Origin of the sequence: Pseudomonas sp. PsB (assembly GCF_043658375.1) — a bacterium.
Classification (GTDB): domain Bacteria; phylum Pseudomonadota; class Gammaproteobacteria; order Pseudomonadales; family Pseudomonadaceae; genus Aquipseudomonas; species Aquipseudomonas putida_Z.
Window position 1 is genome coordinate 104,657 of the sequence record NZ_JBIGLU010000011.1, and the last position, 50,852, is coordinate 155,508.

The following is a 50,852-nucleotide window of genomic DNA, read 5'->3' on the forward strand; positions in this document are numbered from 1 at the left end:
TTCTCATGGATAAAGACCTTCGAAATCGCTTCATCGAGCAGGCAAGGGCGGTCCGCCAAACCTTCGGGGATGGCGAAGACCTCCATGCCGATCAAGCTGGTCTATCGCCTTCGGTCCGCCAAATGCTCCGGGAAAGTATGGAGCGGCACGAAGCCCTGACCGCCTTGTACAACGAACTGGATCGGGTTGGCGTAGGGTTGATCCTCAAACATTGGTCCGGGAACCAATGGGCGCTGGTTCTTCCTGATGCCTCAGAACCCGGTAAATTCCGCTACCAGGCTTTCGGTCTGCACGGCTGGATTACCCATCACACCTGCACAACTCTGGACGAAGTCGTATCAGACGCCTTCTGCGCCGGTTTTCGTATGGTGGCATCTCCAGATACCCTCGATCGGGTTGCATCTACGGTCGAGTGGAAGAAAGGGTGCGAGCGCCTGGAGTTCATCACGCGGCACAATTGCGGCGAGATCAGCTACCGGGAAATGCTGGATCAGTTCCAAAACATCGACGCCAAGTACGCATCCGCTGCTTGAATGTCACCAGCTGGCCTTTCGGTTTGCTGGATTTCAAAGTTGGAGCCAACAAAAACCCCGCTACCTTCACAGGTGCGGGGTTTTCTTTTCTTGGCTGATCTACCAGATCAGTTCATGCCGAACTTAGCGACGTCCACGCCCATGCAGTAATTCAACGCTCGAGCCCGTGCGGAATCTTTGTGGGTGCTAGCCAGGTGGTCGACGATGTAATTGCAGTCATCGAATGCCAACGAACGGGCTTGGCTTGCAGTCAAGGGAGTGGGCTGCGCGGATACCTGGCCATTCAAGGACGTGGGAGTTTCCGACGTAGCGTGGGAGCTGCAACCGGCAGCGATGGTAAGGGTTGCCATTACGGCAAGTCGACGTATCAAGGGGGCCTCTCTTTGCCAGGATCTGGCGTCACCAGTGATGTGTCCAAGGTACAGAAGCGTTTGAGCGATGCACGTCAAGTTGACCCTGTGAAATTCTGACAGCGGTTCTGGCACAGCCCTTCCCTGCTGATACTGGGCCTATCCCAGACAGAGGACCTCCCCATGCAATACGCTCAATCCAACCTGCTTTCCTTCCTGGCCCATGCTCCGGTTGCGGTTACTACCAACCTGGATCACGGAACCGAGACACCCTCAGGGCACATTTTGATGAATGCAGCTCGCCCACTACTGGGCCAGACCACGTTCCAAGGTGACTTTCTCCGCGGCCGCTTCTACGCCACGCTAGACCCGGAAGACAGCATCTCTGAGGTTTTTGCAAGGGAGAACCTGAAGCTTGATGGCAAGGTCGTCTTCGTAGTCGACCGCGCGACCGCGACTGAACTCATCCTGGATGGATGCCGCTATCGCAGCCAGTACATGGCCATGGAGGAAGAAGAACGCTGGTCGATTCTGCGCGATCGAATTTCCGATCTGCAGGACATGCCCCTGGCTGGTTTCATGGACAAACTGGCCAAAGTCAAGGGCAGTGCCACTGAGAACCAAACCCAAGCAGCATGATGAAACGGGGCTACCTTGAGTGGCCGTTTTTGAAGGGGCGACCATGCACCAATGCTGTATGTTCGTCCCTGTGGAGATCAGAAACACGGAGCCAGTTCTTGAATCGAATTGCACATCCTCTGGAGTTGCACGGCACCTTCTATGGACTCATTACCGATAGCGTAATGGTTCGTATCGTCGCCAAAGAAATATCAGCGGCGCACGCCAGCACTTCTCGAGAGCAGAAGAGCGAAGAAAACACGCCGCCGCCTACCCCTCGCAGAGAGCCCCTACGCACCGATCCTGAGAGCGCCAGCCACTCTCCACTAGACTGAGACAGTCTCACATCACGAAAATGTAGGGACCGCCCAAAGGGCGGCCCCTTTCGCACTCCGATCTACTTAACGGCCGCCTCTTTCGCCGGAATCTTTGCCGGCGGCGGGACGCACTTCGCCCGAGATTGATAGCCCGACATATCCATGATGGCGTTGAGGACCGTTACGCATTCGGCCTGGCTTTGGTACGGGGTAACGGAAACGATGGGGTACTGCACTCCTGCTGGAGTGCCATAACCACCTTGTAGAAAGGTGACCACTACCAAGGTCCACTTCAAAGTCTGATCTCTCCTTCGCGATTACAGTTCGCCTTAAGGAAGTTAACGACCTGAATTCCAGAAAAAAGAACACCTTGTGTCATTCCATAAGGGGGTTCTGGCACAGCCCCGCAGGCGTGAGGATTACTCCACGTTCCCAGAAGGAGAATCCCATGTTCCATACCAACCAGCTCCAAGCCCTATTCGATCAACTGGAAGCTCTCCAACAGTTCGACCTGGAGATTCTGCCCGCCGACCTGAAGGCCGTGCTCGTGAAGGTCAACGAGGAAAGGCAGAAGCTCATCACCCTGGATCAGCGACTGATGATCGGTGTCCGCGATACCCGTCATTCCACCGACTACTACCCGGTGCTCGTTCCGCGCTCTCGTAGCTACGGCGACGAGGACTTCAAGGGCACTTTTGACACCTCCGCCGATACCAGTGAGGACTACACCTACGTAGTCGATTGCGCCGGCACGAAGGTCGATATCATTTCGCGGGAGGGTGAGGCGTGAAAGATCTGCCATATGAAGAGGTCAAGACCTCTCTGACCTCCGGCGAGTCGATTCCTGCAGCAGTAGTGCAGGCGTTCCGGATAGCTCTTGCGGGCCTTCGCCCGCACCTGGCTGCGCAGGTGTATATGAACCTTAGCCAGGCTGGTTGTATGGACATCGAGATCGCAGCGATCGCAGGCCGATCATTGCGGCATGTGAAAACCTTACTTGAGTTTTCCAAAGCACCGACTGGGCTGGTGGAAATGGTGGCCAACCGAAAAGCGTCCATTGCCTCAGCACACAAGGCAATGCGTGTTGCTGAGGCCACAGGCCAGGACGTTATGGCTGTGATTCAGGAAGCGGCTCAGGAGGAAGACAGACAGAGGAAGCCCCGCAAGGATCGCCCTGTCGCCGCGGCAAAAGCAGTAGTCCGTACGCTGCTCAAAGCGAAAGTACCGAGCCAACTCCGCGCCGGCATTGCCGGTGGCGCAGAGGTGGTTCAGATCCGCACGAATGATGCGCAGCGATTGCTGAACGCCCTCGAACAACTATCTCCGACGACAAAACGCCGGGCCTAATACACGGGAGAGGCAGCATGCCTTGGATCAGCGTACTCATCGCGCCAGCGGCCACAAACACCGATCACTACACGACCCGATCTGAAGCACTTCAGGGGCTATTCAAGGATGGAACCCAGGCAGTCGTCAGGTGGTATCCCCCAGATGAAGATGAGTGCTCCGGCCGATGGAAAACCACCTGCTCGTCAGCTTGGGATGTGACCGAGCAGATCACTCACTGGCGAGACCTCTTTCCACCGAGCTTTGAAAGCATGAAGGGGTTCTTTCTCGAAGGTGAGCAGCTCCGCTGCCTTCAATCCATCATGCAGGGCCTATACGGCGATGGTCGAATTGTCACTTCTGATGCGCGTCGTGACCTGGCTAATCGCCTTCACCAACTGATTGGCGTTATCCAGGCGCAAACCATTGAGATAGACGTGTAGCCTCGGCATCTCGCTCCACTTTAAGGAGAATGCTTGCCCGCCATCGTTCCTTTGGTGAGCCTCAGTGTCCGAAATTCCGGACCGACAAATGGCATTGAATCCCCCTCGATGTTTGCGAACATATCGAACTTCGGATGGCCCTACCCAATATGAGTGGGGCCAATGGATAAGGAACATTGCCAGTGCCCCTCTCTGCCTCCCCTGCCCCTATACCTTCTACGTCCGCTGATACCCTCCGCCTGACCGCCCCTCGCCTTATGCGACAACGCCGCTGGCGAGATGACAAACGGTTCCAGATGCGTCGGATCGTGATTCTGAAGAACCAGGACGGCGAGATTGTTGGATATAGGCCAACGATCCAGCAAGGCACGAAGGAGCATCGTCGAGACTATTACCAGACCTTCAAGATCACCCCCGAGGTCTCCCTCAGCGAAGCTCTACGCGCAGCTATGGATTGGCGTGATTTGACAGAGAAGAAGCTAGGCATCGATCCAGGCAGCCATAGCGCCGCGTGTTCTTCCAAACCAATCGCAAGTATTTCCTTGATCGTTTCCCAGTCACCACCCTATCGCGCGCACTGGGCAACCAATCAAACCGCCGACGGCGCCCCTAAAATCAGGGTCAGCATTGGCGTTCGAAACTACCAAGATGCTTACGAGGAAACGGTGCTTCGTCTGGCCCAGCGCGAGGGAATTCCGCCCCCGGAGCAAATACCCCTTGCTCCCCCTCCCCGACGTGACCAGTACCGCAGGATGGTGAAAGCAGGCCTACAGGACATTCCGAAGCCGCTACCCGCACGATCGCGTCAGAAATGTAGGCCCTGAATTTCCGGGATACATTTTCACTGGAATGGCCGGGGGAACCCGTTAGCTTTTTGTAGAAACCCTATTCTCGGAAAGCAAAGATGCCCTCCATGCAATCTCTTATACGAATAGCCTTGGTGATGTCCCTCACACTGATCGCCGGCTGCGACAACTCAATTGTCGGTGCCTACAAGGCAACGATGGAATCCGAAGGAGGCCAGGCCAGGACGGTTGGTATTGCGGTGATCCAAGAAGGGAATATCAGCGCCGATGGTCAGGACGTAAAGGTGTCCAGCTGGAGCAGAGAATCTGGATCAATTACCGCCCTCGATCAAGAAGGCAACCGCATCGTTCGCTTCGAAATCCTGGAGAATGGAGACCTCACCCAAGACACTCCGGCAGGAAAGCTGACCTTCAAACGGTTCGACCTGTAGTGCGCCAGATGAAGATCAGAAACTTGGCCGGGAAGGCTCTTGGCGCAGCCTTTAGTCTCGGTCTGATGTTCAGTCCTGCTACCGCTGGCGCATCGATCAAAGTGCTCCAAAGCACATATCCTGATGGAACCGCCGCGCCCGCAGAACTGTACCTTTCAGGCGAAATAACCACCTCGACCAAACAGGAGATGCTGGCCGCCCTCGACCAGATAGGCAGGAAGGTGCCGATGCTCTACCTGGACTCTGCAGGTGGGGACCTGGTCGCAGGAATGGAGCTGGGTGAAGCGATCCGGCGCAGAGGCATCAACACTTCGATCGGAAAAAGCAGTGGTAACTATGGCAAGCCTCTGCCCGGGATCTGCTACAGCGCTTGCGTCCTTACATTCAGTGGAGGCCACTTCCGGTTTGCAGACCAGAACGCCCGTATTGGCATCCACAGGTTTTATCGCCGGACCACCTCGACGTCAGACCTGGATGTCGGGCAGGTAGTCAGCGCTGCCATCACCAGCTACCTGATCCGTATGGGGGTCAGCCCTTTGCTGTTCGAAAAGATGGCCCAGGTCGGTGGCGGCAAGATGCAGCTTTTACCAATTTCTGAAGCCTCTGGCCTGTCATTGGTGAACAACGGGATTCTATCGCCCCAGTGGGGGATCGAAGGCAAGCAAGGAACTGTGTACCTCAAGGGGGAACAGGAAACCTGGAACGGTACCGGCAAGCTGATCGTCACCTGCGCGAGTCACAACGGCGTCAAGATTTCCGCTCTATACGATGCAGGCACCAACAACCAAGAGATTTTGCGGAATGCGCGGAATTACACCCTGAGGGTGAACAGCCAGTTTCTCCCCATCCCTCATCTGCAATCCGCTCCCAAGATCAGTGGTGATTATCTGACGGCGACCTTCACCCCTGACTCCAGCATGATTTGGGATATGCAGTCCGCTGAACAACTTGGATTTGGCTTTCACCCCACAGGCTCTGACTCCTTCTACGGCTTCCTGATTGACGCCAGGTCCGAACGGGATCTGATCAGAAGTTTTGTGCAGCACTGCCAGAGTCGGGACTGATAATACTGCGGGTTCTGGCACACCGTTCAACAGCAGAGGATCACCTCACCCTTCAAGGCAAACTAGAGGTGATCCCATGCTCATTCCCTACGACCAGCTACAGCCTGAAACGCTTCACAACCTCATGGCCGATTTCGTGAGTAGGGACGGAACTGATGGTGGTGACGACACTCCTGAGGCCGTGAAGATCGAACGAGTGATGAGGGCGCTGAAAATCGGTGAGGCGGTCATTCTCTACGATGTGACCTATCAGCAATGTATTTTGACTCTCCGCTCCGAGGTTCCAGCCGAGATGCTTAAGGCCTGGAGCTGACGATCTACAGCAGTTCAACGGATGGGCTTCTGCCACACTCCTACCTGCCAGATTATGTGCGCATCCACTCTTTCCTGGTCGCTCAACAACTGGAGATCTCCATGTCCTCTCTCGCCCTACCTGCTCCAATCCTTGCTGGGAACCAGCGCTCGTATTCTATAAGCGCACTGTGGGAGGGGACCCCGGCCCGCACTAACGTTGATCAGGAGCGTCAGCTTTTGAACCTGGTGCTTCCGCCGTGGCAGCGTCCGCCCAGCTGGAACCTCGACCAACAGGTCCAATTTATTGAGGGGATTTTCTTGGGCCTTGGTACCGGGTACTACGTTATCAATGGGCGCGACTATGACGACCAGGGCCATGACAAGCCCATGTCTGGGTGGTTGATTGATGGTCAACAGCGAATCACTGCGATCGCCCGCTTCTTTCACGGGGAGATCAGCATCTTCGGGGGGATCTTCTTCCAGGACTTGAGCCTGGCTGACAAGCGCCGCCGCTTCAACAACCTGATCTTCCCCTGCATCGAGATGGACTACACCGATGACGAGAAGGTCCTGAAGGAGCTGTATCGCCGACTGAACTTCAGTGGAACCCCGCACACCGAGGCTGATCTCGAATTGCTCAACGCTTAACGTCCACCGAGCTTCAGATACTTCCCGTTATGGTTTAGAGCCGGGCCCGAAAATGCGGGCCTGGCTTTCGGTTGGGCCTCTCTGCTGATTCTGTAATCCTTGCCAGCCTATGGTTAGGAGCCCTTCTGCATGAGACGCTTGAGCATCCCCACCACCTTCCTGTTAACGCTCATCGCATCTGGCTGTACCTCCCAAGTCACACGGGAGGGAAACCCCTTCGACGAGCCTCTTGCGCGAGAACCACTCCAAGCACCCGCCGCGGAACCTGGTCGCATCCTCAAAGCATCACCGCGGCAAGTCCCTGCCGATTTGCCCGTCGCTCAGATCAGGCAGACGGCTGACATCGAACCCGACGTTCAGGTCTACCCTGCTGGTGCAGTTCCGACCCCGATTTCCTCTACGCCGAACGTTCCAGTTGCAGTAACACCGGCACCCGACTCCGGCCGTGAGGCGCTGGCCGAGGCGGAAAAGGTAGCTACCACCGGTGACACGACGGCAATGATCGAACTGCTGGAGCAAAGCGCCTTCAGGGGGAACATGGATGCCCTGTACCGGCTGGCCAAGGTCTACCAGAACGGAGAAGGAGTGCCAGCTAACCCTGAGCTCGCAGTGGCTTATCTAACCACTGCATCCGGACTTGGCCATGTCGAGTCTACCCGGGTGCTGGCCTGGGACTATCTACTTGGGAAAGGGGTAACCAAGGACATCCCATATGGGACCGCTCTGATGGAGAAAGCTGCAGAGACCAGCGTCAGGGCCAAACGGGAATTCGCCTTGCTGCTCAATAACACTTACCAACCCAACCTCAACGATCCATCCCGAGCAAAAGATCTCTTGAGTCAAGCCGCAGCCGCCGGAGACTCTGAATCGGCTAGAGCTCTCAGCATGTTGAATTCTGGCCTCAGCGTACCGCGCACGCTGGGCGCGTCAGCTTCCCTGGTGGTGCAGCCTCGTACGGAGGGAGACCCCGCGGATGTACGAGCGGAGTCTCTCAAGCAGAAGGCGTACAACGGCGACATAGAGGCGATGTATCGGTTTGCCCTGGGGCTAAGCCTGGGGAAATACCCTTCAATTGATGGCCAGTTCGAGGCGTATTGCTGGTATGCCGTAGCTGCAAATCATGGACACGCAGAGGCAGCAGCTGAGCTATCCGCGCTGGCCGGAGTGAAGACCCTTTCGGAACGAAAAAGCCCGGGCAAGCTGGATCAGTGCATCCAGGAAACGAACGAAGCTGTCGACCAGGGCTAATCATCCCGGCTGCTGGCACAGAACAGATGGGCGGATGATGACCCTGTTCCACGAGCAGTCTCGACTGCAACACATCCACTCAAACAAGGATCTGCTGATGAAAAAGTCAGAAATCGGAAAAGGTCGGTTCTACAGCGATGGCAAGGTTGGACTGCGGGAAGTGCTTGATGAGGGGCCTCAATACAAGCTCTACGCCGGCGTCGAAGATGAAGACTGCCTGCGCTTTCGCTGCCTGAACGCCAAGTCCTCCACCGACATCGGACAGGAGAGCAACAGCACCCGTACCTCTTTTGCCGCCTGGGCGAAACTGGAAATCCCTGCAGACCAGGTCCATACGCACCTGATCGGGCTTCGCGCTGACAAAATTGCGGGAAAGCTCACTGAGCCTCAGCTGCGGTTCGTGCGGTCCTTTGATAACGACCTGACTGAAACGGAATCAGTGGAGTGCGATCGAGAAGAGCATCGCGTTGCGCTCTCCTGCATGAAGAAGGGCATCGTCGCTGAGATGCCGGACCGGCTCGACTCTGATGATCGTTGTTTCGACGTCAAGCTCACTGCACTGGGCCTGGCAGTTATCGCGAATGTCCTGAGCTCTTCGAACCAGTAGAGGGGCTCTCCGACTGGGGCACCTTATGCAAAGGCGCCCCCCAGTCACGCCAGAATTCGTGCAGTGATCGGGAGCTTCGAAGCCCGTGCCTGCTCGGCTCCGGATTCTGTAAGTGCGAACCGGGAGACACTTTCGTCACTCCGCCGGCGCTCCAGCAGCCCCATCCCCTCCAATCGCTTGATTAATCGGCCCCCCAGCAACCTTTGATTTCTTGCTGAAGCGACTTTGGTCGAAACCAGCGTGCCTAACATACCGGCGTCCGTGATCTCACCACCTAGGTTCTGGATGACGGCAAGAGCGTTTCGATCCACCTCGGTGAGGGTTGCGGGGGCCTTGAACAGGCCACGTTCGATCTTGATCTGAGTGAGAGGAGTCATTCTGAAGGCACTTTGCTACGGACACCCCCGACTTTATCGAAGAAAGTTACTGATTCAACTCGAAATGCTGGTCTGCTTTCCAAGTGGTTCTGGCACAGCTCTCGGAACGTTCAAATAGCCCCGAAATTTCCTGGCTGACGAGGCTATTTGATGAATCGCAATCACACCCCCCAACTTTCGGACACCGTAGAAGGTGTGCTCTATGGCTGGAAGCACCAGGCTGGCCAGAGTCCCAGTTCCAGTACCTTCGCAAGGATCTGTCCCGGCCCGACGTTCACAATTCTGTCCGACGGAAAGATGCACAAGGTTGTCGACACGATCTCGACAGTTGAAGCCACGCCCCATGATGAGCAAGACCTGCGAGATGCGATATCTGCAGGCCAAGTGGAGATTTACCGCTTGGTGCGCGGGGCAAAGCGAAAGGTGCTAATGCATGCTGCCACTGGAAACCCGCTGAAATCCGGAGGCGAGGCGTGAGCAAGGCCGTTCAAGGGTGGTACCGAAGCCGGCCAGGCATCTATCAGCACGAGACAGGAGCGCGGATCTGGAGCCATACCGCGCCTTCCAAAGCCGGTAATCAGGCCCTGCAGTGGGAAGTACGTCTTTCCGATGGCTCGCGGCAATCGGGCTTCAAATCGATGAGTGACGCCATGCGTCTTGCTCAGGAATTCGATCCGGAAATACGGCGTTTCTGATGCGGTGAAAAGTAGCAAACTGACTTCACTGGATTATCAGCAACAGACCGGCGAACATTCGTCGGTCTTGCCATTGATGGCACGTAATCCCGAGGACCCCTATGAGTAATCTATCCCCCTTGCGAGTCATGCTTGTCGATGACTCCCGAACTATCCGAAAAACGGGCGAAGTCATGCTCGCTAAGGCAGGATGCGAGGTGCTTTGCGTTGTCGACGGGTTCGAATGTCTCGGCCGAGCTCTGGACTTTAAACCAGACCTCATTTTCATCGACGTCCTCATGCCGCGGCTCAACGGTTACCAGACCTGCCAACTGATTCGTAGCCGGGACAGTTTCAAGTCAGTTCCTGTGGTGATGCTTTCGTCGAAGGATGGCCTGTTTGACATCGCCTTGGGCAAAAAACACGGCGCAACAGACTACATCACCAAACCGTTTACCCAGGACGATCTACTCACCGCGGTAAGGAAACACTGCCCGCAATTTGAACCTGAGGTTTGACACCACTCAGCTGGTGGCACCCCCTAACGCATTCAAGAATGGCTCCATTGTTCATCAATAAGGAGCCAAAACAGAATGTCGAGCAACTCGCGTTTATATCCCTACCACCCGATCTCGGGTGATCGTCTGGCCGGCACTTTTGAAGTGATCCCAGCTTGGGTTCCCCGTGAAATCCACAAGACAGGCGACACCATTACTCTTGAGGACGGTAGCGAAACCCTAGTGAACTGGAATGGCCAAGAGCTCCTGCAGATCAACAACCAGTTGGTCCTGGTGACTGAAGGTGGAGATACCTGCCTGAAGAGTGAGGCCATCTGGAGTGAGCAGGACACACAGCACATCGAGGTCTCCCTGCCTGGCCCGGCGTCCTCCTACCCCACTAACAACACGCTCATGCATGCATACGTGGATCTTCATGTTGCGGCATCGTGTGCACTCCATAATCTGCAGCAAGGTGACATCGAGGGCGCTTTGAAACAGCTGCAAGGGCAGTTGAACGCGATACTCGACGTGGACCGGCTAACTCCATAGTCACAGTGACCCCGCTTCGGCGGGGTTCGTATTTTCAGGCTGCACCTTGAAACAAGACTCACCCTGGTTATACCTCTGCTCATGCCGGACAGGTTGGCCCGGCGAAAGCCCAAATCAGTAATGTCGGTTTAGCGAAGGAGCTACCACATGATCACCGAGTCTTTCCTCCGCGTTGCATTCATGGCCATGACCCTGTTTGTCGTGGCCTGCGCTCTCACCACCACGCTCATGTTCGGTGAGGGCACCACCCTCAATCCGATCGCATGGTTCTGCATCGGCAGTCTTTGGATGGCGTTCACCCTTTTCGCGCTCCTGGTCGCCTGGGCCACTCATCTCCACCGCGCCCACCGTAAAGGCCACCCGGCTCCGGATCTGGCCCCAGCGGTGTAATTCCCCTCCATCTCCGGCTGAGTGCACCAGGGCCCTCCTGGGGATACTCAGCCGGGAGTCTCCATTCCAAGCCGAGCTTCTGGCACCTCACTGAACGAAGGATCATCACTCCCATGCAACGGGAGCCCGCATGAGCCTGAATCAGACCCACAACTACCTTTGTCAGCAAGGTAGCTCCAATAAGTTCTACACCTTGATGCTCAATTCCACCTCGGGTGGTTGGGTGGTCCTCTCGCATTATGGCCGTACTGGGACAGCCGGAACTCAACGGGTTGTGAAGTCCCAGAGCTCCTACTTCGCGGCTCTTGAGGCATTCGAGGCAGCTTGCAAAAAAAGGCTTGCACGCGGTTACGTGCTCGTGGGTACCGCTACGGACGCCCCAGCAGAAAAAATGCAACTCAAGTCCGAGATGACTGCTGAGGATCAAGCAGCAAGGCAACAACGACTTGACCAGCTCAAGGCCTTGCCAGTTCGGGCCGTTGAAATCGATCCAATGCGTCTTTGGTTGTAGTTGGGCTTCGCATCTGCGCGCCCCACTGCTTTCGCTACTACCGCAGCATTTCGGCTGATAGCCTTGGCGTATCGTGAATGAGAGATACACCATGACCAACAGAGGCTCGACCCTCAATGAGCGCATCGATCAGCATCTGAATGCGCTACGCAACACCCCTCACGGCCACACCTCAGGCCGCTTCCTATCATTCGTGGATGTTCCCGGCGACAGTGAAGGCAATGTGGAAGGTCCTGATCACATCCTCCGCATCCTGATGAATGACGTCGGGAACACCGTCGGTGAAGACTTCCTCAGTAATGTCGACTCGGTCCCTTTGGAGCAGTTTTGCCTCATGTCCGTAATTCGTAATGAGGGCACCGGCGGGATGCTGCGCTCCTTGCTCGACAGCTTCATGTCCGCATATGCCAATCCCGCTACCTCTGATGAGGCAATCGCCATCCTGAAGCGCCTCGAAGAGCTCAAAACTGTGCCAGTTCCAGCCTCCAACTAACAGGTTCTGGCACACCTCTTAGGACCACATCCTGCTCCTACAACTCGGGAGCGGGACACTCAAGCTGGCTCCTATGGATCTCAGCCCCGCGAGTCAATCAACTGCAGACAAGCATGAAGCCATGAACGAAATCTTCGAGTGGGTGGGTACGATTTGCGGAATCACCGGGGCGGCGTTGATCGCTAGTAACGTTCGCTTATCCCCTTGGGGATGGTGGTTGTTTTTGATCTCAAGCCTGGCCTTGTGCAGCTACGGCCTAATCGTAGGCGCTTACGGAATTCTCCTACTCAACCTTTGCTTCGTCTTGACGAACCTGCTTGGCATTGTGCGTGTCTGGCTGCCGTATATGCGTTCGCGTGGTCGGATCACAACCGTCCACTCCGAAATCCACCTCTGATCGAATGACACTCCCTGGGCGGCGTACCAAGAATTCGTAGATTTTTGAGGCACGCCGCTTCTGCCACTCGAAACCTGCACTTCCAATGGAGCCATCTTCAGAGGAGTGCACCAGCATGAAAAACACACGCTCTATTGTCCGGGCCCCACAGATGGCCCTGGATTTCAGCTTTCAGCTACCTACTCACGTTTCCATCAACAGCAGATCTCCAGCGCTGGTTCGCGCTGAAGAGGACGACCAGGTCCAAGCGCCAAGTAAACGCAGCGCCGGCGCAGAACTTGGTGACATGGTGGTTGACGACCGCGTGCTCTCCCAGGGGATCACGACCTGGCGAAGTCTGATCGATTTCGCAATCCGTACCGGACACACTGAACTCTATGAAAGCGAGGATGGACGACAAGGTCTCCGTCGGCCGGGTTTCCGCTATGCCCCAATTTCCCGGCTGCCGGAACGCGCCCCGGAGTATGTGAAAGACGTACTCACGGGCCGGCTCGCATCCTACTTGGAGCAGAAGAAGCTGCATCTGACATCGGCAAGGGTTGCCGCGGACGATACCTTCAAGGCCCAGGTGGTGTTGGATGGCTCAACCTTCCAGATCTCGATCTTCGAAGGACGAAAGCTTGATTCGACCTGGTCGTTCAAGCTTATGGATCTGCCGAGAACACCAGGACTGAAGGCCGACGATGAGGAAGCACAGCAGGCATTCGTCGCCAAAAGGATCAAGCGCATCCAGCGAGAGGGCCGTATCGCTGGCGGAGACGCTCGACTGATCAGCAAAGCAGTCATTCGAGCTGTGGAGTCGATCCTCAAGAACATCGAGGTATCGAAATGACCACATCCACTGTCAATCACCAGGTGATCCAGCATCTCTTGGGGAGTGGTCACCCAGATCTGAAGTATGGCGGAGTAACCGCCGGTCTGGTCGCGATCGCGGCCGAGGAGGTTGCAGGTCAACTCCTTGATTTCGGATTCCGTCTCCATTCGGCTTTTCAAGATGGGTTGGCTGTAGTCCAGAACTACTACGAGCCACGTTCCGGCGCTTACATTCCAGACGTTGGGCTCTCAATCGGAATATTTGAATGCAAGGGATCTCCAACCCTGAAGGTGATGCTCAGGGTAGCCCCACCCTCTGCTGATATGCCTCCCGGGCCGGATGGTCTATTCGATCCAGCAATACGAGTACGGCGGGTTTGGTTCATGCCGCTGAATGATGCTGCAAGACCTTCAGACCTGGTTGAGTACCTACGCAAGTTCCCTGGCCAGAGCTTGAGGGCTGCAGCATGAGCACTCCGAGTCGCCCGTTAGTAACGCCTATAGACCTGGCTGCACTCCGTGAGGCGTTTCGGCTGAGCCAGCAACAGGTAGCCGAGATTCTGGGGGTTCATCGAACCACCGTAATCGACTGGGAGAAAGGGAACCAACCCAACTGGCTACACCTGGCCTGCCTGGGGATTCCTACAACCCTGGTGCTTCGCAGCGCAGTGTCGGCGCTCACTGCCGAGGACCTCATTTCAGCCCGCGGTTACTTGAACCTCGAGCAGGCCGAGCTGGCATGTCACCTAGGTGTTCACGTCCGAACGGTCCGAACCTGGGAGAGCAAAACTCCTCCCACCTGGTTACCGATTGCGCTCATCGGCCTTTCGCTGCAGTTACAGGCCCCCTTCTGGCACGCCCGCATCGCGACAAAATGAGCACAACCCAAAGGCACTCCGCCAGCGGTACAGCGAATAGGAATTCAAGAGCATGATCACCCTCAGCACCCCAAATGGCCCAACCGTTCAATACGCCAGCACCGATATTGCAGTGGCCATGATGGACTTCGCGCGGACACACATGACTGGCTACCTGGTCCAGGCGATCGAAGACCCAGAGGCCAAGTTCGGCATGCGCTTCGAAGCAATCCAAATCAACAACGAACTTACCTCCACCTCCACCACCATCACCGTGCACTGAAGGACACCGAGATGACACTGGCAAAAACCACCAGTTCGACGTTTACGGTTGACGTCCTGGGGGACCAAAAGGTGCCTGGTGACCTGATTCACCATGCCTTGATGCAATTTCTGGCTGACTTTTCCATCAAGGTCAACGAAGTCAGTACCCGGGAACTGGGTGTCGCTGAGACCTTGCTCAGCTGCGCTGAGCACGGCAGTGATCCGACCTTCTTTGGTCTGCAGGTCGATGCCGACCGGCTGGACGAGACGATCCATACCCAGCTCGAGCGGTCGGTAACTAGCTCCCTCAATGAGGGGGTGTTGAGCCAGATCAGTTGGGTGCTGACCCATCGGGGCCCCGACGCTGCGCTGGACATTCTCGGTGAGCTCGAGATGGCCACGTATCATGCAGTAAGCAGTTTCGGCAAAGCGATGATTCGCGAGGTCTCTCTTTGGGTAATGCTCGAGGACAATCGACCTCTGTCGTTGATCTGGAGCCAGGCCACCATTGATGAGTATCAGAAAGCTCAGTTGGCGACACGAAATGATGATGTCGACATCGATAGCCTTTTGACTGATGTGATCCTGGGCCTGGTCGGTCAGACCGGAGCCACTATCTGCAACCGTACGGTATTCGAGCGGGTGCAGTGGCTGTCACAGGCCATCGGCCCGCAAGCCGCAAATGGTGTACTCGCTGACTTAACCCTTCTTACCTGACCGGGAGTTCACATGGCTCGCATCACTTTCATGACTGATCGAGTGATCAATGGAAAGAAAAGCTACCACGTGACTAAGGATGGCCCGTGTGTAGCCACCATCTACTACGTCGACAAGGCTGCTCTCAAGGAAAATGGCGGCGGGCTTAACCGACCTCATTGGGTCCTGAAGCATTTATCAGGAAGAGTCGATCGGCACCCCTCCCTTGCAGAAGCGAAACTCGACGCGGCCAAAATTTAGCCTGTCGATGGCTACGTGGCGGCACTGATGAGAATTCCAGCCACGTTGGTTGAGTTGAACTGATCAGTGCCATCGTTACTCTGGCTGCCTCCCCTGATAATGAGGCAACCCCATGTGGTTTAAGCATCTGCTTGCGTACTCCCTTACCCAGGACCTGCAACTCACCGCGGAGGTTCTCGAACAGGCATTGAAAGGCAAGCCTGCTCGCCCCTGTGAGAATCAGGAACTCACTACCTACGGCTTTACCGCCCCTCTGGGAAAAGGGCCTGATGCGCCGCTCGTGCACGCGAGTCAGGGCTTTTTCCTGGTAGCGGCGAAGAAGGAAGAACGCATCCTTCCCGGCAGCGTGGTAAACGATGCGGTCAAAGAGAAGGTCGAGGAAATCGAGACTGCGCAGTGCCGGAAGGTCTACAAGAAGGAACGTGATCAGCTGAAGGACGACATCATCCAGGCTTTCTTGCCACGCGCGTTTGTGCGCCGCTCCACCACGTTCGCGGCAATTGCTCCAAGTCTGGGGCTGATCCTGGTTGATACCTCCAGCGCAAAAAAGGCGGAGGACCTCCTTTCCACACTCCGCGAGGTCCTCGGGTCCCTCCCGGTGCGCCCGGTCAGCGTCAAGGTCGCCCCAAGCGCTACCCTCACTGACTGGGTTAAAACTCAGAAGGCAGCCGGTGACTTCCATGTCCTGAGTGACTGCGAGCTTCGAGATACCCATGAAGACGGTGGCTCGGTCAAATGCAAAGCTCAGGATTTGACCAGCGAGGAAATCCAACTTCACCTGTCCGCGGGAAAGTTGGTCACCCAGCTGGCGCTGGCCTGGTCGGATAAGCTGTCTTTCATCCTTGACGACAAGATGGCTATCAAGCGTCTCCGGTTTGAAGATCTCCTGCAGGATCAAGCAGAACAAGACGGCGGCGAGGATGCCTTAGCCCAATTTGATGCCAGCTTCACCTTGATGATGCTGACTTTCGCCGAGTTCCTACCAGCACTCTTCGAGGCACTAGGCGGTATCGAGGTTCCGCAAGGCGTCTAACCTAGAATGCCCGTCGATCGATGGGCATTTTTCCAGGAGCACTGAATGTTCAGCCCCAAGCAGTTCGCAATGAACCATCTCGGTACCGACGAGCTACCTGACACCCTAGCGATGGAGCAGGTACTGGACCTTCTGCTAGCTGCCCATACCGCAGCAGGTGATCAGCGTTCTGACCTCGACGAGTCTCGCATCAGGGATCTGCGTAAGGCACTGGCTGACATCGAAAGCGCTACCAAGGACCCGGTCTCTGCTCTAGTGGCAAAGCGGGCCCTTACCAACGATGAGGATTAAGAGTCCATGACTCAAGACGTCACCAGAAACCTGTGCGCTCGGCCTGCGCTTGAGATCATTTCCAAAGGTCGCACGGAAATCATCGCCTGGAACCAGGTGGTTCAAGGACTGAAGGTCTTATTCAATTTCACCGGTATCGATGTCACCGAGTGGAAAGAGGCAGAACCGGACATGCTCGAACTGAGGCTTGAGCGTGGTAATCAATCCTCGATTATTTGGTTCAAACCTCTGGCAAGGGGTGTCACCGACATGCCGGTTTTTCCTGTGATGGTGGGTGCCAAATTCATGGCATGCAAACCGTCCGCCACGCCGCACGACGACTGTGAGATCACCTACTTCTACTTGCCTTGGGACTGCACGGCACAGGATCTGATCGATATCGCTTTCGGCGAGGTCACCTACCCGTGGATCGAGACAGTCCAGAACTTCTCAGCTGCCTACGCTATGTCAGCTCCCATCGAGCGCTTCCCTCGGTGTGCCCTCGTCATGCTGATGGATAGCAGCACGAAGGACGATCAGCGTGGCTCGGTCTACTTCAAGCTCTGGCATCAAACCGAAAACTCAGTAGAACTCCTGGAGCTGGAGCATACCAACAGTCCATTTTCAGCTGCTGAGCAAGCGAAGCAGCTTGGCTATTCCCCAACCGTCTACCGCTGCCACAGCGGTTGCATCGTCCCATTTCTACCCACCAGCGGATTCGATTTCCTATGAACATGCGCGCGGCCTTTGCCGCACTTTTGACTCTTAGTCCCATGGCAGCCGGCGCGGCGGATCTGCTTGAGTTCAAGAACCCGGTTTCTTCGGAACTGCGTGTAGAGGCTATTCTCTGCAAATCTCCGGAGTCGCTTTTCCTGCTTTACGAAGGGAGCACGCTTGCGATGAAGGGTGGCGGACAGAATGCGTTCCAGTCCTACTTCCAAGCCTCCGCCACGGCCCTGGAGAAAGCTGGCGAATGTGTTCTGGAAAAGGAACCACAGAAGGTCAAGGTGACGGCTATGGCCACACTGACCAACCCACTCAAAATGCCCGCCGGCGGCAAAGTCTACGGTCGGTTCAACATGAAGGGGCTTAACCGTGATGTGTATGCAATGTCGGAGGACCTGCCAGGGCTGACCGCCTACATCAACAAGGCGGTGAATACTGCCGACAAATAGCAACTTAAAATCGATGCGTACTTGATCATTTTGACGGGTCCGCACATTTACTGTCGCGCCTCCTATCCGCGCGGCTGCGAGGGGAAATTGAAAGTCTCTGCACTCCTTCATCGCTATAACGATAGCGTTGAGCGCCGTCAGTCACATGCACTTCAGCTCGACACCCAGATTCGACGGTTGGAATCATCCACCCGTCGTTCAGGTGGTCGGCTGGAAACCCGGCTAAGCCTTGCTCGTCATCGAAGGGACAACCTTGATCGAGAGCATCGTGCTGCAGCTGACTGGAAAACGACAGTCGCGGTACCGCTATTCAACATCCTGTCAAAGCAACTGGGTCGGTACTACCGCGGAACCATCCTTGCCGGGGACACAGCAGATTCGTTGCGAATCAGCTTCCGCCTGGCCCCTGATACTGATCAGATGATTGGCCCCCGGGCTCTCACAATCACGATGCAGCCGGAGGGTGCGCCGCTTAGGCTCTCGATCATTCGGGCCGTATGTGATGAGCATGGCCGGTGGCACGAGGAACACCTCTCCTCAGATACCCGTATCGCTGATATGGCGTCTTGCATGATGGAAAAAGCCCGGCAGTGAGCCGGGCTTTTTTGTCGAATTTCTTCAATTTGGTGCGGGCTCAGCTTCCACCCACTGCCTTACCGCTGGGATGCCATAGGCGTCTTGTTCAATCGAGTAGACGTTGGTAATCAGCTCACCTGGCTGCTCTACACACCCTTTTTCCGATGTGCATATCTTGGGGGCCTTCTTCTCGTATGGCTTTTCCTGGCGGCACTCTATCGCTGACCACTTCGCCTTGCAGACGTACCCCTCTAATTTGAGGTCCTCGACCAGGTTACGTGTGGTTGAGCTCGGGTTCTGAATCCACCCCGCGGCGCACCCAGATACCAGAACTGCCCAGATGATGAGAGAAGAACGCATCGGATTACGGAGCAACATTTTCTTCCTGGATACGCTGATAGATCTCTTCGCGATGGACTGGCACATCTTTCGGGGCATTGATTCCCAAGCGAATGTGACCTTGATTGTTCGCCACCACGGTTACTGTGATGTCATCACCGATGTTGATGGTTTCGCCGACGGTACGGGTCAGGATGAGCATAGGGCACCTTCTTTGGTGGTTGATCCATGACTCACCTTAACGACTGAATAGTCCTGGTACCAGCGAAGAGAGGGGGCGGATTTCAGCACTGCATTTTGACTTGGATTCATCCGCCCACTGGTTAATCTCGGCCAGTCATCATTTGCCGGATCAGCATGTGAAGCAGGTAAGCCCCCACAAACGACTGATACTCATCGTGAGTTTCGCAGCCTCTATCGCGGCTACGATTGGTGCGATTCAGTACAGCCACACAACGCCAGGCGCGTTGCCGGTAACCACCTCCACAGAGTCGAGCGATGAGATCGTGAAGGCTTCAATTCAGGAGGATTTTCTGAAGGCCCCCGCCAAGTTCGACATCTCCACGGCGGCGAAAAGGCTGTCGGACGTCACCATCGAAGGGGGCTATCACATTTGCTCTCCTAAGGACGAGATAACGGCGGATCAGTACATCGACATCTCGCGCATGCTGGACACACAGCGCTCCCATGCTGTCGAGTTCAAAAAAGCGGTTGATCTCGCATTAAGTGCACCGGAAGGCGTATCAGATTGCACCTTCAGGGTGCTGACGCTGATCGATCGAGCAACGCCGTGAAGGGAAATGAAAAAGGGGCCTCAATTGGCCCCTCGGTCACTGGCAGCTTACTGTGCCCAGCCCTTGACAGTATCGGCGCCCCACTTCTCCTTCCACTCCTTCAGGGTTTTGTGGTTACCACCTTTGGTTTCAACCACTTCCCCGGTGTGAGGATTCTTGAAGCGCTTCAGCGTGCGAGCACGACGAGCACCTTTGCGATCGACTTTCTCTGGCGCTCGCCGGTCTGGATCAAGAATGGCGATGACGTCCTTCAAGCCTTTTCCGTAGGAGCCAAGGAGCTCATTCAGCTTGCCGTTGAACTCGGCCTCGGATTGGTATCCAGGGCTGTTGATGATCTCTTCTCGTTGCTTTTGAAGATCCTGGATCTGAGCTTCAATCGCTGCAACCTGCTGGACTTTCGAAACCATTTTGTACCCCTTCCTGTTGTAGTAAATGGCATGCCGCTATGGATGTAATCGAATCACAGAACGACTTGCTCACAGGCCTCGATTGTAATTCGCAATCCCTCTCGAGGAAAGAAACGGGAGTCGTAGCCCGTTTGAATAGCATCAGAAGCAAAGCTACTGGAAAAAGAATCCAGGAGCCTGCGGCATCATCAACCCTGCCCTTGTTCTCGGCATACCAGATCACTCTCGATGATAACGATCTGGGAAATCTGGTGAGCATTTACGATGCGCTTCCACGGTTCGCATGGTCTGGGAAGACTGTACGTTCAGTCGCCGAAATGACTATTGTTAAGGAAGGTACGATTAACGGGGAGCCGTTTCGTGTAATTCTTAAAGCCGTTCCAATGCAGAAGCGGCTCAAGGTGGATGGCAAGCTATCGAAGCAAGTAGAAGATGTTGGTGTTTTCCCCGGCGCTCGTGAGGAGTTCGTTGAAGAAGCGCTTCGCAAATTTTCAACTCAAGGCAATGCCAAGTTTAACGAGGCTGAGTGCTCAGTTCAATTTACTCTTTATGAACTACAGAAAGAGCTTCAGTCGCAGAAGCATACTTATACGTACGCAGAGCTCCGGGAAGCCTTAGAAATCCTCAGCGAAGCTCCTCTTACTATCCAAACACGGACGGCGGATGGCGAGGTGATTGACATTAAATCGACCTACCTTCCATTCCTGGCTATTCGTAGTAGAAATAAAAGAAGCTCCGCATATGTGCAGCCCTCTCCGGATGACGACCCTGAGAGTTCAGTGCTTTGCAAAGCTGTTCTTCACCCGCTTATTTCAAGAAGCATCGCAAATGGTGATTACCGGCTTTATCAATACACCACATCCATGGGGCTTACGAATGGCATTGCTCGTGTCCTATACAGGATGCTTTCCTTCAAATGGCGAAACGCATCTCCAAGCCATCCGTTTACCTTTTCACTGGTAGACTTCTTATCTAACACAGCCCGAGGTCTTTCAAACCGCATGCCGGAAGACTTTCGCGCGATGAACATTGCGTTGGAGCAGCTAGTTAAAGAAAAAGCTATCCAGCGTTACGAACACACCAAAATTGCGAAATCAAAAGGGAAAGGGGCAAAGGATTATACTTACAAACTCTGGCCAACTAATGAGTTTGTTTCCACTATCATCAAAGGGCATCAAGCTGAAGCTCGCCGAGAAATTCAGTTGATGGCAAAGCGGGCGCGTTGACCTGTCGTCTGCCGGCAGCTCACCTGCCGGCGCCTCCGCTTGACCTTCCATTACTCAGGTTTAGTCCACGTTTCTTCCCCCTGGGAAGGACCTTCTGGCACAAGTTCCTCTCATAGACAATCTGCCTATCGCTCAGGAGGTAAGTAGATGTCGGCCGAGCCATCCCCCGCACAAACAATTGGCAGAGCTCGTGAATTTGGGGCTCTAGCCCCCTTAAACCGCAAGAAGATTCGCGCTCAGTTTGGGTTGGTGGACGTGGTCACTGCAGACCATGTCCGTAGGGCTACTGCCCTACTGCTCGAGCGTATTCAGGACTACTACACAGTTGTCCAGTACACCGGACCTGGCTACGTATATGGCCGCGCGGACAGTGAGTGGCCGTCCGCCCTCTACGCAACACCAGAGTTCAATTCCATGGAAGGGGAATGGAGCCATAAGGAAATGTCTCCTACTCATCCGACTTGTACCTCAGAGCGGCTGTTCAATGAAGCGGGATGGCTTTGCCTCGACACTGCTTGTCGGGTTGGGGTGTATGAAATGTGCCTCGAGGTCCCTGAGGCCAAGATGGTCTTGGAGCAGGCCCGATATGCAATCCTGAGCATGTGCAATGATCGCGCATTATCAGAGACGGACTGGAGAAGCTCACGACGCAGGATCGGTACCCGAGGGATACGCAAATTGCTCGAGCGATTGGGCTCGGTACTTCACCTCGTCAACATTGGGATAGGGTCAGTCAGACCGGTTGTTATGGCTCCAGGTTCGACGCTTGCCGGTCTCAAACACATTACCGACTGGTCGATGGGTTCTGAGCCAGGTCGAATGACTGGCCACGTTAGTTGGTAGCCAAACCTTAGTGCATCCCTACTGAGGTTTGGAACATGATTCCTCCTTTCTCCCACTCCTGGTTTTGATCCACCATCACTTCCGGACTCATCGAGCACTGAGGTTTAGTCCACGATTGATGTTTGGTCAGCCTTACGGGCCAGCCCCGGGACACACTGAGGTTCACCCCACGATATTGGCCTGGACCCGCGCCAGGCCAACGTCGCACACGAAGGCTCCGTCCATGATTCTGGCCCCGGCCCGCAATCAGCCCCCGGCGTACACCGAGGCTTCGTCCACGATCTGGACCATGACCTGCATCTCGGCCGCCGCCATCACCGAGGCTTCGCCCATGTTCTGGATCTGGGCCCGCGGCCTGGCCAACGGTGCGCACGAAGCCTCCGTCCATGATTCAGGTCCCGGTCAGCCTCCGGCGTACACTCAAGGCTTCGTCCACGATTTGAGTCATGCCCTTTACCCCTTCCGCCGGCGCTGCCGAGGCTTACCCCACGGTCCAGTACCGGGTATGTAGCTCGATACCCTGCGCTCATGAAGGCTCCTACTACTCAGGTTTCGCCCACGATTCCCCTTCTTTCTCGGCAGCATCACGTATGCAGTAACCAACCGGATAAATTTCACAGCGTGGGGGCCCAACGAAAGATACTGAGGTTTACTCCACGATCCCCACTGCTCAAGCGATCGATTCCTGATCCGCTCAAGCGGGATAATCCGTCCTAACCGGTTTATCCAGTAGTCAGGTTCACTCCACGGTTGTACTGAGGTTTGCTCCACTCAGGGGTTTTATGGGGTACTTATCTACAGGGCTAGGGTCGATAAAGCCGCTCGGCTACTCAGGTTTCCTCCACGTTTCGGGACGGCATAGTCAGGTCTGCTCCACGATTCGATTCTATACAGTGAAGGTTTGGTCCACGATTCTCTTGAGGCCGGCCAGGCATAGTGAGGATTGGCTCATGATTCTAGGCAGGTTTGCCTCACGATTCTTCGCTCAACCCCTTGTTTCTAAAGGGATTTGCGAGACTCTCCTATATTCTTCCTTTTTCCTTATATTTCCTTTGTCTTGAGGGTTCTGGCACAAGCAGCATCATGAGGGAATCCACCTACCAATTCAGGAGGTGAACCACATGCCCAACAACAGCCAGAACTCCCTCACCAGCCGGGCAAAGACCTGGCTTTCTGCTCCACGGACTCTCGAGGAAATCCAGGACGCTCATTTGAGGCTGGTCAAGAAGACCCAGAAGGATAAGTCGATCGACCCGCAGGACGGTCGAACAGCTCTCGAGGCACTGATTGAAGGGTACGTGGACGCTGGCGGTGAAATGTTCGATCTGTACCAAACATCGGAAGCGCCCCAGGGGACCCAAACCGACAAAGCGGCCTTGACCACGTCCTCGGTGATAGATCTGTCGCCGCTTTGTCCTGACGTTCAACCAACTCCACCTTTGACCATGGAGGAGAAAGCCAAGGCAATTCAGAACATCCGAGCAATGCTTGCCCGGCCGAGCCAGGTGTCGGCCCAATGAACGCTCTAGGTCAAGCTCAGCAATGGCTGCAGAGTGAGCTGCCATCGCCAGATGAAATCAGGCAATCCATCGACAACCTCTGTCATCAACTCGCAGGTTGCCGAAGTCTTGAAGGACAGAAGGACTTACAAGCCGCGATACAATTGCTGATGAAGCAATTCGGGGAGAGTCCTCCAGAGGTGTCACTCCCTGACGTCCCCGCGCCTACGGCTCAACTCGATGTAGGAAATCTCATACCCAATGAAGATGGGGATGAGGCTTCACTGACCCCTGAAGAACGTCGAGCTCGCTTCAACGCGCTCAAGGATGAGTTGGCAAGACCTTTTTAGGGTACGGCCTGCTTTCGCCCTTTGAGTGGCTCCGCCGGCAAAGCAGGCACCACCTCCGCATCGACGTAAATGTCTGCGTCGAAGAACGCGACGACTTCCTTTAGCTCAGGTGACCGAAGGAGATCCGCTAACCCAGGATGGTTACTCGTGATCGTCTTCCAAGCGTCCTTCTTACGGTTACCGGGCAATCCTGTAAGGCGCACATACCTCTCTCCAGCTTGCACCGTGGGCACAGAAATCGTCGTAAGCCAGGCCATTTCTTGCGGAGTGCTCATGTCCCCTCCTCTACGGAAAACTCCGACTCTGACAGCCCGTCAGCCGCATTCAAGCCAATCAGCAAGACTGGATTTCAAGCCCGCGTTTTGGCGTGAATCCATATGCTGGATCGTTAAAATCGTTCTGGTTTCGGAAACCAACAATCCAGGAGCGGGCAATTCCGCCCTGGCACTCGAAAAGGACCACTATGCGAATCATCACGCTCGTTCCTCTCGCTGCTCTGGCCGTAGCCTTGTCGGGTTGCGCTAACAAGGAGTTGCAAGAGACCTCCTACAGTTACGAATCGAAGGCTCACTCCGGGACTGTCCAGGTTGTCGAGCGTACTGATGGTCCTTCGGATCAGTGCCCCAAATTTTGGCGGGATGGGGAGCCGTATCAACCGACCGGGCTGAAGCAAATGACTGGCTTCCGGCTGAAAGTGAATCTCCATAGCGGCTCGGATTCGAGCCACGGTCAGGACCTGGACTTCGTTCTGCCTTCGAACAATGGGCACCAGGTAGTCATGAAAGACTTTCAGAAGGAGCGGTCTTGGCTGCTGGGTGTCGACACAAATGGGCTGGTGAAAACAGGCGAACTTTTCCATTACCCCGAAGGATTCTTCATCCGTGCTGCAAGCCCTCAGATCTCGGACAACACGATCAGCTTCTGCCTCGGTGTGGATCGGATGTACGTACCGCAGGCTGACCTGAACAGCAGCACCAATCCACTGATCCGGTTGGATCGCTTGAATATTCGGTTTGCCGGCGAGAGTGGTGAGGTCGTTCGGTATGACTTCGGGACAGTTGATCCGATTCGGGTCACCGTGTCTGCGGAGGCCTTATGAACCAGCTCGCCGCGGCGACAAAGTCGGTTCTGCAATTTGAAGGTAAAGCACTGGCTTGCCCGTTCAGCAAACTGACTGCCAATGAGCTTCTGGAGTACATCCTAGGCTACTACGAAAGTTTGCACCCAAGCTTCATCCGCATCGAGTACCCGGTAGGCAAGGAGGAATTCCTCTACAACATCCTGAAGGATGGCTATGGGTTGGCACCAATTACCAGCTGGGGACCTGCCCAGGTGGAAGTATTGGTGGTCTCAGCCGAAGACCTGAAAGCAACCCCCAAAGACCAGTTGGATCATGACTCGTTCATGGAACAAGCGGCCTGGCGTCTCATCACCCGCACCTTTGCTGAAAAACTGTGAGGACCTCAGTGATCAAGCGACTTCTCCCCTTGCTTCTTGTAATTGCTGGCAGTGCCGAGGCAAGCCAGGCTCAAGTTTCTGTCATCGTGGGTTCCAATGAGCCGGAGGTGTTCATTGTGCCGTTCGACGGCCAAGCTCACGAACTGGACATCCGTGATTCTCATCGTTACCACGCTGCATTTGTCGACCCGGCGACGAAGCGCGAAATCTGCCGTGATGGTGAATACAAGACGGGGCTTGTGCTGAAGCTGCGTTCGCTTCCGATCGAAGGAACTGAACAGCCGATCGAGGTGTTAGGGATGGTTTCCTCTCTCAGCGCCATCAATGACGGCGCAAAACTCAAGTGCGGGACCAATCAGGAGGTCAAGCTGACGAACACCGCCTTGTCTGACACTGTTCGGTTGCAGCCCAACAAGACCAAGCCAATGGTCATAGACGGCAAATGGACCGTCCTGCTCAAAATGCAGCGGTGACCTGAACGGGAGGGAATCGAGATGACTTGGAGCTATTTACGTAGAGACTTCCTCCCTCCCCTGGCCATTTGCACGTTTTGTCGTCGGCCATTGCACAGTGAAAAGGGCATCGTCATCACCGATGAAGACGGTACCGAAGCATTCGCTGGCCCCAGCTGCGCTAAGAAGCATCTGGGGCAGCCGGAAGAGCGGCTGCTTGATGTATCTCGCCTGGCCCTACTGGTTGTGGCTGACGAACCAGCGCTGCACAACGAATCGGCCCCATCAACGGCATCTCCAACTCCAGAGATAGGGGCTGGAACATCATCAACGTCTAGGCCACAACGCCCTCCTCTCCCGCCCATAGACGAGGTAGTGCAATACGTTCGCCTCCGTTGTGAAGCAATGAACGGCTTCAAGTTCGCTGTATCGAAGGTGTTGAAGCTGGCTCACGACGAGTACAAACAAAGCGGAGAGATCGAAGATGATCTCCGCAAGCAGATCGGCGGCGCCATGCGTAACGCGGCGGCCAACAAATCGGTCCTGAGCCCAATCAACGTCAAACGCTGCATTGGCCTCAACCACTGGCTTGTGGAGGCCGTTCAGCACACGAGTAAGGATCGACGCGAGTTCCTGGAGCAGATGCAAGTGCATCTCCACCGCTTCTGGATGCTCACTCCAAAGCAGATGGCCGCTATTAATCGTTGGGGCCAGCACATCCGGAAGCGAATAGACGATTTCCCGCTCCTCGATGAGGAAGCGTTCTCAGGCGTCATCCTTCCCGAGTTCATGCAACGGAATCCATCCAGCCGCCGATAAGTTCAACCCTCCATATCGGTTTGGAAGTGGGGACATCAAGGCCCTAACCGCTAGGCCCTGCCTTGCGGAAAATAATTGCGGCCCGGTTCTGCCACACACCGATACCCCTGAAAGTTTGCCCATCGCAAACACACAGAGGCACTCACCATGACCGCCGTGATTCAGCATATCCCCACCCAAGACGCAGCCTCCGCAGAACAGGCCGATATGCAGTATGTAGCTGTTGCCCGCGTTCGCCGCAACCCTACAGTCGATCCCCGTAAGGGCCGGAACACCGCTCTCTATTCTCAGATCAAGGAGAGCATCCGTCAGCATGGGGTACAGCAACCGATCATCATCCGCCCGGTTGATGAACCCGAGTTCGACTATGAGGTAGTCGCAGGCAACACCCGCTGGCAGGCTTCCGTCGATCTGGAACTCCTGACAATCCCAGCGATCATCCGTGACCTCACTGAGGCTCAAGCACGGATCATCGCGGCCATCGAGAACATGCAACGTGCGGATTTGACCCCGATTGAAGAAGCACAGCATGCCGTTGTTGTACTGGCTGACTGCGGCAACGATCACACGGAGGTGATGAAGCTGCTCGGCTGGTCCCGTACCCGCCTCGATAGTCGGATCATGCTTTCCCGCGCCTGCCCGGAAGTCCGCGATGCTCTGCTACAAGGTCAAATCAAGATCGGCCACGCTGAATTGCTGTGCCGTCTGGTGGAAAGCGAGCAGGCACCCATCCTGGCCAAGATCATCGATCAGAATCTGACGGTTAAAGACACCCAGGACCGGCTCTTTACGATTGCCCGCGATATCTCGTCCGCTCGCTTCGACACCAAGGACTGCGCGTCGTGCCGCCACAACTCGGCTGCTTACGTGGACCTGTTCGATACCTCAGTAGCCGGTGCCAAATGCCAGAATGCCACCTGCTGGAACCAGAAAACTAGCCAACTGATCGAAGTCAAGCTCATCGAGGCCCGCGACGAGTTCGGGGTAGTGCATACCGACCTGACACTGCCAAAGGACGGCTATGTCCAACTGGAAGCGAAAGGGCCGAATGGCGTTGGTGATAGCCAGATCACAGCCTGCCTGTCCTGCTCCAACTATGGGGCCGTCGTGAGTACCACAACGGGTCACGAAGGGACCGTTGCAGGGGGCTACTGCTTCGACCGTAACTGCAACAAGGACATGCGAGAAGCCTACAAGGCCGCACTCGCAGAAGCGGCTGGGCAGCAAAGCCCCCATGAGCCGGCAAACAATCGCGCGACTGAACCGCTCTCCAAAACTGCCTCGGCCACCACTCCGGCATCGAAACAAGCTGCTGACAAGAGCAAGGACAAGCCTGCACAACCGCAGGCATTGAAGAAGTCCATCCGCCGTGAGGCATTCAACCTCTATGGCCAAATGGGTTCCAAGGCAGTTCAAGGCAATCGCAGGCTCGCCTTGGCCATCGCCATCGTCAGCATGTACCTGGAGATGCGCAGCAGCTTGCCTCACGAGCTGGCCAACCGGATCAAAAAGAAGCTGGGCATGCCTGAAGCCATGCTGGACAGCAGCCGCTGCAATGTGGAGGTGGAACTGGCAAAGCTGGAGGAATCCGAGTTGCTGGAACTGCTGACCAATCTCGCGTCCTGCACCACTTTCCGTAACGATAGCGCCGACTCTTTCGAGAAGTCGCTGCCGGGTAGCCAATCGATTGCCTACATCAAGCATGAAGGCATGAAGCCGGTTGAGCATTTCCAGATGAGCGTGAACTACCTCAAATCTCTGGTGAAAGCGGGAATTATCGCGGACTGCAAGCGCTCGGGATTCGAGGCGAAGTACAACGAGATTCATGGTGACAAGGCTTTCGCCAAGCTCTCGACCGAGAAAACAGACGCCCTGATCAAAGCGGTGCTGGAATTCAAAGAATTCTCTTGGGCCGGGTATCTCCCCGAAGCATTTGAGATTTCTGTTCAGGCCGGTTCTGGCACACGTCGCTCGGTCTAACAATAACCTCATCGAAACCAAGGAGCCGCCCAAATGCACACCTTCTTCACCGCTATCAGCCAGGCGCTGACCGACAGCAACAAACGTATCAACATCGACGTCTCCGGCCTCGAAGGAGGCCGTGTGAAAGTGGTGCTGAGTGCAAACATCGGCCCCACCCCTGCAAAGGCTTCCGAAGCCGAGATCAAACTGCGCGCAGCCATCGCCAAGCCGATGATGCTGTCGGGCACCCCGGAAGAAGTGGAAACCGCGCTGTTCGAGCGTGTCCGTAGTCATGCGGAAGTAGTGAACCACGGCATGTCCGCCCTGGACGAAATCCGCAAGCTGAGCGAGGCGGCAGTGCAAGCAGCGAAGCCTGCTCCTAGCGCACCCACCGCCGCGAAAGGGAACAGCGCTGCAGCAGAGGACGACAGCGACGATTCCGATCTGGAGAGTGGCTCTGAGCCGGCAACCAAGCCGTCCACCTCCCCTGCTCCGTCCCAAGCGGCGGCTCCCGCCCCCTTCGCCAATCTCGCTGAACGTTTCTGAGGAGCGACACGATGAGCATCGCAATCGTCACCCTGGACCGAGTGTTCCGTTATGCCGGGCGCGACTTGGACGATCCCGATCCGAGCATGGAGCCGAGCGACGTGCTGAAGCACTACAGCCGCCAGTTCCCACGACTGGTAGGCGCCAAGATTGTTGAACCTATCTCTGAGGGCGACCGCTATGTCTACGAATTCCGTGAAGCCAGCTTCGGAGACAAGGGCTAAGGACGCCCTCTCCACCCTCATGGCGTGGGCGGACGGAGATTCCTCCGCCCGCTCCGTCCCGACCAACCCCGACCACGATCTATCCAACGAACAGTTGAGGCGGCTATGGGCGCTCTTGAACTCTCCAGCTTCTCCCGGAACTATCAATTCCCAAGTTCCGCGCTGAGCCCTCTGGCTCTCCCGCAGGTCACCACGGCCATGCGGGAGGCCCATAGCCGCGCTTTTGGCGAATACAGCCACCTTGTAGATCGCAAGAGCCATGCTGCCTTCTGTCTTGATGCGTACGAAGGCGGCCTGATCGGTGACAAGGAGTTGGATTGGCTCAACGCCTATCCAAACGACTATGGTTTGCACCAGGTCACCAACGAGGTGATCGGGGCCATTGAATCCCGAATTGGGTTCTCAAAGGTCGGGCTGATTCCTGGGGTCAAGCGACGTACCAAGCTCATTGGAACCCCAGCGTACGAACTCCAACCCGCAGCGCAAACCACACTGGCGTGCATCGAAGCAGGACTCTTCACTGCTGAGTCGGTAGAGGACTTGGTCGCCCTCGGCCCCAACTGTGCCTACCACCTCATACAGAAGGTCGAGCAAAGCCTTGTTGATCTGGCTACTGCCGATTGCCCGGATGTAAAGGATTGGCTCTACCTCGGCGTTCAGGGGGCGAAGTTCATCATCAGTGCCAAGTATTTCAACCGGTACGAGTTGACCTTGCCAGCAGAGGGCTGCGAGGAATTCCGTGAGGTAGCAGTCTTCCTTTTCAAAGCACTGGACGCCATGTCCACGTACCTTGTTCATTTCCACACGCCATCCAGCTTCATGGGCGTTTACAGCTACGACAATCATGGGTTGGCGGACGCATATGGTGCGATCAAAGAACGCATTCAAAACTCCTCCCCGGAAGAATTGACCGCTTACCTGCTGGAGACACCAGAGGATCAATTCCCCTTTGAAGCATGGCCCTTGGGGATAGAAGGTGACGACCGCGATGAAGACTACATCGAGGGGGTCGCGTATCAGTTGAAAGAATTGGACAACCTGACTCGACGCACCCATTTCACCTTGACGCATGAGCAGGACTCCAACCACCCAGTCGAAATTCAAGAGCTGATTGAGCAGGTTCAGGATTCGATCAACGCTGGCAGCCCGTTCAAGCCTGTTCTGGAAGTGATCAAGGAAGCATTTGAGCTTTGCCATCGGTACGCAGTAGAGGGCAGCCGAGCAATCAGTGAGCATGACCTCCAGGGCTCAGCGGAGGAAGGGGTAGGTGTGTTCGAGACGCTGGTTGTGACGATTCATGGTGAGTACAGCTCGCTCGAAGATGAAGCCTGCAACGGCTTCGATGACCGGGTCAACGGTGTGGGCGATCTGCATTTGGCGCTTCCACTGGATGGAGAGCTTCTGGCACAGCAGACCGTGACGATACTGGACAAAACCAAGCAGTGCGTATCGCTGCTTAGCCGCCTCACCCAAGCTCTCTAAGGAACGAACATGCTCAGTGAAAAAGTCGAATGCCGCGCCATGCTCATCCATCGCCACGTCGAAACCCATCGACTGGATATCACCAGCCATGAGGTCCTGCCACTGGACGGGGGGAAAACCTTCACCCTTGGTGCTGGCCGAGCCTTTTCGAGCCTGGACAAGGAGGTGCTGATCGACCTCCTTCGTGAAGAAGAACCCAGCATTGAGTTCCTGCCTGAGAACCTGCTGGTGCGGGGCCGCAACAAATTGGTGTGGTACACCGCTCCCCAGGTGCTGGAAATCCCGTTCCGTGGCGAGATTATCAAAGCACCAATCCCCGGCCTCATTTACTTGGCTGGCGGTGTGCTGCGCTGCTATGCCTACAAAGGCAAGAGCCGTCCGACGCCGGAAACTGAACTGCACTTCGCTCCGCTGGGCAATACCTATAACAACGGCACATTCTGCTCCGGTAACGTCAATCTGCCGCGAGAAATCCTGATCGAGAACATCCCCACCTGGCAGCGTTTTGTCTTGGAGAGCACGAATACTCACGGCGGAGGGGTTACCCCCCTCAAGGGCATCAAGGACTTCAACGAGTTGGTGCAGTTCTACCGCGACCTTTCCGCCAAGCAAGCGAAGAAGTTCCCTGACCGTTGCCTCAAGCTGTCGGAAGTCAAAGGCAAGCCTCTGACCCTCAAAGCAGCAATCAATGGGGAGGGTTGAGTCATGGGGGCCGTTCAGAATTTGATCCCGGAAACCATCAGCTTCAAGACTCCAGACTCTTGGCTGTCGAGCGCACCACGAATTGTCGTCATCGGGGCTGGTGGGAACGGCAGCGAAGTAGTGGATTGCCTCGCCCAGTTCCATCACGCCATGATTTCGCTCGGGCACAAGCATGGCCTGCATGTCACCATCATCGACGACTCCGTTGTACGCGAACCGAATCTTGTACGTCAGCGCTTCTGGCCTTGCGACCTCGGCCAGTACAAAGCAATCAGTCTGGCCAATCGATACAACCTGCTGCTGGGGATGAAATGGGAGGGACTGCCCTATCGCTTCCCCTCTCGCGAAACTGATGACGCTATCCGCAATGCTGACCTCATCATTTCAGCAGTAGACCTACCCTCGGCCCGTGTGGCCATCGGCGCCTGCGAAGCGGTCAAACATAACTGCATGTGGCTCGACCTCGGGAATGGACACCGTCATGGTCAGGTGGTTTTTGGTGGTATCAACAAAGTCATGCGCGACCGTTTTCCGAATGTCCTCGATGCCTACCCGGAAATCCCCTCTTTGAAAGATGACCACACCAAATCTTGCTCAGCAGCCGAGTCTATTCGTACTCAGGACTGTCTTGTGAACCGTGCGGTGACCACGGCAGGGATGGGCATCGTGTGGGAGCTACTGCGCAATGGTGAAACGTCCAAGCATTGGCTTGTCCTGAACTTGGGCACAGGAGAGCAGATGAGTTACCCCTTCCCTCCTCCCGCACCGAAACAGCCGAAGGCAACAGGTAAGAAAGGGAAGGTTTCGAAACTCAGAAAAGTGTGAGCTGGTTGAGGGAGACATACATGGCCTCCAGCGCAGCCTGGGGTGTTACGTCGGCAGGCTGATCCGGGAGCGCGGCAAGTACCCGCTCCCGATATCCTGAGCGCAAATACGCCGTAGTACAGCGAGGGCAGATTGTGAACGTGTGAAGGTGGGGCAGGTCGCCAGTGTCCACGTAGGCAATCTCAGGGGAACCCTCCAGTTCATCCCCGCAGATTGCAGCTGAATTCACCGCAAGCACATCCGCCTGCACCGAGGCAATATGCACTCGGCCATCCAGGCAAACCAGGGCAATGGAACCGCCACCATTCAACACGTGCCACCTCTTTAACTGACTCCTCCCGAGTATATCGAGCAGATTCCAGCATTCCAGCGAAGGCCCTGGTCGGAACCTACTACTCGATGTTGAACCATACCAGCCAGTTCAGGGGCACCTGGCCCCCACTATTAGGGCGAACCAGGTGAAGAACTCATGCCAACCATACACTTCTACGACACAGTCACTGCCGGGCGCTCTCCAACCGAGGGCCAGGTTATTCGCTTTGACTCGGCGGTCTATCCAGCCCGAGGATCGGTAGACCTCTCAACTACCAACATCAAGCTCCGAGACGACGTATACCTCGATCCTGATGTTGTGATGAATAGTGACTTGGCCCTACTGGCGTTCGACCAGGGTTGCAGCGAAGTAGAGTGGGCAAGGAGGGTCTTCGCGGATTTCACCCGACCAAACACTCTCCATATAGCCTTTGGATCAACGACAAGGCACGATCCATTCATTCGAGCATCGTTTTACCGGAATCTGCTCCCGTACCCCTGCCTGGGCGTACCTGACACTGCCCACTTCCTCGATCTGGATGTACTACTTCGAGCAATTCTCCTGATCCGTCCAGGAGAATGCCCTTGGGATGTTGAGACGCTTACTGGTGGAGCAGCCGGCCTCTACCAGTTCCTCATGTGGGACGCGGGACTCGGCACTGAGAACCGGGCACTTCGGGTCAAAGAGGTTCTTTCCAAAATCTCGGAAGCGAGTCCGAAGCTTCTCCACCATGCCGTCACAGTCAGCTCTCCTTCCCAGATCAAGGCACTCTTGGGCCTTGATGGAGGTGAAGTCTGGGACCTGCGAAGTGTGAAGCCTGTGGTGATGGTCCACCCCTCGCTCCCCGACAATCGTGGAGCAATCCTCGCTATGCCAGTGGCAGCTGACGTGAGTTATCCCGACCTGATCTGCATGGTGGACTTAGAGGCTGACCTTTCAAGCTTATGCTCAGACTCCACGGAGTCACTCCAGCATTTGTCTAGGGCAAACAAAGGGGACCGCTCCGCGCCGCTTTTCCACATCAGTATGTCCCGAATTCCCTTCGTGGCCCCGCTGAGCGCAATTCGACCGGATGATGCTAAGCGCCTGGGCATCAATGTCTCCGCAGTGAAGGCGAACATCCAGCGCCTGACATCAGCGAAACACCTGGTGGGCAGATTGCGGGATGAACCAGTGCTGCAGCTAAACGCACAGCCCGCAGACGTTGACCACCGAATGTGGGCGGGTGATTTCCCTTCAACTGACCTCGACCTAATGCGCCAGCTGCATTCTTCGGGGTTCAAATCCTGGCAGGACCTCCTCTTAACTGGCACTGACCGCCGAATTCGGGATCTCGGAAACCGGATGCTTGGCAGGTACCAGCCTGACGCTCTATCGCCAAGCGACCGGGGAGTATGGCTGCGGCATGTGGATCAGAGAGTCCGGGGAGATTTCAGCGGTTCGTTTCGGCTGGAACAGCTCATGGAACGAGCGGAGGATATGTGTCAGCAGTACCCGACGGCAGCAGGTGTCCAGGGCTTTCGGGAACGACTTCATCGTTTGAAGGGGATGATCAATGATGGATATTGAAACACCGCCAGTCTTAGACCCATACGAGCTCAGACCGTTTCAGGGTTATATGTGCAGCGAAGGCCAGCAAGTGGAGACCTATCTCTCTCTCATGCACTTCATTGAGGCAGAGAAATTCCGCGGCTTGGACGAAGGCTACCGTCGGTACATCCTGAGTATCGAGGACCGCGATGACTTCATCCTCGAAACAGCAGGAATCACCCAAGGTGTCCGCCGACCGGACTGGGATGAGATCAAAGCACCAATGGTCCGCGCAGGGCTCTGGATGCAACTGGTACAGCACAAAGATTCAATGGTGCCGCTCGTAACACATCCGGGATGTGAGTGCCCTGTTGGCCTGGTCAATGAGGCGATTCAAGAGATATACGAGCGGCTTCATTCTGGCGATCCATTGCGGAAAGTCTTGCTCGCCGGAGACGATTCGCCTGATGCCCTGAGGAATTCGTCTTTCGACGAGGTGCTCGATCACATCTTCAACGTCCGACAGCCAGACGAAGTCATCGTCTCGGCGGATGGTGGGGTATCCATGCGATCTGCTGCGTATGCAGCACGACGCTACATTCCGCTGCGGTTTCTTCCTCGGGCCCAAAGCGCAGCGGAGTTTGCAGAGAACGCGATCAGCCAGGCCACCCATGTCTTTCTTCTGGGCCCCCATGGCCAAGCTTCCTTTGCTCAAGCAGCATACGATTTAGCATGCGAAACCGGTCTTGTTGCCCACCAGGTCGAGCTGCCAGCGTGAAGGCCCGGAATCTGGGAGTCATACTGTTCCCCATACTCATGGGAGGGTGCGCGGTTGAACAACCTCGCTGGGTAACGGATAGGCCCGCTGCGTACTGTTACAAAACTGCTGACAAGGTATGTCTTGCTGACCTGATTTCGGCCCACCTACAGAAAGCTCCTGGCGGTACGATTCGTGATGACGCTATGTGGAGAGCCGCCGCTGCGGTTCGAATTGCAGGAGCTCAGTTCCCAGAGACTCTGAAATCGCTTCAGTCCTCAGTAGAGGCGTTTTCCTGCACTGCCAAAGGGTTCTACTGGGAAGAAGCCTCCGCAGCAGTCCAAGAAGCTCAGCATGGACGATTTCGGAATGCACTATCCGCCGCCCAACAGATCGATGGGAAGGACGCCCGTACCTATGCCCTTTCGCTGATCGTGCAGATCTCTTCCGAGGCCAAGGATGACAAAGCCCTTGGTAAAGCCCTGGATGTATTAAGCAAAGACGATGAGCGAGCTTACATGGATGCCTTGCTTCTTCGGCTGCAGGTGTTACTCGCTCAGGGAGATCTGGAGCGATCCTCGGCTCTCCAGAACCACCTTCTTGCATTTTTCGCCAAAGACCCAGAGACAGGGGTTGAACCAGCTACAGAAATGGCAATCACCTATCTGTCGCAGGGGTTAAAACTCGATGCTCGGGATTTCCTGGTCAGGGCCGCTGATGGGATTCCAGGGGTGAGGTCTGCGGACAACCTGAAGCTGTTCAATCTTGTCGGCCAGGTCATCGATGGGTACCGCCCCATACCCGATGACTTCTACCAGTTCAGCTCTGATTCGGCACGTTTGCGGGCTTATCTGGTGGTGGCGCGGTACTACCGAAACACCGGGAATCGGGCGATGGTCACTTCTATGCTGGTCGACGCATCTCGCTTCACCCAAAAGGCAAGTTTCAAAGCCAATCGCACCGAGGTCGCAAGCCGGTTAGCTGACTTCCTCCGCGATTCGCACTAGACCTTTTTCCCCAGGAATTGTGCATAACTCGGCGGATAACTCTCTGTATTCCAGTCCGTAGCTGGCCTCTACACGTATGGGCGTTTTTCAGCCAGAAAGGACATGCTGTACTGGTTCTGGCACAGCCGCGCATCGCCGTAAATGGGAGCATCTTTCAGAAGGAGACTCCCATGAAGTTCACTGTCCAGGCTGCACCTTTAGCTGCCATTCTCAAACAGTGCGGTCGTGTCGCATCTAAGAAGGCCGGGGATATCAACGGCAATTTCCTGATCGATGTTCAGGATGGCCACCTCAATGTAACGGCGAACAATGGCCACCAGCAGATGAGCCTTCACCTGCAGGACCCAAGCCTGATCGTTCGTGAAGCTGGCTCTGTCTGCATCTCGGCATCCAAATTCGAACAAATCGTTTCGTCTCTTCCCGTAGATCGTGATGTGACTGTATCCGTGGGCGAGGAGAAAGCCACTGTCACCTGTGGACGCTCACGATTCAGCATCGCCACCCTACCTGCGTCTTCTTTCCCCAAGGCTTTGCATTCCGATGGCCAGGTCCAAACGGCACTGACTATCGAGTCGCATGCTTTGAGGGACGGCATCCGTGGTATCGCATTTTGCGTTGCCCGGAACGATGTGCGTCAGTACCTGAACGGGATGCTGTTCGAGGTCTCGGAAGGGAAGCTGACGCTCGTGGGCACCGACGGACACAGAATGGGCATGGTAGAACTCCAGATCGAGAAAAGCTCATCCATGAAGTTCATTCTGCCTGTTGCATGCCTTGAGGACGTTGCCAGTTTTGCCAGCCACGGCTACGTCACCATCACCCACTCTGGCAATCTGGTCAGTTTTACCGCAGTCAATGGGACCATGACCTCCCGCCTTGTCGACGGGGCCTTCCCTAACTACTGCGCTCTCATTGAGCGTGCAGAGACTGGTCAACTGATCAACTTGAACCGTGATGCGATTACGAGCGCTGTTGCTCGTGTCAGTCTCCTCTCGGATGGTAAGTCCCAGGCAGTCCGCCTCAAGTTTTGCCAACAAACGGTCGAGGTCGTCTCTGTGTCGAATGATGCCCTTTCAGAAGCCGAAGACCTGCTGCCGTGTGACTTCGATGCGGCCCCTTTCGATGTTGGGTTCAACAGTCGCTACGCACAGGAAGCTTTTAAAGCTGTATCCAGCACCGACCTGCAACTTTTTTATTCCGGCCCTGCTTCTGGCACGCTCATTAAGGCCAAAGACTGCCCCCATCAGAAATTCGTACTCATGCCGGTTCGCCTGTAAGGCGGACCTCTGAAGGGGCAAGAAATGAGCCACACCGACCGCTCTAACCTGACTGAAGGCACCAACACTAAGCTCGATTGCCGCATAGTCAACCAGGAGGCCCGAAAGGGCTTCCTGTTGCCTAACTCACTCCCGGCCCTGCCTTCTTTGGAAGGCCCCAAGGCTTTGCTTTCTCTGAGCCAGGAACAGTCCCTGGGCTACCGCATCATTCTTGGCCAACTCAGCCTGCTGAAAGCAATTTCGAGCGACACCAGCATTCTCCAAGGGCTGGTGACCGACATTTGGAACTCCATTGGCGAGAACGATAGCGTCGATAAGGCCGCCGCACTGATCTTCCAGGACGGAGCATGGGTTCGCGCGGGCTCAATTCCTGACAGTGAGTTTGCATCCATTCTTCGCAAGAAACTGAACACCATTCAGACCCTGATTGCGGAACTGAAAGCGTTCGCTCTTCCCGGCTTCGAGGACAATCTGTTCGTGGCAGCTGTCCGAGACGAAATCCAGAAGAAGGTTCTGGAGATCCTGCCCTACGACCTCATCCTCAACCGCGCGGCCGGAGAATTCCGAACCAAGTGCAAGGAGCTGTCCAGCCTCTGCAAAGGCCTGGTGAAGTACATCTCAGAGGAGGTTCGCCTTCCTCGTTCCAAGGTCGCAAGAATCATCAACGGGAAATGGACGTCACCCAAGCTGATGCCTGGTCTGATGCTCTCTGGGGGCTACGAGTTGAAACTATATCCTCAGAGAGAGTTGCGCCGGCTGCGCCAAGAGATCGTTGAAAAGCAGCGGGACATCCTTTCTGCGGCGTCGACTGCAGATATGCCGGCCGAGCAGCTGCTGGCCGCCTTGGAGGGATTCAACTCTGCCGAGCGGGTTGTTCACGAGACCGTAGGGTTCTTTGCCAATGCGAATATGCGCCTGGTTGACCAGATCGTCTCTGGGTATCGCTTTGCCACAGACCTCGAGCAAGTCCGTTCGGCAGCTCAACTGGGCCTCGTGAGAAGCATCTACCGGTACGCACCGGAGATGGGCTTCAAATTTTCGACACTGGGCATGACTTGGATTCGTCAAACGATCCTGCGTGACCTCACCCAACAGGAGCTGATCCGTTTGCCCGAAGGATCACATGGAGCCTTGAGCAAGCTTACAGCTGCTCTGAAGGAGCAACCGAATGCATCCAAAAAGCACCTGAGCAAGGTTTGTGGACTCTCGATGGATGACGTCGAGAATCTCCTCTACTTCGTGGGTGTAGGAAAGCCCATGTCTATTGACTCCACCTTCCAGGAGGGTGGCAGTTCAGAGGCGGAGGGGATGCACGATCTGCTCGCGGACTCGAACAACAGCTTTGTTGAGGAGGTGATGGAGGAGGATGCCGCCGGCTACATAACTGAGGTGCTCGGGGACGTTCTCAACCAGCGGGAACTGCAGGTAGTGGTTGCACGCTATGGTATTGGAGGAGCGGAAGCCCAGACTCTTGCGACCCTCTCCGAGATCATGGGTGTTTCGAAGGAGCGGGTACGTCAGATCGAATGTGAGGCGCTGAAAAAGCTGAGAGAAAGTGAGCACGCAGAATGCCTGCTGGAGATTTTGGAATGAGTAATTTGAGCCTGCCTCTGTACGGTGCTGAGATCGAGGCTTTTGGAGTTCTTGGCACCTTCATCGGCGCCGACTTGATGGATGATGGCGATCTCCACTTCACTCTGAAAATGCCGGAATCCAATGTGCGATTGGCCCACAGTTACGCGGTGGCCGAAGATCAGTTCTGCCTAGTCGTGGGAGCAAGTCTGATCCAGGTGTCGAAGAAGAACTGCGTATGGCGCAGCTCACCTGGCTTTGATGTGACTGATGATGAGGGATTCATTGCGTTTCGCGTCGATCGGCATGTACGTGCGGCGGTAACAGTAATGAAATTTCAACGAGCCATCTCTCGTCTCAATAGGATCTGAGCTCGATCGCGTTGCCTTACCGAAGCGGTATCCATCTCAAGGACGAGCTTGGCGTACTCGGCGACACCTTCGAAGTCACCGACAACCAGCAGCTGGTCTGCTAGCTGGAGGTTCATAGCTGCATCGTCACAATCCACCTCCGGCCTGGTGACGAGTACGGGCTCTTCCACATGTACTTCCGCTTTCGCCATCTCGATCACCCGTTCAGGCTCTGTAGGGGAAGCCTGAACCGGCGTAGCAGATACATGGGGAACCATGTTGATTTTCGGCTTTGCTGGAAGTGTTTCGTCCAGATGGTGGTTACTGCTATGCGCTTCTTCGCCAGCTGAAGCCTTCCCCGCGGCACTATTCAGTCGACCGATCCATAGGGCGGCTATGGCACCGAGAAGAAGCACTGATCCGATGACGCCCAAAATCTGAGATTCCACGTTTCTATCCTCATTTTCCTTGTCCTAATAGTGTCTCGAGGGTGCCTCTTTTTCGGTCACGCTGGTGGCACACCTGAACATCTCCAAAATGCGCATCATCAGCCACAGGAGTAGTTCTATGCGTGACAACGACGATGCGTTTCAGACAATCGAGGTACCGGTAAACCTCAACGGAACGGTGAAGGTGCGTGTGCCCAGTCACTGCCACCCAGAGGAAGTGGAAAAGCTGGCGCTGGAGCAGTTCAAAGCTCGACTCAACCAGCCAGTGACTTTTGGTGAGTCTGGCTACTGCTCCTATGAATTCCGCGGAGAGGCATGGAGCACTAGAGGCCAGGCCCGGGTAGGGAACCTTGAATTTGAGGTTCGCCATGACATGGCCTTGAACGTCTCTGGGGCCATGGTTGCTCTGGCACCTGCGGCAGGACAATTCGGGGCTGACAGGCTCCGAGCTCGACTCACAGCCTACGTATCCCGGGAAGCGGTCTACATCACGGGTCGTAAACCTGGTACCGACCTAGAGCATGTAATGGTGATGGTCGACATCCAGGACGGAGAACCGACGGTGAACGTGATGTCGCCAGACGGCGATGACCAGTTTGACGCTGACGGAAGCATGCCGATGGTCAGTGTGGGCTTCCCGGGTATGTGCTGGAACCTCAACTGAGGGGCACTCCCAACCCACTATTAGACCAAACCCTTGTTCTGTAGGTGAGTGAATTGGAAGTCTCCCGTCGACGCTTCGTGAAGATGTCGGCTGCAGCCAGCGCTGCAGCCGCCATTGGGTTTGGGGTGAAAACTCAGGAAGCAGCCGCGATGAGTGCCAGCATCGCCACTCTTCTTTTCATCGACCCCATCACCCTCGAGTACAAAATTTTCGGGCCATGCTGCCATTTCTGCCCAGACCATCTGATCGTCTCTCATTACCAGCCAGTAGCGTTGGTGGAAGTGATCAAAGGGGGTGGAGATACGGTACTCGGCCAACCCATTGGTGGCCCACTCAGTGTGGGCACGGACAACAACGATTACACATCGATGGCAGTCCGTATCTGGCAATTGCCGGACTGGGCGATCGACATCGCAATGGGCTATCAGTCGTGCAAGCTTTGTGGTGTTGATGCTGCTCGCACCACTAACTTTTCCCTGACCTCTAAATTCGACATGTGCGGTGCAGTGGCCAACCCTATCGTGTCAAAGGGCGTCAGTGCGTTCAATTCAGCCCTGCCGAACTGCTTCCCGAAGCTGCTCTACAGCACCGAGTTCGACCCGACTTGGAACACCGGATGTCGGGACATAGCAGCAGCAGAAGCCATTGCGGGAGTAATTTGCAATCCGCTCACTGGCTCATTCTCCATCCCTGGAATGGAGATCTGCATCGGACAATGGGGTGGTCTATATCCCCGGCAAATGGCTTCCCATAACGACAACGCGGCGATCGCTGCCGGAATTGCCGCATACCGAGCAATCCACCTCAGCGGCTTCACAATCGGCACCTTTCCCTTCAGCGCGGCCCTCTCTGTTGGGAAGCTGCAGCAAACTCAACCCTGGCCAACCGTCGGTTTCAAGGCCGGTAGCGCTCTCCTGGACACAGCCATGAGGCTATACCCCGTCTCCCTTGAGGAGCTGTATGCCTTCGTTTGGTGGACTCCTGTGGTCTGCTGCAAGGAGTACGAAGAGATCATGGGGGTTTGCTCCCCAACAATCTGCGGTTGAGGCGCTTCTGCCACATCCAGATATCCATAGATTGGTCTCAAGTGCCACATGAGGACCAATCTATGGACAGCTTCCAAATCACCACCTCTCCCCTTCTTCGCCAGTTCGCAACACGCCTCGACCCACGGACCATCCAGGTAACGACCAAGCTGGGCGTGGCAACGATTATTCGTGCTGATTTCGATCCAGTGTCCTTCCCAGCAGATGAAGATCTGCAGGAGGACTTTTTGCGCGATCTGATCAACCGGGCAAACCCTGGAGCTCTTGAGCTGCTCAATCAATCACTCGGCAAATGCCTTGGTGATCAAGCCAAAGCAATTCGACAAGTCTTGGGTTCTGGCACATCTGAAACCGGCCGAAATTGATCTCACGCATCCCGCGTCCACAGAACGGAGAAATTCCATGAATGAGCAACGGAACAAGGCCCTTCAGGCGGCACTGGGCCAGATCGAAAAACAATTCGGCAAGGGCGCTGTAATGCGCATGGGCGACCACGAGCGCCAGACCATTCCGGCAATCCCAACCGGCTCCATGGGGTTGGATATCGCCTTGGGCATCGGGGGCCTGCCGAAAGGTCGGATCGTAGAAATCTACGGCCCAGAATCCTCGGGCAAGACCACCCTGACCCTGTCGGTCATCGCCGAAGCCCAGCGGCAGGGCGCCACCTGCGCCTTCGTCGACGCCGAGCACGCGCTGGACCCGGATTACGCCGGCAAGCTGGGCGTCAACGTTGACGACCTGCTGGTCTCGCAGCCGGACACTGGCGAGCAGGCGCTGGAAATCACCGACATGCTGGTGCGCTCCAACGCGGTGGACGTGATCATCGTCGACTCCGTGGCGGCGCTGGTGCCCAAGGCCGAGATCGAAGGCGAGATGGGCGATGCCCACGTCGGCCTGCAGGATGCAGTATTAGCCACTGCGGCATAGTTTAGGTTCACTTAGGAGGTATCCCTTTCTCATTAGGGAAACGCCCTAAGCTAATCAGTAAGACCCGATTAATTATTAATTTAAATGGTCATCAAGAATGGATCAGGCAAAAAGCAAAGCGTTAGAAGCGGCTCTTTCTCAAATTGAGAAGCAGTTTGGTAAGGGTTCCATCATGCGGCTGGGCTCCGACCGCACTATGGATATAGATGTTATATCGACTGGCTCACTCGGCTTGGACATCGCCTTGGGGGTGGGTGGGTTGCCGCGCGGCCGTATCGTTGAAATCTATGGGCCGGAGTCTTCTGGTAAAACCACGCTTACGCTGTCGGTGATTGCTGAAGCGCAGCGTCAAGGTTTGACTTGTGCATTTGTCGATGCTGAGCACGCGCTTGATCCGATCTACGCAGCCAAGCTCGGCGTTAATATTGACGAACTCCTGTGCTCACAGCCTGACACTGGTGAGCAGGCACTTGAAATCGTAGACATCTTGACGCGTTCTGGGGCAGTCAATCTTATTGTCGTTGACTCTGTTGCTGCTCTTGTTCCGAAGGCTGAGATTGAAGGCGAAATCGGGGATTCCCATGTAGGTCTTGCCGCCCGAATGATGTCGCAGGCGATGAGGAAGATCACTGGTAACCTGAAGAACTCCAATACTATGTGTATCTTCATTAACCAGATTCGTATGAAGATCGGTGTAATGTTTGGCAACCCGGAAACCACCACCGGCGGTAACGCCCTGAAGTTCTACGCCTCGGTGCGCCTGGACATCCGTCGTACCGGCGCGGTCAAGGAAGGCGAGGAAGTGGTGGGCAGCGAAACCCGTGTGAAAGTGGTCAAGAACAAAGTTGCTGCTCCATTCAGGCAAGCAGAGTTCCAGATCGTTTACGGTCAGGGTATTAGCAAGGCGGGTGAGATCGTTGACCTCGCTGTTGCTAACAACTTTGTTGAAAAGTCAGGCGCTTGGTACTCCTTCGAAGGTAACAAGATCGGCCAAGGTAAGGCCAATACCATGAAATGGCTGTTGGAAAACAAACCTACTATGGACAAGCTGGAAGGTATGATTCGCGAAAAGTTGATGTCTAAGCCTCAGGCTGAAACCTCTGCACGTCTCGCAACCCAAGAAGAACTGGCTGACGACTATTGATATCTCGTGGCGGTCTAAGGTCGATGCTGACAATCGATAGTTAAGTTTCTACCCCATATAAAGCCTAGGGATGGTCTGAAGTAGAGCATGCCCTCAACCGTCATCCGTAGATCTGGCTTGTGGTAAACGCTTGTTGAAGCAGAATTTTTTCCATCTTCGACCAAAGCTCGTCACTGAGCATCGATCGGGGCATTGCAAACCCGCAGGGTTACTGGTGTAGGAACCTCGATTCTGCGGGTTTGCTCTTCTTCCTCAATGCCCCCGCCGCAAAACGTCAACAGCCCCTAGGAGCCTGTCGGACTTTCTGACTCTTCCTTGCGTTGAAAGTATTCGTGACAATCGGGGCCCTGCCACTGAGAGTCCTTGCCGATGAGCCGTTTCGTCCCCGCTGACCGAGACACTGCGTACCTGCTGTCGCCCTCGGTGGACGAATGGCTGCCGGCTGATCACCTGGCACGGTTCGTGGTCGAGGTCATCGAGCAACTCGATCTGAGCGAGCTGACCGGCCAGTACGCCGGCCGGGGTTCGGCCGTGCTCCTGGGGCTGCTGATCTACGGCTACGCCAACGGCATGCACTCCAGCCGCAAGATCGAACGCGCGACCTATGACTCGGTGGCGTTTCGCTATGTGGCGGCCAACACGCATCCTGATCACGACACCCTGGCCACGTTCCGCCGGCGCTTCCTGAAAGAGGTCGAGTCGCTGTTCGTCCAGGTGCTGATGCTGGCGCGCGAGATGAAGCTGCTCAAGCTGGGTCATATTGCGCTCGACGGCACAAAGATCCAGGCCAACGCCAGTAAGCACAAAGCCTTGTCCTGGGCGCACGCCAACAAGATCGAGGCGCAGTTACGCCAGGAAGTCCAGCAGTTGCTGGCGCTGACCGAGAGCAGCGACCGTAGCGCCATCCCCGATGGCATGGAGGTGCCGGCGGAGAACATCAAGCGCTTGCATGTGCTGCGCGCGATGTGACACGGCCAAAAAGTACGCCCCGGCGGTTGCCCAAGCAGTCGCTCGGGTGTGCTGACACACCGTCCCAGGGCCGTGCCAACCAACTCGGATGCCTGAACGGAACAGCCTCGCACCCAAAAACTCCCTGATCCCGCCCTGGCGGTCCTTGCCGAGTTAAGTCCTACAGGCTCCTAGGTTCAGTTGCATCATGGCTCTCCTGTTCCGTCTGGCGCAGCAACCCGTTTGATCCGGCATGGACGTTTTACCTTGAGCGCCGAAGAGCGCGTCGTCTGGTAGCCCGGTCGTATTCAGGCTGTTGGAAGGCTCGAGCCGTATGAGGGGAGACTCTCAAGTACGGTTCTCAGGGGAGGCAGGAGTGGTAACACCCCTGCTTTACCCGACTGAAGGTCCACATCGGTGCCGATGCCGAGTCCGTCTTGGTGCATAGCGTGGTGGGTACGGCGGCCAACATGGCCGATGTCACCCACGTCGACCAACTGCTGCACGGCGAGGAGAACGTGGTCTGTGCCGACGCCGGTTATACCGGAGTGGAGTAGCGGCCCGAGCATGATGGACGTGCGGTCATCTGGCAGATCGCGGCGCGGCGTAGCACCTACAAGAAGCTGAGCAAGCGCAGCGCCCTGTACAAGGCCAGGCGCAAGATCGAGAAGGCCAAGGCTCAGGTGCGTGCCAAGGTTGAGCACCCGTTCCGCGTGATCAAGCGGCAGTTTGGCTACACCAAGATGCGTTTCCGGGGGCTGGTGAAGAACACCGCACAACTGGTGACGCTGATCGCCCTGTCCAACCTGTGGATGGCCCGCCGACATTTGCTGACGAATGCAGGAGAGGTGCGGCTGTAATGCAGGAAATGGCTGCCGCGAGCTACTCGCGACGGCTGAAAGCACCGAAATGAGCGAGCTATCTGGTCGATTTTGACCCGGTGCCCGTCTTCAAAATCGGCGAAGGCCGAAGTCGGCCAGAAATAGCGGCCTACTTCAGACCTTCCCTAGTAAATATTTTGCACCACCGATCATGCCGACTACACTTAAGTGTAGTTTTAATATTTAACACCGTAACCTATGGTGAAAATTTCCAGTCAGCTGGCGCGAGAATAGCATAATGAAAATAATAATAAATAATGATTTCCCGGTCGCTAAGGTCGGAGCGGATCAAATTACGACTCTAGTAAGTGCCAAAGTTCATAGTTGCATATATCGGCCAAGATTGAGTATCGCGGATGGAGCCGCTCCCAGAGTATGCCTTTACAGAGCCCCACCTGGATATGGGAAAACCGTTGCTCTTGCGTTCGAGTGGCTACGCCACAGAACAGCCGGACGTCCTGCAGTGTGGCTTTCTTTAAGAGCCAGTTCTTACAGTGAATTTGATATCTGCGCAGAGATTATTGAGCAGCTTGAAACTTTCGAAATGGTAAAATTCAGCCGTGTGAGAGAGGGTGTGAGCAAGCCTGCGCTCTTGCGAGACCTTGCATCTAGTCTTTGGCAGAGCACCTCGAATAACGAGATAGAAACGCTAGTTTGTTTGGATAATATTAATCATGACTTAGACTTGCCGTTGTTGCACGCACTTATGGAGTTTATGTTAAATACACCAAAAAATATCAGGTTTGCAGTTGCAGGCAATACAATAAAAGGGTTCTCGCAGCTTAAACTTGCAGGCGCTATGCGGGAGTACACCGAGAAAGACTTGGCCTTTAGCGCAGAAGAGGCGGTGGCGTTAGCGGAGGCAGAGTCTGTTCTTGGAGTTCCTGAAGAACAGATAGAGACCTTGGTGCAAGAAGTTGAGGGGTGGCCTGCTCTTGTAGTTTTTTTGTTAAAGCGTGAGTTGCCGGCCAAGCATATTTCAGCAGTAGTTGAAGTAGACAATTACTTTAGGGATGAAATATTTGAGGCGATTCCCGAGCGCTATCGTGTTTTTCTTGCAAATTCTTCATTGCTCGATTTCGTGACGCCTGATCAATACAATTATGTATTCAAATGCGTCAATGGGGTCTCATGTATTAAGTATTTAAGCACTAATTACATGTTGCTTCGCCATGTGAGCGGTGAGCCAGCGCAGTTTACACTGCATCCAGTACTGCGTAATTTTCTACGAGAAATTACTTGGACTGAAAATCCTGCTAAAAGATCCTACCTGCTTAAGCGTGCAGCTTTCTGGCATTGGCGTAGAGGTGAATACCAGTATGCAATACGAATATCCCTACGGGCGAATGACTGTCGCTGGGCAGTCAGCATGTCTGAGAGAATAATTTTAGATTTGTCATTTCGTCAGGGCGAAATAGATGCGCTGAGACAGTGGCTGTTAGAGCTGCCGAAGCAGGCCTGGCACAAAAAACCCATAGTGCTTATTAGTTACGCGTGGGTATTGTATTTCAGTCAGCAAGGCGCGCGAGCAGAGAAGTTAATTAAAGACCTATCTTCACAATCCGATAAAAAAAATAAATGGCAAGAAAAGGAATGGCTGCAGCTTGTGCTTGCAATAGGTAAAGCAACGAAAGATGAAATGCTTTCGAGTGAGGAGCTCTGTAATAAGTGGATTAGTTTATTTGGGGATTCAAACGCAGTTGGAAAAGGGGCCGCGCTAACCTGTTTGGCTTTTATTTTTGCCAGTGAGTATAGATTTGCAGAGTTGGAGAAGGTGCTGGCTCAGGCCCAAGCCGTGAATAAATTTGCAAAACAAAATTTTGCTTTTGGTTGGCTGTATGTCGCGAGGTTTCAACAAGCCCTAGCAAGCGGAAAAATGGGCTGGGCGAGGCAGATTATAACTCAAGCACGCACAGACAGTCGCGCGCAGATGATGGAATCCGAGTTTACTTCGAAAATGTTTGACGCTCTAGAGCTTGAGTTACATTATGAATTGCGCTGCTTGGACACCTCAGAAGAAAAGCTCTCCAAAATTTTAGAGTTCATTTCCAATCACGGGGTGACAGACGTGTTTTTTTCCGTATGCCGTGCTGTGTCAGCTTGGCGGCTTGGAAGGAGTGACCTAAATGGCTCCATTGAGATATTGGAGTGGGCGAAGGCGCATGCGGTTGAAAAAAATCTACCAAGATTGGAAGTTATGAGCCAAATTGAGATCTATCAGCGCTTAGTCTGTCAAGGCATAACGGGCATAAATAATTTAAAAACTCTTGAAGATCATAAGATTTTCTCCGGACAGCACTCAGCCCCCCTAAAAGCACGCCTGCTGCTTGTTCAATCACTAGTGCTTTCCCGAGATCGGAACTTTCATAGTGCCGCGCACAGAGCGTTATTGGCTATTCAGCAAGCCCGTAAAATTAACGCGGGCCAGCTGGAAGTCCGTGGATTATTGTGTTTGGCCGGAGCGCAGGCAGGTGCCGGTGATTTAAAAAAGGCTCAGCTTAACATTGTTTATGCAGTGGAGATAGCAAAACAGCTTCAATGCTTTCAAACAGTTCTTGATGAAGTATGTTTAATTGAGCGAATAATACCGGCTTCATGTGAAGCCTTCACAGCAGTTAATTTAGATCAAGCGATTGGGGCTTTTAGTCTTCCGCGAATAGTTGAGATTGGAAAGTCCGCAGAGAATAAAGCTGACGCTTTATTGACACGGAAGCAGATTGCTGTCTTGAGGCTTGTAAAAGAGGGGTGCTCAAACAAACAAATAGCAACAAATATGCATGTCACCGAAGATGCTATAAAGTGGCATATGAGGAAAATATTTGCCACCTTGAATGTAGTGAATCGCACGCAAGCAACAATTGAAGCTGAGCGTCAAGGAATTATCTAAAATAATCGGCATTAAGTGATATAGTGAAAAGTATACCGGAGAGAGAATTATGGCAATCGTTGTTGTTGGCGCTGGTACAGCTGGAGTAAATGCTGCGTTCTGGCTTCGTCAATATGGTTATAAAGGGGAAATTAGGATTTTTAGCAGGGAGTCTGTGGCGCCTTATCAGCGGCCTCCTCTATCCAAGGCTTTTCTGACAAGTGAGATTGCAGAATCCGCAGTGCCATTAAAGCCAGAAGGTTTTTATACGAATAACAATATTACCATTTCGTTAAATACACCGATTGTATCAATCGACGTGGGGCGTAAGATAGTTTCTTCTAAAGATGGAAAAGAATACGCGTATGAAAAATTGATTCTTGCAACAGGTGCTAGCGCACGTAGGTTAACCTGCGAGGGGTCTGAACTGTCTGGGGTCTGCTATTTACGCAGTATGGAAGACGCCAAAAATTTACGTAGGAAACTTGTGGAGAGTGCGTCTGTTGTTGTGTTGGGCGGCGGAGTAATCGGGCTTGAAGTCGCCTCAGCTGCGGTGGGCTTAGGGAAGAGGGTCACAGTGATAGAAGCCGCCCCGCGTGTAATGGCGCGCGTGGTTACGCCGGCAGCAGCAAACTTAGTCAGAGCCCGCCTGGAGGCTGAAGGAATTGAGTTCAAGCTGAATGCGAAATTAACGTCTATAAAGGGCAGGAATGGCCATGTTGAACAATGCGTACTTGAAAGTGGAGAAGAAATTCAGGCGGATCTGATTGTAGTTGGAATCGGTGCTATCCCAGAGCTAGAGCTGGCAACTGAGGCGGCCCTTGAAGTGAGTAATGGTGTTGTGGTCGATGATCAGATGTGTACATCGGATACAAGTATATATGCAATCGGCGACTGCGCAATGGCTAGAAATCCTTTTTGGGGAACGATGGTACGTTTAGAGACAATTCATAATGCGGTTACACACGCTCAAATTGTCGCAAGTAGCATCTGTGGCACATCAACACCAGCACCAACCCCACCACGGTTCTGGTCTGATCTTAAAGGGATGGCGCTGCAAGGACTTGGTGCTCTAAAGGACTACGATAAACTCGTTGTTGCAATTAATAACGAAACTCTTGAACTAGAAGTCCTTGCGTACAAGCAGGAGCGACTGATTGCAACTGAGACAATAAATTTGCCTAAACGTCAAGGTGCGCTTGCAGGGAGTATAAAATTACCTGATTAGCAATGATGCTCAGCCACTCGAACCAACGGTCGCGATAGGGACGGCAGTTACCTGCCGCCCCCCGCACTCCGTACGTGCGGAACTACCGCGTAAAATGTGGCCCAGGCTGTTATGTGGCGCTTGGGCGGGGAAGTATTGCCATATTTGGTGATGACCGTTTTCTACGCCACATAAATCGGTGGTGGCTATGGTGGGATTTCCCTTGCTGAAATGGGAGATCCGATCATGTTCGAGCTCTTATTCAAATACACTGCTGTGTTGGCGGTAAGCGTTCCATAAGCTCCACCTTCAACTGAGCTATCCGTTTCTGGACGCTGGGCGCCCTGTTTTCCCCAGTGGGGCCCCGCCATGATGCGTCCCGACACCAAGGTGCAGAAGGTCTGCCTGTATCCAAAGCCCGTCGACTTCCGCAAATCCATCAACGGCCTGCCGTTGCTGTTCGTGTTCCTCAATCGCACCCGTAGCCAGGACAAGATCCTCTACTGGGAGCGAAAAGGTTTCTGCCTCTGGCTCAAGCGCTTGGAAGCCGAGCGCTTCAAGACCAAGCACAATGCCGGCGATACGCGCGCCGATCTGGACCTGAAGCGCCAGGTGCACGCCCAGGTTTTTCCGGAAGCCTTGTCACCGCTGGCCGCAGGCGGTACCCGGGCTGGTGTCGATGTGGTCGAATGGCTGCGGCGGTTGTGACGAAGTTATGTGGAGTTGCCGAGACTGAAGCTGGCGTCACATCAGAGGTCGAACTGCATTTACTCCACATAACTGGCCGCTACACATAAATCGAGTAATGTTGAGCTCAACATTACTCGATGACTGGGGCCTGGCCCCGTTCAACGCCGAACAACGGCGCGACATGCTTGAACTGTTGGACGACCGCTACGGCCAGCGCTCAACCATCGTGACCAGCCAGATGCCGGTGGACAGTTGGCACGAATTGATCGGCGATCCGACCTTGGCCGATGCCATCCTCGACCGCCTGGTTCACAACGCTTACCGGATCAATCTCAAGGGCGAATCAATGCGCAAGCGGGCGAAGAAATTGATGACGCTGGGCACCTCAGACTAACAATGCCAACTCTGCGTCGCTGCGCTCCGACTGCCTGTCCGAATGATCGTGGAACAGGTGTCCGGATCAGCGTGGGCTGAATGTCCGAATGGCGTGGAATCCACAGGAGAGGTGCGCCTGTAATGGGGGAAATGGGCGCTGCGAGGTTATCGCGGCGGTTAAAAACTCTCTGTTTCACATAAACTAACTTTCCGGACAGCCAACTAGTCACCCCCCAAAACGAGCGCGGACAGAGCCAGAATTAATACAACTTAAATACCTTTGCTGCTCTTCCCAAATCACCAGCCAACTTAACTAAATACTGATTATTGGTATCACCTAAAACTATACTAAGTATACTAGATTAGGGGTGTAACCTAGCTCCACCCTCCCCTTAGAAAT

General features: G+C 54.9%; 62 protein-coding genes and 4 pseudogenes. 60 read left to right on the plus strand and 6 right to left on the minus strand.

Annotated features, from left to right (window positions below; all coding sequences use genetic code 11):
* Positions 1-5: 5 nt before the first annotated feature.
* The 12 genes from ACGLHT_RS15715 (at position 6) to ACGLHT_RS15770 (ending at position 8,685) form a co-directional block, all read left to right on the plus strand.
* Entirely contained in the window at positions 6-533 is a 528-nt protein-coding gene (locus ACGLHT_RS15715) for a hypothetical protein (RefSeq protein ID WP_010792717.1), read from the plus strand.
* A gap of 533 nt (positions 534-1,066) precedes the next feature.
* Positions 1,067-1,522: a hypothetical protein gene (locus ACGLHT_RS15720; protein WP_010792716.1), complete on the plus strand. Its 456-nt coding sequence runs from the start codon at positions 1,067-1,069 to the stop codon at positions 1,520-1,522.
* A gap of 744 nt (positions 1,523-2,266) precedes the next feature.
* Positions 2,267-2,608: a hypothetical protein gene (locus ACGLHT_RS15725; RefSeq protein WP_010792715.1), complete on the plus strand. Its 342-nt coding sequence runs from the start codon at positions 2,267-2,269 to the stop codon at positions 2,606-2,608.
* Complete coding sequence (locus tag ACGLHT_RS15730) at positions 2,605-3,165, plus strand: hypothetical protein (protein ID WP_019438011.1); 561 nt, start codon at positions 2,605-2,607, stop codon at positions 3,163-3,165. The genes ACGLHT_RS15725 and ACGLHT_RS15730 overlap by 4 nt, the downstream gene beginning before the upstream one ends.
* 17 nt (positions 3,166-3,182) lie before the next feature.
* Entirely contained in the window at positions 3,183-3,587 is a 405-nt protein-coding gene (locus tag ACGLHT_RS15735) for a hypothetical protein (protein WP_019484866.1), read from the plus strand.
* Positions 3,588-3,895: 308 nt separating this feature from the next.
* Entirely contained in the window at positions 3,896-4,411 is a 516-nt protein-coding gene (locus ACGLHT_RS15740) for a hypothetical protein (RefSeq protein ID WP_171886844.1), read from the plus strand.
* A gap of 89 nt (positions 4,412-4,500) precedes the next feature.
* Positions 4,501-4,824: a hypothetical protein gene (locus tag ACGLHT_RS15745; protein ID WP_019438009.1), complete on the plus strand. Its 324-nt coding sequence runs from the start codon at positions 4,501-4,503 to the stop codon at positions 4,822-4,824.
* 8 nt (positions 4,825-4,832) lie between these two features.
* Positions 4,833-5,888 carry a hypothetical protein gene (locus ACGLHT_RS15750; protein WP_021018446.1) on the plus strand — a complete coding sequence of 352 codons (1,056 nt, stop codon included), beginning with the start codon at positions 4,833-4,835 and terminating at the stop codon, positions 5,886-5,888.
* Between the two features lie 76 nt (positions 5,889-5,964).
* Positions 5,965-6,201 (plus strand): YheU family protein, encoded by a 237-nt coding sequence (locus ACGLHT_RS15755; protein ID WP_019438007.1) that lies wholly within the window; start codon positions 5,965-5,967, stop codon positions 6,199-6,201.
* A 227-nt stretch (positions 6,202-6,428) separates the two neighbouring features.
* A complete protein-coding gene (locus tag ACGLHT_RS15760; RefSeq protein WP_228778172.1) occupies positions 6,429-6,830 on the plus strand; it encodes a DUF262 domain-containing protein in 402 nt (133 codons plus the stop codon).
* A gap of 498 nt (positions 6,831-7,328) precedes the next feature.
* Positions 7,329-8,078: a tetratricopeptide repeat protein gene (locus tag ACGLHT_RS15765; protein WP_019484867.1), complete on the plus strand. Its 750-nt coding sequence runs from the start codon at positions 7,329-7,331 to the stop codon at positions 8,076-8,078.
* Positions 8,079-8,112: 34 nt separating this feature from the next.
* Positions 8,113-8,685, plus strand: coding sequence for a hypothetical protein (locus ACGLHT_RS15770; protein ID WP_019438005.1), 573 nt, complete (start codon positions 8,113-8,115; stop codon positions 8,683-8,685).
* Between the two features lie 44 nt (positions 8,686-8,729).
* Here ACGLHT_RS15770 and ACGLHT_RS15775 read toward each other — a convergent pair whose 3' ends face one another.
* Positions 8,730-9,062 carry a MarR family transcriptional regulator gene (locus ACGLHT_RS15775; protein ID WP_019438004.1) on the minus strand — a complete coding sequence of 111 codons (333 nt, stop codon included), beginning with the start codon at positions 9,060-9,062 and terminating at the stop codon, positions 8,730-8,732.
* 150 nt (positions 9,063-9,212) lie between these two features.
* Between ACGLHT_RS15775 and ACGLHT_RS15780 the strand changes: the two genes are divergently transcribed.
* The 17 genes from ACGLHT_RS15780 (at position 9,213) to ACGLHT_RS15860 (ending at position 17,945) form a co-directional block, all read left to right on the plus strand.
* Positions 9,213-9,539 carry a hypothetical protein gene (locus tag ACGLHT_RS15780; RefSeq protein ID WP_010792706.1) on the plus strand — a complete coding sequence of 109 codons (327 nt, stop codon included), beginning with the start codon at positions 9,213-9,215 and terminating at the stop codon, positions 9,537-9,539.
* On the plus strand, positions 9,536-9,757 hold the full coding sequence (locus tag ACGLHT_RS15785) for a hypothetical protein (RefSeq protein ID WP_021018443.1): 222 nt from the start codon (positions 9,536-9,538) through the stop codon (positions 9,755-9,757). The genes ACGLHT_RS15780 and ACGLHT_RS15785 overlap by 4 nt, the downstream gene beginning before the upstream one ends.
* Before the next feature lie 101 nt (positions 9,758-9,858).
* The gene (locus tag ACGLHT_RS15790; protein ID WP_019438003.1) at positions 9,859-10,254 is read left to right on the plus strand and encodes a PleD family two-component system response regulator; all 396 of its coding nucleotides are present in this window, start codon (positions 9,859-9,861) and stop codon (positions 10,252-10,254) included.
* A gap of 75 nt (positions 10,255-10,329) precedes the next feature.
* On the plus strand, positions 10,330-10,785 hold the full coding sequence (locus ACGLHT_RS15795; protein WP_010792704.1) for a hypothetical protein: 456 nt from the start codon (positions 10,330-10,332) through the stop codon (positions 10,783-10,785).
* Positions 10,786-10,932: 147 nt separating this feature from the next.
* Entirely contained in the window at positions 10,933-11,175 is a 243-nt protein-coding gene (locus ACGLHT_RS15800) for a hypothetical protein (RefSeq protein ID WP_010792703.1), read from the plus strand.
* 130 nt (positions 11,176-11,305) lie between these two features.
* Positions 11,306-11,686, plus strand: a complete 381-nt coding sequence (locus ACGLHT_RS15805) for a WGR domain-containing protein (protein ID WP_019438002.1) — start codon at positions 11,306-11,308, stop codon at positions 11,684-11,686.
* A gap of 91 nt (positions 11,687-11,777) precedes the next feature.
* The gene (locus ACGLHT_RS15810) at positions 11,778-12,179 is read left to right on the plus strand and encodes a hypothetical protein (protein WP_010792702.1); all 402 of its coding nucleotides are present in this window, start codon (positions 11,778-11,780) and stop codon (positions 12,177-12,179) included.
* A 512-nt stretch (positions 12,180-12,691) separates the two neighbouring features.
* Complete coding sequence (locus tag ACGLHT_RS15815) at positions 12,692-13,408, plus strand: hypothetical protein (protein ID WP_019438000.1); 717 nt, start codon at positions 12,692-12,694, stop codon at positions 13,406-13,408.
* Entirely contained in the window at positions 13,405-13,860 is a 456-nt protein-coding gene (locus ACGLHT_RS15820) for a hypothetical protein (RefSeq protein ID WP_019437999.1), read from the plus strand. The genes ACGLHT_RS15815 and ACGLHT_RS15820 overlap by 4 nt, the downstream gene beginning before the upstream one ends.
* Complete coding sequence (locus ACGLHT_RS15825; protein ID WP_010792699.1) at positions 13,857-14,267, plus strand: helix-turn-helix transcriptional regulator; 411 nt, start codon at positions 13,857-13,859, stop codon at positions 14,265-14,267. Before ACGLHT_RS15820 ends, ACGLHT_RS15825 begins: the two co-directional genes overlap by 4 nt.
* 52 nt (positions 14,268-14,319) lie before the next feature.
* Entirely contained in the window at positions 14,320-14,529 is a 210-nt protein-coding gene (locus tag ACGLHT_RS15830) for a hypothetical protein (protein WP_010792698.1), read from the plus strand.
* Between the two features lie 11 nt (positions 14,530-14,540).
* Positions 14,541-15,227, plus strand: a complete 687-nt coding sequence (locus ACGLHT_RS15835) for a hypothetical protein (RefSeq protein ID WP_019437998.1) — start codon at positions 14,541-14,543, stop codon at positions 15,225-15,227.
* A 12-nt stretch (positions 15,228-15,239) separates the two neighbouring features.
* Positions 15,240-15,467, plus strand: a complete 228-nt coding sequence (locus ACGLHT_RS15840; protein WP_010792696.1) for a hypothetical protein — start codon at positions 15,240-15,242, stop codon at positions 15,465-15,467.
* A 112-nt stretch (positions 15,468-15,579) separates the two neighbouring features.
* Positions 15,580-16,500, plus strand: a complete 921-nt coding sequence (gene rdgC, locus ACGLHT_RS15845; protein ID WP_010792695.1) for a recombination-associated protein RdgC — start codon at positions 15,580-15,582, stop codon at positions 16,498-16,500.
* Positions 16,501-16,545: 45 nt separating this feature from the next.
* Positions 16,546-16,791, plus strand: coding sequence for a hypothetical protein (locus tag ACGLHT_RS15850; protein ID WP_010792694.1), 246 nt, complete (start codon positions 16,546-16,548; stop codon positions 16,789-16,791).
* A 6-nt stretch (positions 16,792-16,797) separates the two neighbouring features.
* A complete protein-coding gene (locus tag ACGLHT_RS15855; protein WP_010792693.1) occupies positions 16,798-17,502 on the plus strand; it encodes a hypothetical protein in 705 nt (234 codons plus the stop codon).
* Positions 17,499-17,945: a hypothetical protein gene (locus ACGLHT_RS15860; RefSeq protein ID WP_010792692.1), complete on the plus strand. Its 447-nt coding sequence runs from the start codon at positions 17,499-17,501 to the stop codon at positions 17,943-17,945. Before ACGLHT_RS15855 ends, ACGLHT_RS15860 begins: the two co-directional genes overlap by 4 nt.
* Positions 17,946-18,885: 940 nt before the next feature.
* On the opposite strand, the gene csrA is transcribed toward ACGLHT_RS15860, so the two are convergent.
* Positions 18,886-19,062, minus strand: a complete 177-nt coding sequence (gene csrA / locus ACGLHT_RS15865; RefSeq protein WP_010794235.1) for a carbon storage regulator CsrA — start codon at positions 19,060-19,062, stop codon at positions 18,886-18,888.
* Positions 19,063-19,219: 157 nt separating this feature from the next.
* Between csrA and ACGLHT_RS15870 the strand changes: the two genes are divergently transcribed.
* Positions 19,220-19,654 carry a hypothetical protein gene (locus ACGLHT_RS15870; RefSeq protein WP_019436898.1) on the plus strand — a complete coding sequence of 145 codons (435 nt, stop codon included), beginning with the start codon at positions 19,220-19,222 and terminating at the stop codon, positions 19,652-19,654.
* A gap of 47 nt (positions 19,655-19,701) precedes the next feature.
* On the opposite strand, the gene ACGLHT_RS15875 is transcribed toward ACGLHT_RS15870, so the two are convergent.
* Positions 19,702-20,061, minus strand: coding sequence for a histone-like nucleoid-structuring protein, MvaT/MvaU family (locus tag ACGLHT_RS15875; protein ID WP_010792626.1), 360 nt, complete (start codon positions 20,059-20,061; stop codon positions 19,702-19,704).
* A gap of 38 nt (positions 20,062-20,099) precedes the next feature.
* Between ACGLHT_RS15875 and ACGLHT_RS15880 the strand changes: the two genes are divergently transcribed.
* From ACGLHT_RS15880 to ACGLHT_RS15890, 3 genes are all read left to right on the plus strand, one after another.
* Positions 20,100-21,287, plus strand: coding sequence for a hypothetical protein (locus ACGLHT_RS15880; RefSeq protein ID WP_019436899.1), 1,188 nt, complete (start codon positions 20,100-20,102; stop codon positions 21,285-21,287).
* A 1,964-nt stretch (positions 21,288-23,251) separates the two neighbouring features.
* Positions 23,252-23,650 carry a hypothetical protein gene (locus ACGLHT_RS15885; RefSeq protein WP_019437327.1) on the plus strand — a complete coding sequence of 133 codons (399 nt, stop codon included), beginning with the start codon at positions 23,252-23,254 and terminating at the stop codon, positions 23,648-23,650.
* The gene (locus ACGLHT_RS15890; RefSeq protein WP_019437328.1) at positions 23,647-23,979 is read left to right on the plus strand and encodes a hypothetical protein; all 333 of its coding nucleotides are present in this window, start codon (positions 23,647-23,649) and stop codon (positions 23,977-23,979) included. The genes ACGLHT_RS15885 and ACGLHT_RS15890 overlap by 4 nt, the downstream gene beginning before the upstream one ends.
* On the opposite strand, the gene ACGLHT_RS15895 is transcribed toward ACGLHT_RS15890, so the two are convergent.
* Positions 23,976-24,254, minus strand: coding sequence for a hypothetical protein (locus ACGLHT_RS15895; protein WP_019437329.1), 279 nt, complete (start codon positions 24,252-24,254; stop codon positions 23,976-23,978). The genes ACGLHT_RS15890 and ACGLHT_RS15895 overlap by 4 nt on opposite strands.
* Before the next feature lie 188 nt (positions 24,255-24,442).
* Here ACGLHT_RS15895 and ACGLHT_RS15900 point away from each other — a divergent pair, with 188 nt between their 5' ends.
* From ACGLHT_RS15900 to ACGLHT_RS15975, 16 genes are all read left to right on the plus strand, one after another.
* Positions 24,443-25,078 (plus strand): hypothetical protein, encoded by a 636-nt coding sequence (locus ACGLHT_RS15900; RefSeq protein ID WP_010792620.1) that lies wholly within the window; start codon positions 24,443-24,445, stop codon positions 25,076-25,078.
* On the plus strand, positions 25,075-25,437 hold the full coding sequence (locus tag ACGLHT_RS15905) for a hypothetical protein (protein ID WP_010794228.1): 363 nt from the start codon (positions 25,075-25,077) through the stop codon (positions 25,435-25,437). Before ACGLHT_RS15900 ends, ACGLHT_RS15905 begins: the two co-directional genes overlap by 4 nt.
* Before the next feature lie 8 nt (positions 25,438-25,445).
* Positions 25,446-25,910 carry a hypothetical protein gene (locus ACGLHT_RS15910; RefSeq protein ID WP_019437330.1) on the plus strand — a complete coding sequence of 155 codons (465 nt, stop codon included), beginning with the start codon at positions 25,446-25,448 and terminating at the stop codon, positions 25,908-25,910.
* Between the two features lie 21 nt (positions 25,911-25,931).
* Positions 25,932-26,708, plus strand: a complete 777-nt coding sequence (locus ACGLHT_RS15915; RefSeq protein WP_023111021.1) for a hypothetical protein — start codon at positions 25,932-25,934, stop codon at positions 26,706-26,708.
* A gap of 147 nt (positions 26,709-26,855) precedes the next feature.
* Positions 26,856-28,688, plus strand: a complete 1,833-nt coding sequence (locus ACGLHT_RS15920; RefSeq protein WP_019437332.1) for a PRTRC system ParB family protein — start codon at positions 26,856-26,858, stop codon at positions 28,686-28,688.
* Positions 28,689-28,721: 33 nt separating this feature from the next.
* A complete protein-coding gene (locus tag ACGLHT_RS15925) occupies positions 28,722-29,216 on the plus strand; it encodes a PRTRC system protein E (protein WP_019437333.1) in 495 nt (164 codons plus the stop codon).
* Positions 29,217-29,227: 11 nt separating this feature from the next.
* A complete protein-coding gene (locus ACGLHT_RS15930; RefSeq protein ID WP_010792614.1) occupies positions 29,228-29,440 on the plus strand; it encodes a PRTRC system protein C in 213 nt (70 codons plus the stop codon).
* A 105-nt stretch (positions 29,441-29,545) separates the two neighbouring features.
* Positions 29,546-30,922 carry a hypothetical protein gene (locus ACGLHT_RS15935; protein ID WP_019437334.1) on the plus strand — a complete coding sequence of 459 codons (1,377 nt, stop codon included), beginning with the start codon at positions 29,546-29,548 and terminating at the stop codon, positions 30,920-30,922.
* A 9-nt stretch (positions 30,923-30,931) separates the two neighbouring features.
* The gene (locus tag ACGLHT_RS15940; RefSeq protein ID WP_019437335.1) at positions 30,932-31,624 is read left to right on the plus strand and encodes a hypothetical protein; all 693 of its coding nucleotides are present in this window, start codon (positions 30,932-30,934) and stop codon (positions 31,622-31,624) included.
* A gap of 3 nt (positions 31,625-31,627) precedes the next feature.
* Positions 31,628-32,449 carry a PRTRC system ThiF family protein gene (locus tag ACGLHT_RS15945; protein ID WP_019437336.1) on the plus strand — a complete coding sequence of 274 codons (822 nt, stop codon included), beginning with the start codon at positions 31,628-31,630 and terminating at the stop codon, positions 32,447-32,449.
* A 469-nt stretch (positions 32,450-32,918) separates the two neighbouring features.
* Positions 32,919-34,331, plus strand: coding sequence for a hypothetical protein (locus ACGLHT_RS15950; RefSeq protein ID WP_019437338.1), 1,413 nt, complete (start codon positions 32,919-32,921; stop codon positions 34,329-34,331).
* Positions 34,318-35,070, plus strand: a complete 753-nt coding sequence (locus ACGLHT_RS15955) for a hypothetical protein (RefSeq protein WP_019437339.1) — start codon at positions 34,318-34,320, stop codon at positions 35,068-35,070. Before ACGLHT_RS15950 ends, ACGLHT_RS15955 begins: the two co-directional genes overlap by 14 nt.
* 185 nt (positions 35,071-35,255) lie before the next feature.
* On the plus strand, positions 35,256-36,056 hold the full coding sequence (locus tag ACGLHT_RS15960; protein WP_042854759.1) for a hypothetical protein: 801 nt from the start codon (positions 35,256-35,258) through the stop codon (positions 36,054-36,056).
* Between the two features lie 170 nt (positions 36,057-36,226).
* Positions 36,227-37,333 carry a DNA polymerase III subunit beta gene (gene dnaN, locus ACGLHT_RS15965; protein ID WP_019484878.1) on the plus strand — a complete coding sequence of 369 codons (1,107 nt, stop codon included), beginning with the start codon at positions 36,227-36,229 and terminating at the stop codon, positions 37,331-37,333.
* A gap of 24 nt (positions 37,334-37,357) precedes the next feature.
* Positions 37,358-38,926: a sigma factor-like helix-turn-helix DNA-binding protein gene (locus ACGLHT_RS15970; RefSeq protein WP_020191947.1), complete on the plus strand. Its 1,569-nt coding sequence runs from the start codon at positions 37,358-37,360 to the stop codon at positions 38,924-38,926.
* The gene (locus ACGLHT_RS15975; protein WP_019484880.1) at positions 38,923-39,276 is read left to right on the plus strand and encodes a hypothetical protein; all 354 of its coding nucleotides are present in this window, start codon (positions 38,923-38,925) and stop codon (positions 39,274-39,276) included. The genes ACGLHT_RS15970 and ACGLHT_RS15975 overlap by 4 nt, the downstream gene beginning before the upstream one ends.
* On the opposite strand, the gene ACGLHT_RS15980 is transcribed toward ACGLHT_RS15975, so the two are convergent.
* Positions 39,243-39,704, minus strand: a complete 462-nt coding sequence (locus ACGLHT_RS15980; protein WP_020191948.1) for a hypothetical protein — start codon at positions 39,702-39,704, stop codon at positions 39,243-39,245. The two genes, ACGLHT_RS15975 and ACGLHT_RS15980, sit on opposite strands and share 34 nt — an antisense overlap.
* Before the next feature lie 118 nt (positions 39,705-39,822).
* Here ACGLHT_RS15980 and ACGLHT_RS15985 point away from each other — a divergent pair, with 118 nt between their 5' ends.
* The 5 genes from ACGLHT_RS15985 (at position 39,823) to recA (ending at position 43,485) form a co-directional block, all read left to right on the plus strand.
* On the plus strand, positions 39,823-40,368 hold the full coding sequence (locus ACGLHT_RS15985) for a hypothetical protein (protein WP_010794215.1): 546 nt from the start codon (positions 39,823-39,825) through the stop codon (positions 40,366-40,368).
* A gap of 53 nt (positions 40,369-40,421) precedes the next feature.
* Entirely contained in the window at positions 40,422-41,414 is a 993-nt protein-coding gene (locus ACGLHT_RS15990) for a twin-arginine translocation signal domain-containing protein (protein ID WP_021018433.1), read from the plus strand.
* A gap of 62 nt (positions 41,415-41,476) precedes the next feature.
* Positions 41,477-41,779 carry a hypothetical protein gene (locus tag ACGLHT_RS15995; protein WP_021018432.1) on the plus strand — a complete coding sequence of 101 codons (303 nt, stop codon included), beginning with the start codon at positions 41,477-41,479 and terminating at the stop codon, positions 41,777-41,779.
* 37 nt (positions 41,780-41,816) lie between these two features.
* Entirely contained in the window at positions 41,817-42,341 is a 525-nt protein-coding gene (locus tag ACGLHT_RS16000) for an ATPase domain-containing protein (protein WP_019437343.1), read from the plus strand.
* 97 nt (positions 42,342-42,438) lie between these two features.
* Positions 42,439-43,485, plus strand: a complete 1,047-nt coding sequence (recA, locus tag ACGLHT_RS16005; RefSeq protein WP_019395734.1) for a recombinase RecA — start codon at positions 42,439-42,441, stop codon at positions 43,483-43,485.
* 53 nt (positions 43,486-43,538) lie between these two features.
* On the opposite strand, the pseudogene ACGLHT_RS16010 reads toward recA, so the two are convergent.
* Positions 43,539-43,678, minus strand: a pseudogene (locus tag ACGLHT_RS16010) (IS5/IS1182 family transposase); the annotation flags it as partial.
* A gap of 176 nt (positions 43,679-43,854) precedes the next feature.
* Between ACGLHT_RS16010 and ACGLHT_RS16015 the strand changes: the two are divergent.
* The 6 genes and pseudogenes from ACGLHT_RS16015 to ACGLHT_RS16040 form a co-directional block, all read left to right on the plus strand.
* Positions 43,855-44,451: pseudogene (locus tag ACGLHT_RS16015) on the plus strand (IS1182 family transposase); the annotation flags it as partial.
* A gap of 383 nt (positions 44,452-44,834) precedes the next feature.
* Positions 44,835-45,293: pseudogene (locus tag ACGLHT_RS16020) on the plus strand (transposase); the annotation flags it as partial.
* A 484-nt stretch (positions 45,294-45,777) separates the two neighbouring features.
* Positions 45,778-48,201 (plus strand): LuxR C-terminal-related transcriptional regulator, encoded by a 2,424-nt coding sequence (locus ACGLHT_RS16025; RefSeq protein WP_274120406.1) that lies wholly within the window; start codon positions 45,778-45,780, stop codon positions 48,199-48,201.
* Positions 48,202-48,250: 49 nt separating this feature from the next.
* Positions 48,251-49,408: an NAD(P)/FAD-dependent oxidoreductase gene (locus tag ACGLHT_RS16030; protein WP_033864462.1), complete on the plus strand. Its 1,158-nt coding sequence runs from the start codon at positions 48,251-48,253 to the stop codon at positions 49,406-49,408.
* A 348-nt stretch (positions 49,409-49,756) separates the two neighbouring features.
* Complete coding sequence (gene tnpB / locus ACGLHT_RS16035; RefSeq protein WP_011920682.1) at positions 49,757-50,095, plus strand: IS66 family insertion sequence element accessory protein TnpB; 339 nt, start codon at positions 49,757-49,759, stop codon at positions 50,093-50,095.
* A 112-nt stretch (positions 50,096-50,207) separates the two neighbouring features.
* Positions 50,208-50,471 (plus strand): annotated as a pseudogene (locus ACGLHT_RS16040) (ATP-binding protein); the annotation flags it as partial.
* Positions 50,472-50,852 lie beyond the last annotated feature (381 nt).

What these genes read in the sequence shown, in the direction of transcription:
- ACGLHT_RS15875 (WP_010792626.1), bottom strand. Translation starts at nt 20,061, where the DNA reads ATGGTTTCGAAAGTCCAGCAGGTTGCAGCGATTGAAGCTCAGATCCAG.
- ACGLHT_RS15765 (WP_019484867.1), top strand. Translation starts at nt 7,329, where the DNA reads ATGATCGAACTGCTGGAGCAAAGCGCCTTCAGGGGGAACATGGATGCC.
- ACGLHT_RS15920 (WP_019437332.1), top strand. Translation starts at nt 26,856, where the DNA reads ATGACCGCCGTGATTCAGCATATCCCCACCCAAGACGCAGCCTCCGCA.
- csrA (WP_010794235.1), bottom strand. Translation starts at nt 19,062, where the DNA reads ATGCTCATCCTGACCCGTACCGTCGGCGAAACCATCAACATCGGTGAT.
- ACGLHT_RS15945 (WP_019437336.1), top strand. Translation starts at nt 31,628, where the DNA reads ATGGGGGCCGTTCAGAATTTGATCCCGGAAACCATCAGCTTCAAGACT.
- ACGLHT_RS15935 (WP_019437334.1), top strand. Translation starts at nt 29,546, where the DNA reads ATGGGCGCTCTTGAACTCTCCAGCTTCTCCCGGAACTATCAATTCCCA.
- dnaN (WP_019484878.1), top strand. Translation starts at nt 36,227, where the DNA reads ATGAAGTTCACTGTCCAGGCTGCACCTTTAGCTGCCATTCTCAAACAG.
- ACGLHT_RS15970 (WP_020191947.1), top strand. Translation starts at nt 37,358, where the DNA reads ATGAGCCACACCGACCGCTCTAACCTGACTGAAGGCACCAACACTAAG.
- ACGLHT_RS15725 (WP_010792715.1), top strand. Translation starts at nt 2,267, where the DNA reads ATGTTCCATACCAACCAGCTCCAAGCCCTATTCGATCAACTGGAAGCT.
- ACGLHT_RS15715 (WP_010792717.1), top strand. Translation starts at nt 6, where the DNA reads ATGGATAAAGACCTTCGAAATCGCTTCATCGAGCAGGCAAGGGCGGTC.
- ACGLHT_RS15825 (WP_010792699.1), top strand. Translation starts at nt 13,857, where the DNA reads ATGAGCACTCCGAGTCGCCCGTTAGTAACGCCTATAGACCTGGCTGCA.
- ACGLHT_RS15895 (WP_019437329.1), bottom strand. Translation starts at nt 24,254, where the DNA reads ATGAGCACTCCGCAAGAAATGGCCTGGCTTACGACGATTTCTGTGCCC.
- tnpB (WP_011920682.1), top strand. Translation starts at nt 49,757, where the DNA reads ATGATGCGTCCCGACACCAAGGTGCAGAAGGTCTGCCTGTATCCAAAG.
- ACGLHT_RS15750 (WP_021018446.1), top strand. Translation starts at nt 4,833, where the DNA reads ATGAAGATCAGAAACTTGGCCGGGAAGGCTCTTGGCGCAGCCTTTAGT.
- ACGLHT_RS15795 (WP_010792704.1), top strand. Translation starts at nt 10,330, where the DNA reads ATGTCGAGCAACTCGCGTTTATATCCCTACCACCCGATCTCGGGTGAT.
- ACGLHT_RS15955 (WP_019437339.1), top strand. Translation starts at nt 34,318, where the DNA reads ATGATGGATATTGAAACACCGCCAGTCTTAGACCCATACGAGCTCAGA.
- recA (WP_019395734.1), top strand. Translation starts at nt 42,439, where the DNA reads ATGGATCAGGCAAAAAGCAAAGCGTTAGAAGCGGCTCTTTCTCAAATT.
- ACGLHT_RS15815 (WP_019438000.1), top strand. Translation starts at nt 12,692, where the DNA reads ATGAAAAACACACGCTCTATTGTCCGGGCCCCACAGATGGCCCTGGAT.
- ACGLHT_RS15775 (WP_019438004.1), bottom strand. Translation starts at nt 9,062, where the DNA reads ATGACTCCTCTCACTCAGATCAAGATCGAACGTGGCCTGTTCAAGGCC.
- ACGLHT_RS15995 (WP_021018432.1), top strand. Translation starts at nt 41,477, where the DNA reads ATGGACAGCTTCCAAATCACCACCTCTCCCCTTCTTCGCCAGTTCGCA.
- ACGLHT_RS15850 (WP_010792694.1), top strand. Translation starts at nt 16,546, where the DNA reads ATGTTCAGCCCCAAGCAGTTCGCAATGAACCATCTCGGTACCGACGAG.
- ACGLHT_RS15770 (WP_019438005.1), top strand. Translation starts at nt 8,113, where the DNA reads ATGATGACCCTGTTCCACGAGCAGTCTCGACTGCAACACATCCACTCA.
- ACGLHT_RS15900 (WP_010792620.1), top strand. Translation starts at nt 24,443, where the DNA reads ATGCGAATCATCACGCTCGTTCCTCTCGCTGCTCTGGCCGTAGCCTTG.
- ACGLHT_RS15930 (WP_010792614.1), top strand. Translation starts at nt 29,228, where the DNA reads ATGAGCATCGCAATCGTCACCCTGGACCGAGTGTTCCGTTATGCCGGG.
- ACGLHT_RS15835 (WP_019437998.1), top strand. Translation starts at nt 14,541, where the DNA reads ATGACACTGGCAAAAACCACCAGTTCGACGTTTACGGTTGACGTCCTG.
- ACGLHT_RS15885 (WP_019437327.1), top strand. Translation starts at nt 23,252, where the DNA reads ATGCCCAACAACAGCCAGAACTCCCTCACCAGCCGGGCAAAGACCTGG.
- ACGLHT_RS15810 (WP_010792702.1), top strand. Translation starts at nt 11,778, where the DNA reads ATGACCAACAGAGGCTCGACCCTCAATGAGCGCATCGATCAGCATCTG.
- ACGLHT_RS15840 (WP_010792696.1), top strand. Translation starts at nt 15,240, where the DNA reads ATGGCTCGCATCACTTTCATGACTGATCGAGTGATCAATGGAAAGAAA.
- ACGLHT_RS15915 (WP_023111021.1), top strand. Translation starts at nt 25,932, where the DNA reads ATGACTTGGAGCTATTTACGTAGAGACTTCCTCCCTCCCCTGGCCATT.
- ACGLHT_RS15790 (WP_019438003.1), top strand. Translation starts at nt 9,859, where the DNA reads ATGAGTAATCTATCCCCCTTGCGAGTCATGCTTGTCGATGACTCCCGA.
- ACGLHT_RS16000 (WP_019437343.1), top strand. Translation starts at nt 41,817, where the DNA reads ATGAATGAGCAACGGAACAAGGCCCTTCAGGCGGCACTGGGCCAGATC.
- ACGLHT_RS15820 (WP_019437999.1), top strand. Translation starts at nt 13,405, where the DNA reads ATGACCACATCCACTGTCAATCACCAGGTGATCCAGCATCTCTTGGGG.
- ACGLHT_RS15745 (WP_019438009.1), top strand. Translation starts at nt 4,501, where the DNA reads ATGCAATCTCTTATACGAATAGCCTTGGTGATGTCCCTCACACTGATC.
- ACGLHT_RS15855 (WP_010792693.1), top strand. Translation starts at nt 16,798, where the DNA reads ATGACTCAAGACGTCACCAGAAACCTGTGCGCTCGGCCTGCGCTTGAG.
- ACGLHT_RS15720 (WP_010792716.1), top strand. Translation starts at nt 1,067, where the DNA reads ATGCAATACGCTCAATCCAACCTGCTTTCCTTCCTGGCCCATGCTCCG.
- ACGLHT_RS15805 (WP_019438002.1), top strand. Translation starts at nt 11,306, where the DNA reads ATGAGCCTGAATCAGACCCACAACTACCTTTGTCAGCAAGGTAGCTCC.
- ACGLHT_RS15800 (WP_010792703.1), top strand. Translation starts at nt 10,933, where the DNA reads ATGATCACCGAGTCTTTCCTCCGCGTTGCATTCATGGCCATGACCCTG.
- ACGLHT_RS15890 (WP_019437328.1), top strand. Translation starts at nt 23,647, where the DNA reads ATGAACGCTCTAGGTCAAGCTCAGCAATGGCTGCAGAGTGAGCTGCCA.
- ACGLHT_RS15880 (WP_019436899.1), top strand. Translation starts at nt 20,100, where the DNA reads ATGGATGTAATCGAATCACAGAACGACTTGCTCACAGGCCTCGATTGT.
- ACGLHT_RS15985 (WP_010794215.1), top strand. Translation starts at nt 39,823, where the DNA reads ATGCGTGACAACGACGATGCGTTTCAGACAATCGAGGTACCGGTAAAC.
- ACGLHT_RS15960 (WP_042854759.1), top strand. Translation starts at nt 35,256, where the DNA reads ATGTGGAGAGCCGCCGCTGCGGTTCGAATTGCAGGAGCTCAGTTCCCA.
- ACGLHT_RS15860 (WP_010792692.1), top strand. Translation starts at nt 17,499, where the DNA reads ATGAACATGCGCGCGGCCTTTGCCGCACTTTTGACTCTTAGTCCCATG.
- ACGLHT_RS15780 (WP_010792706.1), top strand. Translation starts at nt 9,213, where the DNA reads ATGAATCGCAATCACACCCCCCAACTTTCGGACACCGTAGAAGGTGTG.
- ACGLHT_RS15830 (WP_010792698.1), top strand. Translation starts at nt 14,320, where the DNA reads ATGATCACCCTCAGCACCCCAAATGGCCCAACCGTTCAATACGCCAGC.
- ACGLHT_RS16030 (WP_033864462.1), top strand. Translation starts at nt 48,251, where the DNA reads ATGGCAATCGTTGTTGTTGGCGCTGGTACAGCTGGAGTAAATGCTGCG.
- ACGLHT_RS15925 (WP_019437333.1), top strand. Translation starts at nt 28,722, where the DNA reads ATGCACACCTTCTTCACCGCTATCAGCCAGGCGCTGACCGACAGCAAC.
- ACGLHT_RS15905 (WP_010794228.1), top strand. Translation starts at nt 25,075, where the DNA reads ATGAACCAGCTCGCCGCGGCGACAAAGTCGGTTCTGCAATTTGAAGGT.
- ACGLHT_RS15975 (WP_019484880.1), top strand. Translation starts at nt 38,923, where the DNA reads ATGAGTAATTTGAGCCTGCCTCTGTACGGTGCTGAGATCGAGGCTTTT.
- ACGLHT_RS15940 (WP_019437335.1), top strand. Translation starts at nt 30,932, where the DNA reads ATGCTCAGTGAAAAAGTCGAATGCCGCGCCATGCTCATCCATCGCCAC.
- ACGLHT_RS15950 (WP_019437338.1), top strand. Translation starts at nt 32,919, where the DNA reads ATGCCAACCATACACTTCTACGACACAGTCACTGCCGGGCGCTCTCCA.
- ACGLHT_RS15755 (WP_019438007.1), top strand. Translation starts at nt 5,965, where the DNA reads ATGCTCATTCCCTACGACCAGCTACAGCCTGAAACGCTTCACAACCTC.
- ACGLHT_RS15735 (WP_019484866.1), top strand. Translation starts at nt 3,183, where the DNA reads ATGCCTTGGATCAGCGTACTCATCGCGCCAGCGGCCACAAACACCGAT.
- rdgC (WP_010792695.1), top strand. Translation starts at nt 15,580, where the DNA reads ATGTGGTTTAAGCATCTGCTTGCGTACTCCCTTACCCAGGACCTGCAA.